The organism is Mesorhizobium sp. KACC 23794, from assembly GCF_052180275.1.
Classification (GTDB): domain Bacteria; phylum Pseudomonadota; class Alphaproteobacteria; order Rhizobiales; family Rhizobiaceae; genus Kumtagia.
In genome coordinates this window covers 227,062-280,387 of the sequence record NZ_CP197465.1, presented here as the reverse complement: position 1 = coordinate 280,387, position 53,326 = coordinate 227,062, and the positions used below count along the sequence as shown (strand labels likewise).

57 protein-coding genes, 4 pseudogenes and 1 other annotated feature (2 of these 62 running past the window's edge) are annotated in these 53,326 nt (G+C 61.9%); of the genes and pseudogenes, 27 read left to right on the top strand and 34 right to left on the bottom strand.

The window, feature by feature from the left end; genetic code table 11:
• On the bottom strand, nt 1-335 hold the 5' portion of the coding sequence (locus tag ACSBOB_RS01430) for a hypothetical protein (protein ID WP_442580690.1). Its footprint begins 265 nt before the window's first position; the window shows 335 of its 600 coding nt (coding positions 1-335); it begins with the start codon at nt 333-335; its stop codon lies beyond the left edge, outside the window.
• A gap of 116 nt (nt 336-451) precedes the next feature.
• Here ACSBOB_RS01430 and ACSBOB_RS01425 point away from each other — a divergent pair, with 116 nt between their 5' ends.
• Both ACSBOB_RS01425 and ACSBOB_RS01420 read left to right on the top strand, forming a co-directional pair.
• Entirely contained in the window at nt 452-721 is a 270-nt protein-coding gene (locus ACSBOB_RS01425) for a hypothetical protein (protein ID WP_442580689.1), read from the top strand.
• Nucleotides 722-734: 13 nt separating this feature from the next.
• On the top strand, nt 735-1,055 hold the full coding sequence (locus tag ACSBOB_RS01420) for a hypothetical protein (RefSeq protein WP_442580688.1): 321 nt from the start codon (nt 735-737) through the stop codon (nt 1,053-1,055).
• Here the strand turns inward: ACSBOB_RS01420 and ACSBOB_RS01415 are convergent.
• From ACSBOB_RS01415 to ACSBOB_RS01400, 4 genes are all read right to left on the bottom strand, one after another.
• Complete coding sequence (locus tag ACSBOB_RS01415) at nt 1,052-1,291, bottom strand: hypothetical protein (RefSeq protein ID WP_442580687.1); 240 nt, start codon at nt 1,289-1,291, stop codon at nt 1,052-1,054. The genes ACSBOB_RS01420 and ACSBOB_RS01415 overlap by 4 nt on opposite strands.
• A gap of 625 nt (nt 1,292-1,916) precedes the next feature.
• The gene (locus ACSBOB_RS01410; protein ID WP_442580686.1) at nt 1,917-2,129 is read right to left on the bottom strand and encodes a hypothetical protein; all 213 of its coding nucleotides are present in this window, start codon (nt 2,127-2,129) and stop codon (nt 1,917-1,919) included.
• Between the two features lie 378 nt (nt 2,130-2,507).
• Entirely contained in the window at nt 2,508-2,747 is a 240-nt protein-coding gene (locus tag ACSBOB_RS01405; protein ID WP_442580685.1) for a hypothetical protein, read from the bottom strand.
• Entirely contained in the window at nt 2,747-2,932 is a 186-nt protein-coding gene (locus ACSBOB_RS01400) for a hypothetical protein (RefSeq protein WP_442580684.1), read from the bottom strand. The genes ACSBOB_RS01405 and ACSBOB_RS01400 overlap by 1 nt, the downstream gene beginning before the upstream one ends.
• Nucleotides 2,933-3,291: 359 nt before the next feature.
• On the opposite strand from ACSBOB_RS01400, the gene ACSBOB_RS01395 reads away from it, so the two are divergent.
• Both ACSBOB_RS01395 and ACSBOB_RS01390 read left to right on the top strand, forming a co-directional pair.
• Nucleotides 3,292-3,513, top strand: coding sequence for a hypothetical protein (locus tag ACSBOB_RS01395; protein WP_442580683.1), 222 nt, complete (start codon nt 3,292-3,294; stop codon nt 3,511-3,513).
• Between the two features lie 1,471 nt (nt 3,514-4,984).
• On the top strand, nt 4,985-5,287 hold the full coding sequence (locus tag ACSBOB_RS01390; RefSeq protein ID WP_442580682.1) for a DUF982 domain-containing protein: 303 nt from the start codon (nt 4,985-4,987) through the stop codon (nt 5,285-5,287).
• Nucleotides 5,288-5,887: 600 nt separating this feature from the next.
• Here the strand turns inward: ACSBOB_RS01390 and ACSBOB_RS01385 are convergent.
• Entirely contained in the window at nt 5,888-6,748 is an 861-nt protein-coding gene (locus ACSBOB_RS01385) for a LysR family transcriptional regulator (RefSeq protein WP_442580681.1), read from the bottom strand.
• A gap of 181 nt (nt 6,749-6,929) precedes the next feature.
• On the opposite strand from ACSBOB_RS01385, the gene ACSBOB_RS01380 reads away from it, so the two are divergent.
• From ACSBOB_RS01380 to ACSBOB_RS01360, 5 genes are all read left to right on the top strand, one after another.
• Nucleotides 6,930-7,640: an alpha/beta fold hydrolase gene (locus ACSBOB_RS01380; RefSeq protein ID WP_442580680.1), complete on the top strand. Its 711-nt coding sequence runs from the start codon at nt 6,930-6,932 to the stop codon at nt 7,638-7,640.
• A gap of 153 nt (nt 7,641-7,793) precedes the next feature.
• Entirely contained in the window at nt 7,794-8,084 is a 291-nt protein-coding gene (locus tag ACSBOB_RS01375) for an EthD family reductase (protein WP_442580679.1), read from the top strand.
• Between the two features lie 134 nt (nt 8,085-8,218).
• A complete protein-coding gene (locus ACSBOB_RS01370) occupies nt 8,219-9,043 on the top strand; it encodes an oxidoreductase (RefSeq protein ID WP_442580678.1) in 825 nt (274 codons plus the stop codon).
• A 51-nt stretch (nt 9,044-9,094) separates the two neighbouring features.
• Nucleotides 9,095-9,943 carry an alpha/beta fold hydrolase gene (locus ACSBOB_RS01365; RefSeq protein WP_442580677.1) on the top strand — a complete coding sequence of 283 codons (849 nt, stop codon included), beginning with the start codon at nt 9,095-9,097 and terminating at the stop codon, nt 9,941-9,943.
• Nucleotides 9,944-10,003: 60 nt separating this feature from the next.
• Nucleotides 10,004-10,534 (top strand): VOC family protein, encoded by a 531-nt coding sequence (locus ACSBOB_RS01360; RefSeq protein WP_442580676.1) that lies wholly within the window; start codon nt 10,004-10,006, stop codon nt 10,532-10,534.
• Nucleotides 10,535-10,720: 186 nt separating this feature from the next.
• Here the strand turns inward: ACSBOB_RS01360 and ACSBOB_RS01355 are convergent, their stop codons facing one another.
• Nucleotides 10,721-12,019, bottom strand: a complete 1,299-nt coding sequence (locus ACSBOB_RS01355) for a calcium-binding protein (RefSeq protein WP_442580675.1) — start codon at nt 12,017-12,019, stop codon at nt 10,721-10,723.
• 304 nt (nt 12,020-12,323) lie between these two features.
• Between ACSBOB_RS01355 and ACSBOB_RS01350 the strand changes: the two genes are divergently transcribed.
• From ACSBOB_RS01350 to ACSBOB_RS01340, 3 genes are all read left to right on the top strand, one after another.
• Entirely contained in the window at nt 12,324-13,394 is a 1,071-nt protein-coding gene (locus tag ACSBOB_RS01350) for a hypothetical protein (RefSeq protein WP_442580674.1), read from the top strand.
• 373 nt (nt 13,395-13,767) lie between these two features.
• Nucleotides 13,768-14,064 carry a hypothetical protein gene (locus tag ACSBOB_RS01345; RefSeq protein WP_442580673.1) on the top strand — a complete coding sequence of 99 codons (297 nt, stop codon included), beginning with the start codon at nt 13,768-13,770 and terminating at the stop codon, nt 14,062-14,064.
• 9 nt (nt 14,065-14,073) lie between these two features.
• Complete coding sequence (locus tag ACSBOB_RS01340) at nt 14,074-15,330, top strand: hypothetical protein (RefSeq protein WP_442580672.1); 1,257 nt, start codon at nt 14,074-14,076, stop codon at nt 15,328-15,330.
• A 99-nt stretch (nt 15,331-15,429) separates the two neighbouring features.
• On the opposite strand, the pseudogene ACSBOB_RS01335 reads toward ACSBOB_RS01340, so the two are convergent.
• The 3 genes and pseudogenes from ACSBOB_RS01335 to ACSBOB_RS01325 form a co-directional block, all read right to left on the bottom strand.
• Nucleotides 15,430-15,669, bottom strand: a pseudogene (locus tag ACSBOB_RS01335) (magnesium chelatase domain-containing protein); the annotation flags it as partial.
• A gap of 134 nt (nt 15,670-15,803) precedes the next feature.
• Nucleotides 15,804-16,745, bottom strand: a complete 942-nt coding sequence (gene gshB, locus ACSBOB_RS01330) for a glutathione synthase (protein ID WP_442580671.1) — start codon at nt 16,743-16,745, stop codon at nt 15,804-15,806.
• A 165-nt stretch (nt 16,746-16,910) separates the two neighbouring features.
• On the bottom strand, nt 16,911-18,167 hold the full coding sequence (locus ACSBOB_RS01325) for an SGNH/GDSL hydrolase family protein (protein WP_442580670.1): 1,257 nt from the start codon (nt 18,165-18,167) through the stop codon (nt 16,911-16,913).
• Nucleotides 18,168-18,453: 286 nt separating this feature from the next.
• Between ACSBOB_RS01325 and ACSBOB_RS01320 the strand changes: the two genes are divergently transcribed.
• The 9 genes from ACSBOB_RS01320 (at nt 18,454) to ACSBOB_RS01280 (ending at nt 27,786) form a co-directional block, all read left to right on the top strand.
• The gene (locus ACSBOB_RS01320) at nt 18,454-19,707 is read left to right on the top strand and encodes a glycosyltransferase family 2 protein (protein WP_442580669.1); all 1,254 of its coding nucleotides are present in this window, start codon (nt 18,454-18,456) and stop codon (nt 19,705-19,707) included.
• The gene (locus tag ACSBOB_RS01315; RefSeq protein ID WP_442580668.1) at nt 19,707-20,111 is read left to right on the top strand and encodes a GtrA family protein; all 405 of its coding nucleotides are present in this window, start codon (nt 19,707-19,709) and stop codon (nt 20,109-20,111) included. Before ACSBOB_RS01320 ends, ACSBOB_RS01315 begins: the two co-directional genes overlap by 1 nt.
• A 91-nt stretch (nt 20,112-20,202) precedes the next feature.
• Nucleotides 20,203-22,008, top strand: coding sequence for a GtrA family protein (locus tag ACSBOB_RS01310; RefSeq protein WP_442580667.1), 1,806 nt, complete (start codon nt 20,203-20,205; stop codon nt 22,006-22,008).
• Nucleotides 22,009-22,128: 120 nt separating this feature from the next.
• Entirely contained in the window at nt 22,129-23,478 is a 1,350-nt protein-coding gene (locus ACSBOB_RS01305; protein ID WP_442580666.1) for a putative bifunctional diguanylate cyclase/phosphodiesterase, read from the top strand.
• A gap of 133 nt (nt 23,479-23,611) precedes the next feature.
• Entirely contained in the window at nt 23,612-24,379 is a 768-nt protein-coding gene (locus ACSBOB_RS01300) for an SDR family NAD(P)-dependent oxidoreductase (RefSeq protein WP_442580665.1), read from the top strand.
• Nucleotides 24,376-25,323, top strand: a complete 948-nt coding sequence (locus tag ACSBOB_RS01295) for a 2-dehydro-3-deoxygalactonokinase (protein ID WP_442580664.1) — start codon at nt 24,376-24,378, stop codon at nt 25,321-25,323. Before ACSBOB_RS01300 ends, ACSBOB_RS01295 begins: the two co-directional genes overlap by 4 nt.
• Nucleotides 25,320-25,952 carry a 2-dehydro-3-deoxy-6-phosphogalactonate aldolase gene (locus ACSBOB_RS01290; protein ID WP_442580663.1) on the top strand — a complete coding sequence of 211 codons (633 nt, stop codon included), beginning with the start codon at nt 25,320-25,322 and terminating at the stop codon, nt 25,950-25,952. The genes ACSBOB_RS01295 and ACSBOB_RS01290 overlap by 4 nt, the downstream gene beginning before the upstream one ends.
• Before the next feature lie 64 nt (nt 25,953-26,016).
• A complete protein-coding gene (locus ACSBOB_RS01285; protein ID WP_442580662.1) occupies nt 26,017-26,712 on the top strand; it encodes an MBL fold metallo-hydrolase in 696 nt (231 codons plus the stop codon).
• Nucleotides 26,713-26,724: 12 nt separating this feature from the next.
• Nucleotides 26,725-27,786, top strand: coding sequence for a D-alanine:D-lactate ligase-like protein (locus ACSBOB_RS01280; protein ID WP_442580661.1), 1,062 nt, complete (start codon nt 26,725-26,727; stop codon nt 27,784-27,786).
• Nucleotides 27,787-27,831: 45 nt separating this feature from the next.
• Here the strand turns inward: ACSBOB_RS01280 and ACSBOB_RS01275 are convergent, their stop codons facing one another.
• From ACSBOB_RS01275 to ACSBOB_RS01245, 7 genes are all read right to left on the bottom strand, one after another.
• The gene (locus ACSBOB_RS01275) at nt 27,832-28,284 is read right to left on the bottom strand and encodes a DoxX family protein (protein WP_442580660.1); all 453 of its coding nucleotides are present in this window, start codon (nt 28,282-28,284) and stop codon (nt 27,832-27,834) included.
• 100 nt (nt 28,285-28,384) lie between these two features.
• On the bottom strand, nt 28,385-28,975 hold the full coding sequence (locus ACSBOB_RS01270) for a hypothetical protein (protein ID WP_442580659.1): 591 nt from the start codon (nt 28,973-28,975) through the stop codon (nt 28,385-28,387).
• Between the two features lie 58 nt (nt 28,976-29,033).
• Nucleotides 29,034-30,032 (bottom strand): Ldh family oxidoreductase, encoded by a 999-nt coding sequence (locus ACSBOB_RS01265; protein ID WP_442580658.1) that lies wholly within the window; start codon nt 30,030-30,032, stop codon nt 29,034-29,036.
• Entirely contained in the window at nt 30,029-30,838 is an 810-nt protein-coding gene (locus tag ACSBOB_RS01260) for an ABC transporter permease (RefSeq protein ID WP_442580657.1), read from the bottom strand. The genes ACSBOB_RS01265 and ACSBOB_RS01260 overlap by 4 nt, the downstream gene beginning before the upstream one ends.
• A gap of 2 nt (nt 30,839-30,840) precedes the next feature.
• Nucleotides 30,841-31,569: an ABC transporter permease gene (locus tag ACSBOB_RS01255; protein ID WP_442580656.1), complete on the bottom strand. Its 729-nt coding sequence runs from the start codon at nt 31,567-31,569 to the stop codon at nt 30,841-30,843.
• Between the two features lie 110 nt (nt 31,570-31,679).
• Entirely contained in the window at nt 31,680-32,471 is a 792-nt protein-coding gene (locus ACSBOB_RS01250) for a transporter substrate-binding domain-containing protein (RefSeq protein ID WP_442580655.1), read from the bottom strand.
• Nucleotides 32,472-32,517: 46 nt separating this feature from the next.
• Nucleotides 32,518-33,324: an ABC transporter ATP-binding protein gene (locus ACSBOB_RS01245; protein WP_442580654.1), complete on the bottom strand. Its 807-nt coding sequence runs from the start codon at nt 33,322-33,324 to the stop codon at nt 32,518-32,520.
• A gap of 593 nt (nt 33,325-33,917) precedes the next feature.
• Between ACSBOB_RS01245 and ACSBOB_RS01240 the strand changes: the two are divergent.
• Nucleotides 33,918-34,613: pseudogene (locus tag ACSBOB_RS01240) on the top strand (IS6 family transposase).
• Nucleotides 34,614-34,693: 80 nt separating this feature from the next.
• On the opposite strand, the gene ACSBOB_RS01235 reads toward ACSBOB_RS01240, so the two are convergent.
• The 3 genes from ACSBOB_RS01235 to ACSBOB_RS01225 all read right to left on the bottom strand — a co-directional run bounded on the left by ACSBOB_RS01235 (nt 34,694) and on the right by ACSBOB_RS01225 (nt 37,612).
• The gene (locus ACSBOB_RS01235) at nt 34,694-35,578 is read right to left on the bottom strand and encodes a PDR/VanB family oxidoreductase (protein WP_442580653.1); all 885 of its coding nucleotides are present in this window, start codon (nt 35,576-35,578) and stop codon (nt 34,694-34,696) included.
• A gap of 83 nt (nt 35,579-35,661) precedes the next feature.
• Entirely contained in the window at nt 35,662-36,417 is a 756-nt protein-coding gene (locus ACSBOB_RS01230; protein ID WP_442580652.1) for an SDR family NAD(P)-dependent oxidoreductase, read from the bottom strand.
• Between the two features lie 82 nt (nt 36,418-36,499).
• The gene (locus ACSBOB_RS01225) at nt 36,500-37,612 is read right to left on the bottom strand and encodes an amidase (RefSeq protein ID WP_442580651.1); all 1,113 of its coding nucleotides are present in this window, start codon (nt 37,610-37,612) and stop codon (nt 36,500-36,502) included.
• Nucleotides 37,613-37,882: 270 nt separating this feature from the next.
• On the opposite strand from ACSBOB_RS01225, the gene ACSBOB_RS01220 reads away from it, so the two are divergent.
• Nucleotides 37,883-38,356, top strand: a complete 474-nt coding sequence (locus ACSBOB_RS01220; protein ID WP_442580650.1) for a MarR family winged helix-turn-helix transcriptional regulator — start codon at nt 37,883-37,885, stop codon at nt 38,354-38,356.
• Between the two features lie 35 nt (nt 38,357-38,391).
• Here the strand turns inward: ACSBOB_RS01220 and ACSBOB_RS01215 are convergent, their stop codons facing one another.
• From ACSBOB_RS01215 to ACSBOB_RS01200, 4 genes are all read right to left on the bottom strand, one after another.
• The gene (locus ACSBOB_RS01215; RefSeq protein ID WP_442580649.1) at nt 38,392-39,309 is read right to left on the bottom strand and encodes a flavin reductase; all 918 of its coding nucleotides are present in this window, start codon (nt 39,307-39,309) and stop codon (nt 38,392-38,394) included.
• A gap of 70 nt (nt 39,310-39,379) precedes the next feature.
• Nucleotides 39,380-39,811, bottom strand: a complete 432-nt coding sequence (locus ACSBOB_RS01210; protein ID WP_442580648.1) for a DUF4440 domain-containing protein — start codon at nt 39,809-39,811, stop codon at nt 39,380-39,382.
• A gap of 25 nt (nt 39,812-39,836) precedes the next feature.
• Entirely contained in the window at nt 39,837-40,397 is a 561-nt protein-coding gene (locus ACSBOB_RS01205; RefSeq protein WP_442580647.1) for a nuclear transport factor 2 family protein, read from the bottom strand.
• Nucleotides 40,398-40,458: 61 nt separating this feature from the next.
• Entirely contained in the window at nt 40,459-41,169 is a 711-nt protein-coding gene (locus ACSBOB_RS01200; protein WP_442580646.1) for a hypothetical protein, read from the bottom strand.
• 150 nt (nt 41,170-41,319) lie between these two features.
• On the opposite strand from ACSBOB_RS01200, the gene istA reads away from it, so the two are divergent.
• The 3 genes and pseudogenes from istA to ACSBOB_RS01185 form a co-directional block, all read left to right on the top strand.
• On the top strand, nt 41,320-42,849 hold the full coding sequence (gene istA / locus ACSBOB_RS01195) for an IS21 family transposase (RefSeq protein ID WP_442583696.1): 1,530 nt from the start codon (nt 41,320-41,322) through the stop codon (nt 42,847-42,849).
• A complete protein-coding gene (gene istB, locus ACSBOB_RS01190) occupies nt 42,839-43,651 on the top strand; it encodes an IS21-like element helper ATPase IstB (RefSeq protein ID WP_442577702.1) in 813 nt (270 codons plus the stop codon). Before istA ends, istB begins: the two co-directional genes overlap by 11 nt.
• A 547-nt stretch (nt 43,652-44,198) precedes the next feature.
• Nucleotides 44,199-45,441, top strand: a pseudogene (locus tag ACSBOB_RS01185) (IS3 family transposase); the annotation flags it as partial.
• Nucleotides 44,483-44,599, top strand: a sequence feature (AL1L pseudoknot). (Overlaps the previous pseudogene by 117 nt.)
• Before the next feature lie 52 nt (nt 45,442-45,493).
• Here ACSBOB_RS01185 and ACSBOB_RS01180 read toward each other — a convergent pair.
• Nucleotides 45,494-45,676 (bottom strand): annotated as a pseudogene (locus ACSBOB_RS01180) (DDE-type integrase/transposase/recombinase); the annotation flags it as partial.
• 68 nt (nt 45,677-45,744) lie between these two features.
• Here ACSBOB_RS01180 and ACSBOB_RS01175 point away from each other — a divergent pair.
• A complete protein-coding gene (locus ACSBOB_RS01175; RefSeq protein ID WP_442580645.1) occupies nt 45,745-46,440 on the top strand; it encodes an IS6 family transposase in 696 nt (231 codons plus the stop codon).
• A 325-nt stretch (nt 46,441-46,765) separates the two neighbouring features.
• On the opposite strand, the gene ACSBOB_RS01170 is transcribed toward ACSBOB_RS01175, so the two are convergent.
• The 9 genes from ACSBOB_RS01170 to ACSBOB_RS01130 form a co-directional block, all read right to left on the bottom strand.
• Nucleotides 46,766-47,344 (bottom strand): transglutaminase-like cysteine peptidase, encoded by a 579-nt coding sequence (locus ACSBOB_RS01170; RefSeq protein WP_442580644.1) that lies wholly within the window; start codon nt 47,342-47,344, stop codon nt 46,766-46,768.
• 247 nt (nt 47,345-47,591) lie between these two features.
• The gene (locus tag ACSBOB_RS01165; protein WP_442580643.1) at nt 47,592-48,869 is read right to left on the bottom strand and encodes a polyhydroxyalkanoate depolymerase; all 1,278 of its coding nucleotides are present in this window, start codon (nt 48,867-48,869) and stop codon (nt 47,592-47,594) included.
• Nucleotides 48,870-49,027: 158 nt separating this feature from the next.
• Nucleotides 49,028-49,315, bottom strand: coding sequence for a DUF1330 domain-containing protein (locus tag ACSBOB_RS01160; protein ID WP_442580642.1), 288 nt, complete (start codon nt 49,313-49,315; stop codon nt 49,028-49,030).
• A 47-nt stretch (nt 49,316-49,362) separates the two neighbouring features.
• The gene (gene pyrF / locus ACSBOB_RS01155) at nt 49,363-50,076 is read right to left on the bottom strand and encodes an orotidine-5'-phosphate decarboxylase (RefSeq protein WP_442580641.1); all 714 of its coding nucleotides are present in this window, start codon (nt 50,074-50,076) and stop codon (nt 49,363-49,365) included.
• 85 nt (nt 50,077-50,161) lie between these two features.
• Nucleotides 50,162-50,494, bottom strand: a complete 333-nt coding sequence (locus ACSBOB_RS01150) for a hypothetical protein (RefSeq protein WP_442580640.1) — start codon at nt 50,492-50,494, stop codon at nt 50,162-50,164.
• A gap of 55 nt (nt 50,495-50,549) precedes the next feature.
• Nucleotides 50,550-51,140 (bottom strand): NADPH-dependent FMN reductase, encoded by a 591-nt coding sequence (locus ACSBOB_RS01145; RefSeq protein ID WP_442580639.1) that lies wholly within the window; start codon nt 51,138-51,140, stop codon nt 50,550-50,552.
• Nucleotides 51,141-51,168: 28 nt separating this feature from the next.
• A complete protein-coding gene (pmtA, locus tag ACSBOB_RS01140) occupies nt 51,169-51,777 on the bottom strand; it encodes a phospholipid N-methyltransferase PmtA (protein WP_442580638.1) in 609 nt (202 codons plus the stop codon).
• A 102-nt stretch (nt 51,778-51,879) separates the two neighbouring features.
• Nucleotides 51,880-53,013, bottom strand: coding sequence for a molecular chaperone DnaJ (dnaJ, locus tag ACSBOB_RS01135; protein WP_442580637.1), 1,134 nt, complete (start codon nt 53,011-53,013; stop codon nt 51,880-51,882).
• A 3-nt stretch (nt 53,014-53,016) separates the two neighbouring features.
• On the bottom strand, nt 53,017-53,326 hold the 3' portion of the coding sequence (locus ACSBOB_RS01130) for a hypothetical protein (protein WP_442580636.1). Its footprint extends 167 nt past the window's final position; the window shows 310 of its 477 coding nt (coding positions 168-477); its start codon lies beyond the right edge, outside the window; it ends in the stop codon at nt 53,017-53,019.

Here is a 53,326-nt window from a genome sequence, read left to right as displayed (position 1 = left end):
TCGGCAAGTTGCGCCTCCGGATCGTGCAAGATTTCGAGATTGGCCGTCTGCGGCTTGCAATCCGCGTCCCATCCCGCACACGCCGCTTCCAGCGCCGCGAGATCGGCGTTTTCCCAGGCAGTGGCGGCACTTAGTTGCTCATCGGTGATGTCGGTGCTGTTCAAGCCTCCAGTATCCCAGGCTTCGCGGCGTATCCGGCCATCTGCTGCCATGTGAGGATCTACGCCTGCATCCTTGAACACCCTCATGGCCGCCGAAATGCCGCGCTGTAGCTCCGCCGCCGTGGCGCGCGGGATCGATATCTTGATGGGGACAAAGGGAATTTCGTGTCGCATGGCCGGCAGTCCGTCGAACTGGCCGCCAGTGAACGAAATAAGAACAAAAGAGTCAAGGACGGATTGACTCGCACAGGAATGGGTTCCTATCGTAGGGGCGCTTTCAGGAGACCGTCATGCCCAGCCGTCGGCGCAAAGCCCATTTCGACCACCCATCGCTGGAGCGGGTTGGCGCCATCGAACGGGCCGCCGAAGGTCTCCAGGCTGCATCGCGTGTGGCGCTGAATGACCTTGTACCGTTCAATGAGCCATACAGCGCGTTGATAAAGATGGGCGCTGAAATCAGGATTGCCCTCAACGTGATCAACGGACGCGCGCCCGACCACGACACCTCGACGGTGACACCTGGCTTCATGGGTAACGCTCGGAAGGGGGAGGATAACTGACGGCCGTGATGTCATGCCGGAGCCTTACCACTATAAGCGCAAGGGATCGTACAAGCTGTCCGATGCTGACCGGAACGGCTACCTTGTCCATGTCCGGTGCGAGTTCTGCAAGCTGTCGCGCTACTACACGCCGGACGATCTGCGGAAGATTTTCAGCGACATCGAGGTCGACGATGTCATCTATCAAATGGTCTGCGAGCGCGGTGGCCGCGACCACCATCTAAAACTCACGAGCGAGTCGCTTTCAGCGGAGAAGCGCCAAGGGCTGACAATCCGCCGGCTCGACAAAATCGTCTATGATCGCCGGGTGATCTGGCGGGATGAGCGCGGCTAGTCACTGACGATCTCGATCTCATCAAGGATACTGAGGCCCTCCCGGCACGGTCCAACCGGTTCCCTGTTCATGCCGGCGAGCATGTGGTGGAAGGAGATCGCCACGGCCAGTTGCTCGGCAAGGCGTGCGGCGCGTTCCCTATTTTTGATGAAGGCCGTAGCTTCCTTGGCCAGCCGGTTCTGCGTGGTGGCGTCGATCGGCCCGCCGACAAGCAACATTGCCCGCGTCTGTCTCATCACCTTCTGGAGGTCGCTCGACTGGACCATGCTGGATTGTGGCGGGAAGTGGCTTCTTCGACAAGGCTGACTTTTGTCAATACTACACATGCAATGTACGAGAACGTTGGGCTCCGCCCTGGCCCTGACTTGCCTAATCGGGAATGGGAGAGCGCGGGGCCTTGGGCGGGGAGCGTTGTTGGCCTTCACCGAGGTTGGTTCGAGATCAACGGTCCGAAGGACGCGGCTAAGTTATGATTGCCGACTTGGGAATTAGGCGGCGGCGCGAGGGGGTCATCACCACCCTTGCATCGTTTGAAGGCAGTGCGTGCTGGCCGGCAATAAACTCTCGCGGACACAACCTTGCGACCGTCCGTCACTGTATCAGCAAAGGGCTGGTGACCCAGCGGTCACCCACCGGGACGCGCGTGTTCGACCTGACTCCGCGTGGTTGGGCACTCGCAAACATCTTGAAGGAGGCCGACCAATTGGCCGAAATCCATCCACAATGGTCATTTGACGACGGGCATGAGCATCCGCCTTGTCATAAGCCGCCGCTTCAACGAGAAGCGCCAGGCGCAGGCCCCGAGGCCGAACCTATAGGAGAAGGCGAAAGGTAGTTGATGTCAGATACGACACAGGGCGCCTAGCTTGCCTCCCTCAGCCGCTCCTCAAGAAACTCGAGCCCTTCGGACAGTGACGCTGCCTTGATGATGCCCTGCTGAAAGAGGTGGAAGACCCGGATGGCGATTCTCTCGCGCTCGTCGGCATTTGTTACATTGAATTTGGCGCAGTAGTCGTCGACCGCCTTGGTCAACGTCGCGAGTTGCGTAGAGTTTGCTATCCCGTAACTTGACATGCTTCCCTCCGTTAGGGCGAAAGCATGATAGCCTCTTTCAAGCGCCCGAGTGCCTTGCTGGAACGGACGATGGGTCAATCTACCTCTATGTCGGCGCATTCGCTATGCACTAAGACGTGGTTACCGATTTGTCATGAAATGGGTGGCTAGCGGGGCCTGATTTGAAGGATACGAGCCTCGCGAATGAGTGATGACCAATCCGTGCCCAGCAGGGCAACAAGCTCGGTCGCCTGAGCTTCAGTGATGCCAGTCTGTTTTGTGAGCCGCGCGACCAAAGCGCGCTCTTCTGCCCGCTTCTGGTCGCTTTTGTCGCCTGACATTTCTGTATTCCCTGGTAGCGCCACTGCAGCTACGTGCGTTTGCGTGGATATGCGCCCGTTAAACGATGCCGCGGGGGATTAGAGGCGCTTCCGACAGGGCGTCTTCACTTTGAGTGACAACGTGGGTGGAGTTCCAATATTTCAGACGCATCAAAGTCTCCACGTCATTCAGTGTGTCCTTATAGCTGCCAAGGACAAACAGAAGGTCGGACTTTGGGTTGATTTTGCACACGGCCTCATAGATTTCGTGTGCAAGGCTCTTCTTAATGTCGTCTCCGGCTTGATTAAGGTTTTCCATCAGTGCTGCTTCTTTCCAGCGCTTTTCCCGTCTGAACTTTTCGAGCGTTCTTCAAATCGTTCCGCGCCCTTCTTCAGGGGGTGGCCCATGTCGGCCTCGGTTTCCCGCTCATTCTTTGCTGCTGCCTTCTCTAAGCCCCTTGCAGCTTCTTTGCCTTTGGCTGTTGGCGCATTGCGGATGCTCATCGAAACCTCCCGTTGGCGGCAACATGCCGCATGCGTTGAACGTTGAGGTGGTGAAGACGTTCCGGCGTGAGAGGATTCGTACCTTCCTCCCCTCCCATGATAGCGAGTCCCCCCGTATGGCGCAGTCCCGCTACAGATTGAACCGTCGTGCAGCGCCCTTTTGTGCCGCTCGACAGAGCTACATGTCGACAAGTCCCTCCTTTTGTTGGCACATCTTATGCGATGTATGCGGCTGCCAGGTTTGACTAGGCTCTGATGTACCAAATCGGGAATGATGGCTCGCCGGGCTTTGGGAGGTGTAAGTTATGGCCTTGGCCAAGGGCAGTTCGGGAAGTGCGGCCAAAGGGAGGCGCTACGTTATGATCAGTGATCTGGAAAAGAAACGCCGCCGTGAAGCGGTCATCGACACTCTCGCATCGCTTGCAGGCAGCGCGCAGTGGCTGGCCGTGGGCTCTCGCGGACACAACCTCTCGACCGTCCTTCACTGCATCGCCGAGGGGCTGGTGTCGCAGCGGTCGCCAACGGCGGCACGGGTGTTCGACCTTACCCAGTCCGGATGGGCGCTCGCCAAGCGCCTATAGGTTGGGACCGCTCGAATTAGTGGAAACCGATAGTCGATAGAGCTAAAGTTGCACGACGAGAGCATTCGCCGCTCTAAATAGCAAAGTGAACGCGGCGGCGAAGATTAACGCATCACTGTGTTGTGATTGCGTGGACATTGTATAGCTTGTGGAAAATTAAAATCATCAGATCCCGTCGCAGACCTGACACAATTGACAAATGTATTTGGGCGGACCTTACGGCGGGGAAGCGCTGAATCCAAGACCCCAGATTTGGGGCTTCGGGCAACAAAAGGTTTGCCGCCGACGCGAGAATAAACTCAGCGTCGGCGGCATTTTATCAATTGGCCATCACAGACTTGTGTGTTCATTCCGGCGGAGCGGACGGGGAGGAACAACCGGGCCGTTCCGGGCCGCTGGCTCAGTGCCCACCCCTACTGCCCCCTGGGCCAGCGGTCTCCAGGACTGAATACGACGAATTTTCCGCTTTGGATCTTGCGAAACAGGGATCGTCGTCAGCTTTCCGCAGCCTTACGCCCGCGCCGCCGTCATTCTCCGGAATAAACTCAACACCGGCACCGTCTCGCGCCGCGACAACATCGTCTATTACTCCGAGGCGAGATAAGAGCGGGTGATTAGCCTTACGCCCGGCGTCTGGCCGCCAAAATCTCATCTGTGCCGGTGATCTTCGTACGTCCTGCGATCGCTGTTGAGATCACCGATGGTGGATCGCTCGCTGGAAAGCTGTCCTCAAGCCCCTCCTGCAATTGCTCCTCCAGTGTCGCGGGGAGTTCGGACCGCCCTTGAGTGCGTCGGCTGGACATGTCCTCGCGGTCCCAGATAGGCCTTGGAAGAAGTAGACGAACCCCCGGCCTATCGAGCCAACCATTTTCTTGTGCGACGCGGTATGCCGCAATCCCAACTAAACCCAACACCAGCGCTCTCAACATCTGCTCTCTCCATCTGCGCTGAAGAAATCCACAGGTGATCGGTCGGTTCCCCGCCTGGGGCGAGATGTGAGGCCGTTAGGCTGATCTGGCGGGAGGGAGATAGGCCGAATGGATTCCGCTATGTCGATATGCAGGGCGGCCGATCTCACCAAGCCTGGCTGGCTCCGTGGAAGGCCAGCGCTCCAGCGGCGATGGAAAGCAGGATGGCGCCGACGAGCACGGCGACCAGGAGCGGTGCGTCCTCCATGGATTTCCTCTACGTCAGAATTCATCGCCCCGCGGCCCCTCTGCAGGATGCCGTCCTGCCGGCAAAGCGCCTGTTTTTGGAAAGCCGTTGCTTTTAGCCGGTACCCTTGGTGCGGCATAATCTGCGATGCGTTCCCAAGACGTGACCACCTCGCCGGCGGGAGGCATTACCCGACCTTCCTGCCGGCGTTTTTCACGTCGGTGTGATTCCAAGGAACCTTGGGGCAAAGTCGGAGTTTTTGTCGATCTTTACCGGGGGTGTTGCTCACCTCCCACCCATCCAAGGCGAGGATACAATGCACAACACGCTGCTGTTCGCACCTGTCGCGATCTCCACTGCACCGGGTGAAAAGATGGAGATATCGTCACTCTCCGAGATAAGGGATTTTCTAGACGGATGGGCGCCGTCGCGGCGCCGGTTGTCTTATGGCGCCGCAGCCAAGGCATGCGAGGCGGCGCGATCGGGGCAGTGCTCACCCAAGGCAGCCCGCGAAGCATTCGTCGCTTTCGCCCAAGGGGCTGGCATCCTGTGGAAGGGTGAAACTCAGTGGATGTCCGTGAAGCCGGTCGCCCATGGCTACGGGGGTTTCGCGGTGTAGGTTAGGTAGAGCGAAGCGATTGCCGTCAACGAAGACGGAGCCCCTGCAGAGTACAAACACCATTGGAAATCTCATACCCTTCTCGGTAAATTTGAGACGCTTTCTCGCCTGCGAGACGCGGGAGGCGACGCTGATGCTCGCCCGTTCCTTCGATCGGCAAAGCGAAGAGGTGAAGGAATTGCAGGGCGAAATCAGGCGGCACAGCGAGGCCCTGGCGCGTCGCTGATCATCTTCCCGACGCCAATATTGTCGTCCCGCTGGCTCAGGCAGGCGGGGCTTTTTGTTGGGCGCCACGCACGGATGATGCACGCTGCATCGAACGACCGTTTCCGACCCCATTGCCGCCGCGCGGGATGCTTCCACAACCGACTAAAGCCTGCCGTTCGTCCAGTTCCGATTGGCGGCAGAGTTGGGAAGCTGACCGACTGGTTCTTCGGCCATGAACGTCCGAACGGACATTGCGGCGCGCTAACTAAGGATGAGCGAGCCTGGGGCTGAAGGAGCAGGGCTTACACTGGCAGGTGATCGATGAGCTTTGCCGCGAGGTGGCCTGACTTCGCAATCGCTGTCATGCGCCAACCGCCGGTCCGGGGCCGCACATCATGCGGTCGCGTTCACGAGATGGTCCGATACCGTCGAGATGAACGCGCGAAGACGCTGGAGACGCCGTAGGTCCCGGTGATATCCCATCCAGATGTCTCGCGCCGGCGGCGGCGTCGGCAGTTCCAGTCTGCGGATACCCGGGATCTGATTGCCGACTATGCGGGGCAGGACGGCGATCCCGACCCCTTGTCTGCACATGCGCCCCTGGACGTTGCGGTTGTTCGATCGCAGGACCGGTCTCGCATTGGGGAAACTCTCGATGAGCCAGGCGATATCGGGGAACTGCCCGGTCGACGTATCGTGGGTAATCAACCGGAAACCGGTCCCGTCGCCATATTTGGGATCAGGCGACTCCTCGGCGATGTAGACGCCGTATTCAAGCCTGAAGAGCCGCCGCTGAACGACATCGGCAGTGTTGAACGGAACGATACGGAAAGCGACGTCGGCCTCCCGCTGGGCGAGGTTGAACAAGCGCGTGCCGGTCAGGATCTCGGCGTCGACATTGGGGTAGGCTTTCGAGAAATCCGCTAGGATGGGAGGCAGGACATAGGCCCCGAACCAGTCCGCGGATGAAATGCGCAGACTGCCTTTGAGATTCTTCTCCTGCCCCGCAAGCCGGCGCTCCATGGCTAGCGCGCCCTCTTCCATCTGCTCCGCCAGCGCGATGATCCCGTGGCCCTCTTCGGTCAGGACAAGACCGTCCACGGTCCGCTGGAAGAGCGTGTGACCGATAGCCTGCTCAAGTGAGCGAAGGCGCCTGCCGACGGTCGGATGGCTTGTCTGAAGAGAACGCGCGGCGCCGCCGAGCGTGCCGGATCGCGCAACAGCAAGAAAGATTCTGACGTCACTCCATTCCATCGCGACTACCCACACAAAACTGAACGCCGAGAATACATTTATGTCAGTTAAAGAACAAATCTAAGCACCTAGATTCCTGCCATCGGTCCATCGGACCGTCTCTCGTGTATCACCTCATATCATTCGGAAGGATCGGCAAATGTCTCTCAAGTCTCTCTATCTCGGTGCTGCGGCTCTTGCAGTGGTGTTCGGCGCGCCCTCCGCTTTCGCGCAGCCGGCCCAAAATGTGATTTTGGTCCATGGCGCGTTGGTCGATGGCAGCGGCTGGAGGGGCGTTTATGAGCGCCTGGTTGCCAAGGGCTTGAAAGTCACGGTCGTTCAGGAACCGAACACTTCGCTGGCGGATGACGTTCAGGCGGTTCACCGCGCTATCGAGCAGCAAAATGGGCCGGTCGTCCTTGTCGGCCACAGCTATGGTGGTCAGATCATCACCGAAGCCGGCGTAGACCCGAAGGTTTCGGCACTTGTCTATGTCGCGGCCATCGTCCCGGATGTTGGCGAGGGCGTAGGCGATGTGTTTGAGAAGTGGCCGAGTCCGACCGCGGACGCGTTCAAGCCGACTTCTGACGGCTTCCTGCTGTTCGATCCCGCGAAGTTCCGGGCCGGCTTCGCCGCTGACCTGTCCAAGGCCGAGACGGATTTCATGACTGACTCGCAGGTGCCGGTTTCGGCGAAGATCCTCGGAACCAAGACGCAGCACGCGGCCTGGAAGACCAAGCCGAGCTACGGCATCGTGGCCGGGCTGGACATGGCTGTCGGCGCCGAGGCGGAGCGGTCTATGTACAAGCGGGCAAGTGCGAAGGTCACCGAGGTGCCCGGTGCCAGCCATGCGGTTTATATCTCGCATCCGCGCGAAATCGCCGATGTCATCGCCGAAGCGGCGAGCAAATGAAGCCGATGCCCCGATGTTCAGGCTCAGGGCTGCGGAAGGTTTCGTGACCCATGCGCCGAAGCCACCCCTGTGGCTTCGGCATCGCGACCGGCCAACTCGTCGGCGCGGGTCTCGGTCTGACAATCGCAAATGAGGACTTCGATGATGATTACGATGCTGGTGACCTATGCAGGCGATGCGCAAACGCCGTTCGACCGCGATTATTGGATCAACGTGCACTTCCCGCTCGTGCGGGAAAGCTGGGGACCTTACGGGCTGGTCAGTGCCGGCGGGTTCTTTCCGCAAGGTGATGGCGCCGGGCTAACCGCGGTTGGCGTCGTCAACTTCCGCGACGAAGCCGCCATGGAAGCGGCGCTCAATTCGCCGGAGACCGCCCATGTCATGGCGGATATCGACATCGTCACCGCCCTCAAACCGCAGCGCAGCATCGTGGAGCCGCTCTGAGCGGCGCATCGATGCCTGTCGACTGCGCAGGCCGCCGATCTCTCTCGGTCTGCGCCCTGCCATTGAAGTTGAAAGCCATGAGTTCGCGGCGGCGACACCGTGGTGTCGTTTGAAAACAACTTGGAGAAGAAGTCATGAAAACCTGGCTCATCACAGGCTGCTCGAGCGGCTTTGGCCAGCGGCTCGCGCTCGCTGCGGCACAGCGCGGCGATCGGATCATCGCGACGGCCCGCAATGTCAAGACGATCGAGGACATGGCCGAGCCTTTCGGTGACCGGATGATGACCTTGCCACTGGACGTGACCGATGCGGCGGCTGCCAAGGCAGCGGTCGCAAAGGCGGTCGAGACCTTTGGCGGGTTTGACGTGCTCGTGAACAATGCCGGCTACGCATTGTTCGGCGCGATCGAGGAAGGCGCGCCCGAGGAGTATCGGCCGATGTTCGAGGTGAACGTCTTCGGCCTGATCGAAACCACCAGAGCCGCCCTGCCCGTCCTGCGACGTTCGGGGGGAACGATCGTCAACATGTCGTCCGGCGCGGGCATCGAGGGCCGCGGCGGCGGCGGCTATTACCACGCCGCCAAATTTGCCGTGGAAGGGATTTCCGAAGCGCTCGCCGGCGAGCTGGAGCCTTTGGGCATTCGCGTGCTGATCGTCGAGCCTGGTCCGTTTCGCACCGATTTCCTTGGCCGTTCGATCATAATGGCGGCCAACGAGATGCCGGAATATGCCGCGAGCTCGCGCAAGCACTATCGCGACACCAACGACGGCAATCAGGCGGGCGATCCCGACAAGGCGATCGCTGTGATCCTGAAGGCCGTCGACGCCGATGACGCCCCCCTTCACCTGCCGCTCGGCCCGGCCGCGCATGCGATCGCCGAGCGAAAGCTGGCTGCCTTCCGCAGCGATATCGACGCGTGGCACGACATTACGATCGCCACTGATTTCGACCAGCCCTGAGCGCTGGCCAAGAGCCCTGTTTGAACGTCAACGTCTGACTGGAAAGCAATCATGATCGCAGCTTTGAAGGGGTTTACCCAGCAACTGGTGCCGGTGAATGGCATCAGGATCAACGCCGTCACGGGAGGCTCGGGCTCGCCGATCCTTCTGCTGCATGGCTGGCCGGAGACATGGTGGGAATGGCACCATGTGATGCCGCTGCTGGCCGAGCATTTCGGCGTGGTGGCCATCGATCTGCGCGGCGCGGGCTTTTCCGACTGCCCGCAGGGCGGCTATGACAAGGCGACGATGGCGCGCGACGCGCATGAAGTCATGGTTGCGCTTGGGCATGAACGCTACGCGGTGTGCGGCCATGACATCGGCGGAATGGTCGCCCTGCCGCAGGCCGCCCTCCATCGGGAAGCCGTGACCCACCTGGCCGTCCTCGACGTTCCGCTTCCCGGCTGGACCGGATGGGAGGCGACGACCGCAAGGCTCTGGCACTTCGGCTTCCATGTGAACCGGGATCTGCCCGAACGCCTGATCCATGGCCGTGAATATGACTATATCTCGACCTTTATGGCTGAGCGGTTCTACGATCACAGCACCTTCAATCCGGCGGACATCGAGATCTACGCGAAAGCGATGGCTCTTCCTGGCCGCACGCGCGGCGGCATGGAATGGTATCGAACCCTCGACGCCGACCATGCGGCCGCGCTTGAGTACAAGAAGCGACCGCTCGAGATACCGGTGTTAGGTCTCGGCGGGGATCAGCGCTTCGGTGCGCATATGGTTCCGATGCTCAAGGAGTTCGCCAGCAATGTGACGGGCGGCTCGATTGCGCGGTGCAGCCACTATGTCGCGGACGAGCGGCCGACTGAAGTGGCGGCCGCTCTAATCGATTTCCTCAAGGCCAATTGAAACTCAGCGCCCGTGCCGTCGTGGGCCGGGCGGATCGACTAAACAAGAAAGGAAACTGTCATGACCGCACCCGTCATTCGCGGCGTCAATCATATCGGCATCACGGTGCCTGACATAGAAGCAGCAAAATCGTTCCTGGTGGAGGCTTTCGGCGGCCAGGTGATCTACCAGTCCTTCGGACCGGAGGATCCGCCGCGGCAGGGACCCGAATTCGAGCGGGCCGTCGGCGCTTTCCCCGGAACGGTCGTGCGCGCGCAGGCTATGGTCAAGATCGGAACCGGACCTGATATCGAACTCTTCGAAATGCACGGCCCCGAGCAAGCCCAGCCAATCCGGGCGAGCGACTTTGGCATCACGCACTTCGCTCTCTACACCGACGATATCGACGCATCGGTCGAGCGCTTCGAAAAGGCTGGAGGCACCCCTCTCACCGCGCCGCGCGCTATCCCCTATGCAACCGAGAAAGGTCTTGGAAACAAGGTCTGCTATTGCCGCATGCCGTGGGGCACGACGATGGAGTTCATCACCACGCCGGATCGCATGGCCTACCATGACCAGACGGATCTGCGCAGGTGGCAGGACTACGACTGATAAGGGCGAAAAAAGGGGCCCGCAATCAGTTAAGTCGTGGCGATGCGGACGCTGTCGGAAGGCACGAAACGAACCTTCGCTTCTAGGCTGAACGAGTGTCTGCTTCCGGGTACCGCATGCACACTTGAGCGACGGAGATCCGGCTCGTATTGAGGTGGTCGCTTGTCCCAGCCCGAGACCATCAAATTAAGCAACCGCAAAGTCCGCATTGGTCAAACTGAGGCCGACAGCCAGCTTGGCAAACTGGATCCCGGCCGCGCCGCCCAAACCGTCGGCGTCGTAGAACAGCTTTCCGGTATCGGTTTCGTAGATGATGTGGTCGTTGGCGTCCTGCGCCAGGCCGGTGGTGTTGGCGCGGAAATAGCCCGACGCCAGCGCGCCCGGGTTCAGCGCCTTGAACACCGCATCGGAGAGCAGGAACCGATCGTCGGCAACGTTGAAGTCCGCTATCGTGTCGATGTTCGTCGCACCGAGCTTCGTGTTGAAGACGAAGGTGTCCTTGCCGCCCAGCCCGTACAGCGTGTCATTGCCTTCGCGGCCTTCTAGCCGGTTGTCGCCGGCATTGCCAATCAGAGTCTGCGTGAACTCGTTGCCGGTCAGATTGATGGCGGATGCGCCACCCTGGCTTGTCGTGTTCATGCGCTCGACGGAGGCACCGGCCGCGAGCCTATAGCTTATCGTCGTAGCTACGATATCGCTGCCCTCGCCGCTGCCCTCGACGATCAGGTCGCCGATGTTGTCGACGTAGAATGTATCGTTTCCTGATCCGCCAATCATGCGGTCAGCACCGAGGCCGCCATTGAGGATATCGTTGCCACCCATGCCGTCGATGTAGTCGTTGTCGACGCCGGCGTAGACGGTGTCGTTGCCGCCGAAGCAGCTGATGTGGCCGCTGACACGTCCGTTGGTGCCGTTGTAAACATCGTTGCCGGAGTCGAGGTAGATTTCGCCGACAATCTCTCCTGTGTTGGTGATGAGCGCGGTGGCGCCGCCAAATGTGGCGATGGCGCGAGTCAGTCCGAAGATCATGCCGGTGTTCTCGATGATCAGGGTCTGGGCGCCGGTGCTACGAATGCCTTCCGTGTCGCTCAGGATCGTACCGGAATTGACGAGGCGGCTCGTGCCGATGCTGGCGTTGAGTTCGATGCCCGTCTCCCGGCCGAATACCGCACCATCGTTGCGCACGTTCGAATCGTGCGCATCGATATGAATGCCGTCGACGCGTCCATAAACGTCTCCGCTCTTGCCGATATGGACTGTATGGTTGCCGTCCTGGTTGACGTCGTCTCCGAGCCGTATTCCCGACAGCTCACCTTCTACGAAGCCATAGACCGTTACGACATTGTTAGAGCCCAGACCGATTATCGCGTCTGTGTTGGTGGAAACCTGGCCGCCCTTGGCGGTTATATAAATACCGTCAATTGATCCGCCGAGCTGAAAGACCCCCGGTCCGGATGCGATTTGATTGCGATAGAAGATTGCCATAGCAAACCCCGTTCCTATGCCCTTTGCTCGGAAGGGATAAAGCATCCGTTTTCCTGGGTTGCCAAGTCCTGCCACACGCATATTGTGAATCGCGCAGTCCCAACGTAATTGTCAGTACGCCGGCGGCGTTGCGGCCACACGGCTCGACAAGATCGTCTACGACCGGCGGGTGATTTAGCGGGACGAGCGTGGGTGACCTTCCCTCGCAGTCCGCGGGCTGGCATCGTTGCGGCATCACGTGACGTGTGCCGCTAAGGTGAGCGAGGTTGTGTTGAGAGAGCAAATCTCAGTCCCAAGAGAAGAATTGTACGATCAGGTTTGGACGATGCCCTTAAAGGCCGTCGCCGCACACTACGACAGCGAATACTGGAGGGTGCGAAATGCCTGCAAGCAAAGCAGTATTCCGCTACCGCCGTCCGGATATTGGGCTAAGGCTGAAAGCGGCAAAAAATTGCCGCCAAGGCCTGCCCTGCCCCCCACCGCTCAAACCAGGGTAGCTTTGTACACCGGCCATGCGTCAGCCATGGAAGATGCAGCGAAGCGTCGCCAAACCAAGGTCCAACACAAAGCAAGGCTTAACAATCAGCTGCAAAAGGCTGCTGCTCGTGATCACCCCGTGGTGGCTGAAATACGACGCCGACGCGAGCAGGGCTACTCGGTAGCAAATCCGAGACAGCGGGAAATTCATATGGCGCCGCTAAGCGAAGCGGGAAAGCGCTCGTTCCAGTTAATGAACATGATTGCCACAGCGCTCTCCTTGGAAAGGGTTAAATTGGAGGCTACTGGTATCGGGTTCATCGGGGTGAACACAGCGGGCTGGCAGGTGCAGGTAAGAGCAAGAGAGAAGCTCAGGCAGATTCGCACGAAGATAAAGAAGAGCAGTCCTCCTTCCATTTGGGATCAATTTCGAGGGGATTGGGCGGTCTCATATGAGCCAACCGGTCTAGTTGAATGTGAAGTCGACAGTGCTAGGTGGATCGACAAGCCAGGACGGCCGGTTGAGCAAATGGTCCCTGACATCGTCGCCGAAATTTTTTGTCGCATTGGAGATCTCAGTCGGCAGGAAGCCAAACGACAACAGTCCGCAGCTCTCCGCGATCTGGCCATGCGTGAGAAGGAGAGGGCTACCGAAGCCTCGCATCGTGAGCGCGAGACCTGGAACAATCTTGTCGAACTTGCGACGGCCTTCGAAACGGCTGGGAAGGTGAGGGCATTCCTGAGATATCTTGAAACGTTGCCGTTTGAAGCATCCGACCTTGATGGGGCGAGCAAGGCGCAATGGATTGCACGGCTGAGTGACCTACTGGAAAAAAATGACCCAGCCACGCTTGAGCCCTCTGAAATCGCAGAACGATTTGATCGCGGGATGTCGTAGTCGAGCGGCGAGGTCATGCCCTGCCTCGGTGCGATGACGGCTATCTTGAAAGCCAGCTCGTCGGCGTACTCATCGGGCTCCATGGGCCGCGCGAGGAAGCCGCTCTTCGTTGATGATTGGGTGCGTCACACCCTCGGTGGAACGACTGCTAGGCCGCGTTCAGGCGCCTATCTATGGATTTTTCTAATGCGAGCTTCTCCACGCCAGCCAATTGCATTGCGCGAGGAGCTCGTTTATTGGGCTCGCTCTGCCTTGCTCACATTTGCGAAGGCTTGACCATGTTGTTAAAAGTCATACATGGACGGGAAAAGCAGAAGATTCTTCTTGACTCGCGTGCTACCGTAAAACGAATCAGAGAGACAGGAGGGTGCAGATGGAAATCGTTCTTTATGCTGCCGGCACTGTAGCCGCCGCTGTTTCCCTGTTCGTCTCAGCGACCCTGTTTCGTGCCGGTTTTACCCACCTCGTAACGAGGGCAGACGTCCAACGCGATGCCGAGGCACATTCGCCTGCATCACCGGGACGAGTCATCAAGGGCGAAGTGGACACATATAAACAAAATGAGAAGCGCGATGCTTCCGTCGCGGCCGGGATGGCCCGTGACCGCTCCACAAATCGATTTGTGCTGCAGGGTAGAGTCTCCGACGAGGTCCTAGAAACGCTCGTTTAAGCCCCGGCCGTGGCACAATTTTTCGGTTGGGTGCCAAACGTCGCCGGCAAGCTTTCATTCACTCTGAGCGGCACCTCCGCATACCCACGACAGTTTTACCAGTCGGCGAATATCTCGTCGGGTGGACGGTATTTTGTGGGCTACCAATTCCGTAACCTGTCGGACACAACATTCCCGTTCTTTTCCGAGTGGCCCCTAATCCGCAGCCTGCTCGACAATTTCGTTTTCAACAAGGACGGGAACTTTGTTTTCTTGTGCCTCCTCAAGGTTGCCACTGACCGAGAATCGGCGCGCGGTCGCATTTACGCTTTCGACAGCGATGGATGGAAGGTGGCGTATCCCAAACTATCGGAGCCGTTGAACCAAATTCCCGAGATGTGGGAGGAGGATACGGTTCTTCATGAAGCGTTGCCTGGCCCCGAGCTGGCGCGGTCAAGCTATAGTGCTCGGTTCGAAATTCGCCGCGACGGGCTTGTAAGCCTTCAGACGCTCTCGACTCCGTTGCAGAGCGCGCTTAACGCCAATGTAGAGCGGCTAGAGCATGCATTTGCCGCTCAAACGTACTTCTGCTTGCGAGATTTGCTACATACACACCGATTCCATTCGCCGTCATCTGACACAATCATTGACGTATATCCCGATCTCGACACGCTAAAGCGGCAAGTAAACTACGGGCTAATGAGGCGCGCGATCGCCATGAGACGTGTTCAGACCGCAGAGGCGCAACAAAGATCACTGGGGATCATTTCCTATCTCCGCGCCTTCAGAGAGAACATGATGACCGAGGAGGAGCGCAAGTCTCTCTATTTTTCGATTGACGCAACCGTCGCATCAATTCAAGCGGGTCTACCTCTAATCGTCGCAGGGGAAGGGCGATCGCTCAAAAATCGACTGGATGGCTTTCGTACTAAGATCATAACGTTCGTATCGTTGATATTTGGGTATGCTGCACTCATCGAAGACAGCAAGGTGCTCATTCCCGAGCAGTTCTCTTGGCTGAAATCAGTGTTCGCCTTCATTCAAGAACGGGTCGGAATCGCATTGATTATTGCAATACTATCAATGTGGTTCTTCCAGGTATTGCTTTCCGTGAAATTTGAGAAACGGGACAACGTTGTAAGAACTTCCTCCCGAGTCGCCTTGGCTTTTACGGTTCGCCGCTTCGCAGTGTTCGAAATTTTAGTGGCGGCGCTTTTCTTTTTCATCTCCCTTGTTCTAATGGGGTGGATGATCCATAAAGCCCTTTCTGGACCGAACCCCGCTTAGCCGGCCATCTTTCCTCGAATGAGATGCCGAAAGTGAGTTTGCGGTGAGTGGAAGATTGGTTAGCCGGGCAAGACACTGTAATGGCTGCGTTTTGTCCGCGTAGTGGCTTCCCTCTTTCGGCAGGTCGGCCGGCGCCAGGTTGACAGTCACCTTCTTCGCCGGCATCGACAGGCCGGAGGCATGCAGCGCTGCCTGTACCCGCTCGCGGCTTTCGGCCACCGCCTTGTCGGGCAGGCCGACGATGTGGATGTTCGGTTTTCCCGGCGCGATCATCACCTGCACGTCGACGGGAACCGCCTCGATCCCCTGGAACGCCACCGTTCGTACGCGCGCCACCATGCCGCTTCTCCGGAATGCGCGGAAAACGAGCCCCTGACCCACGCGAAGAGAGTGAAGCACAGTTTTTTTATTTCATCAAGAACATTACAAGAACATTTACGCGGCTGGACAAACACTTCATTTGGCGGGTTCGTTCAAGCCCGTTTCGCCTCCACCGCGTCCCAGAACAGGGCGGCGATATCGGCGCCGCCAAAACGCTTCACTTCGCGCACGCCGGTCGGCGAGGTGACGTTGATCTCGGTCATATAGTCGCCGATGACGTCGATGCCGACGAGGATAAAACCGCGTTCCTTCAGCGAAGGGCCGATGCGGGCGCAGATCTCGCGCTCGCGAGCGGTCAGTTCGGTTTTCTCGGCACGGCCGCCGACATGCATGTTGGAGCGTGAATCATGCTCGGCCGGCACACGATTGATGGCACCCAACGCCTCGCCGTCGATCAGGATGATGCGCTTGTCGCCCTTGCGCACGTCCTTCAGGTAACGCTGCACGATGAAGGGTTCGCGGAACATCTGCGAGAACATTTCGAGCAGCGACGCCAGGTTGCGGTCGGCCTCGTGCAGGTGGAAGATGCCGGCGCCGCCATTGCCGTAGAGCGGTTTTACGATGATGTCGCCGTGCTGGCGGCGGAAGGCCGCCACCTCCTGCGGGTCCTTGGTGATCAGCGTTTCCGGCATCAGGTCCGGGAATTCGGTGACGAAGATCTTTTCCGGGCTGTTGCGCACCCAGGCCGGATCGTTGACCACCAGCGTCTTCGGGTGGATACGTTCGAGGATATGCGTCGTGGTGATGTAATTCATGTCGAAGGGCGGGTCCTGCCTCAGCAGCACGACATCCATCTCCGACAGGTCGGTCCTCACCGGTTCGCCGAGCGAGAAATGGTTGCCCTTCTCGTCGCGCACGGTCATCTCTTCGATGCGTGCAAAAACCTTGCCGCCGGCCAGCGTCAGCCTGTCGGGCGTGTAGTGGTAGAGCGCATGCCCGCGACGCTGCGCCTCCAGCGACAGGGCGAAAGTGGTGTCGCCGGCGATGTTCACCGTCGACACATGATCCATCTGGACTGCGATCTTCAACGGCATGAGGGTCTTCCGTTTTGCGTTGCCTGTGTCGGCACCGCATGTATCGCGTCCGCGCCATCCTGCCAATCGTCCAGCCCTGGCCGGAAGAAGAACAGCTCAAACCCTCGGGCGCCCAGGGGCGACAGGCCGGCGGCGTCTCACCATCGCGAAACGCCGCCGGAAAATCTATTCGGCAGCCAGCAGCTTGAGGTCGATCGAGTTGGCCATGGCGTCATAACCCGCGGCGTTCGGGTGAAGATGATCGCCCTTGTCGAACTCGGCCTTGATGTAGCCGGGCTTTTGCGGGTCGACGACGACCTTGTCGAAATCGATGACGCCATCGAACTCCTTGCTGTTGCGGATGAATTCGTTGACGGCGAGCCGGATTTTTTCTTTCTCGGGCGTATAATAGCCCTCGAACGGCGTTCCGGCGAAGGAGTCGCCGAACGGCGTCAACGTCGCGCCGATGATGCGCATCCCATCCGCGTGCGCGCGCGCGATAAGCTGCCGGTATCCCGCGATGATGTCCTCGGCCGTCGGCTCCGGATCGTGCAGCGCCAGGCCGGAGCCCGGCCAGCCGATGTCGTTTATACCCATCATCAAGACGACGGTGTCGGCGTTCGGCTGGTTGAGCACGTCACGATCGAAGCGCGCCAGGGCGTTGACGCCCATGCGGTCGCTCAGCACCTTGGCTCCCGAAATTCCCTGGTTGAGCACGGCGACCGGCGCGCCGCCCGCCTGCGCCAGCCGCTCGGCCAGCGTGTCCGGCCAGCGGTCGTTGCCGTCGACGGTCGAGCCGTCGCCATCGGTGATGGAATCGCCGAACAGCACGACGGCGCGGGCATCGTCCGGAGCCTCGACCATGATGCCGGTCAGGAAGGCGCGCTGCGTCTGTGTGGAATCGGCCTTCAGGTCTTCGTCGGCGACCTTGTTGCCGGCGGCGATGAAAGCGGTCTGATGTCCGTCCCAATGCATGGTTGTCGTCGGCGCGCTTTCAGGAAAAAACAGGCTGACCGAGAGTTCGGAAAGCGGCTCGACCTTCAGGTCGACCGGATCGCTGATCACCGGAGCGCCGGGCGGGATGGTGATCGACGGGCTGCCGCTGAAGGTCACGGCCTTGCCTGTCCCGGGTTGGATCGCTGCACCGTCCTTGGTGACACCGATCTGAGCTGCACCGATCTTGAGCGGCAGCTTGCCGTATTCGTTCGACACGATGATGCGGACCTTGTCGCCGCCGATGCTGACGCGCGCAACCTGCCTGATCGTGTGGTTCCAGAGATTGGCCTGCATGCCGAGCGGCACTGCGAAATCTGCCTCCCAGGCAGGTTGCGCGCTGGCAGTCCAGGTGCCGATCCAGTCGTTGTCTTCCTGTGCAGCGGCCAGACCGACAAGCGATACCGTGAACGCGGCGCCCGCCAGGGCGGCCGTCATCATCTTTCTCATTGGTTTCCTCCGGGCGCAAAGCCGCGCCGATGCTTGGGTTAAGTCTTTGGTTGTTGCCCCCGAGACGATGATGTCAGTCGGTGAAATCCTGTCAATTCGACTTCGGCAGCACAAAACCACGATGCACCCTGCGGAAGGCCTGGCATGGTCCGTTGGCCGAAACGAAATGCGAAGTTAAGGCAAAGAATTAACAGGACGCCAATCACTCTGTGCTTAGGTCCGGTCAACGGCGGACGCGGCAGTGCTTGCGCAGGCCGAATGTCGAACGGATGGAGTGGAACCAGCCATGAATGCAGTCGCGGCAAGGCACTATCAGGATCACGCCCCGGTCGAGGACCATGCCGAGCTGGAACTGACGATCCTGATGCCTTGCCTCAACGAGGCCGAGACGCTCGCCACCTGCATCGGCAAGGCGCGGGACTACCTCGCCAGGTCCGGCATATCCGGCGAGGTGCTGATCGCCGACAATGGCAGCACCGATGGATCCCAGGCGATTGCCGCGAGGCACGGAGCGCGCGTCGCGCAGGTTCTGCAAAAGGGGTACGGCGCCGCGTTGCAGGGCGGCATTGCCGCCGCGCGGGGCCGTTTCATCATCATGGGCGACGCCGACGATTCCTATGATTTCAGCGCCCTCGACGCGTTCGTGAAAAAGCTGCGCGGCGGTGCGGACCTGGTCATGGGCAATCGCTTCCAGGGGGGCATCGAGACCGGCGCGATGCCGCCGCTGCACCGCTATCTCGGCAATCCGGTGCTGTCCTTTATCGGCCGGCTGTTCTTCCGCATCAAGACCGGCGATTTTCACTGCGGCCTGCGCGGCTTCAACGCCCAGCGCATCCGCGAACTCAACCTGCGCACGACCGGCATGGAATTCGCCAGCGAGATGGTGGTGCGCAGCGCGCTGGCCGGCCTGCGCATCGAGGAAGTGCCGACCACGCTGAAGCCGGACGGCCGCAGCCGTCCTCCCCATCTGCGTACCTGGCGCGATGGCTGGCGGCACCTGAAATTCCTGCTGATGTACAATCCGCGCTGGCTGTTCGTCATCCCCGGCCTCAGCCTGTGCGGCCTCGGCGTGCTGCTGGCGGCGGTTCTGTTCTTCGGGCCGTTGCAGCTCAACACCACGATGGAGCTTGATCTCAACACGTTCCTGGCGGCGTGTTTCATGATCGTCACCGGCACCCAGCTCGTCAGTTTCGGGGTGCTGTCGCGCTATTATGCCGACCTCACTGGCATCCTGCCGAGGACGGCGCGGTCGGACTGGCTCATGCGGACGATCAGCACCGACAGGCTGGCGTTGAATGCCGGCATCTGCTTCCTGGCCGGCGCGGGCTTCTTTGCCTACGCGCTGACCTGGTGGGCGAATCTCGATTTCGGGCCGCTCTCGAACTCGGAAATCCCCCGCATCGTCGTGCTCGGGCTGACGTTGATCGTCATCGGGTTGCAGGGCTTTTTCTCGGCCTTCCTCCTCGGGGTGTTGGAAATCCCGGTGGTGCGCGACAAGCTTGCGCCGGCGCTGAAGCATCAGGCAAAACAGGGCGCTTGATGGAACGGCTGCGCTCCGCGCTCCGCTTCAGGGCTGTGCGCTTCGTAACTGTTGGGATCGGCGCGGCGGTGCTGCTTTTCGCGCTGTCCTATCTATTCGTCAGCTTCGGCATGTCGCCGTTTCTCGGCAGCATCGCTGCCTACGCGGTGGCGTTCGCCGTCGCCTATACCGCCCAGCACGGCTGGACGTTCGGCGGCGTCCACGCCCACGCACACGCGCTACCGCGCTATCTCGCCGTTCAGCTTGGCTGCGCCTTGATCTCGGGCCTTGTCGCGCATGTCTCGGTGGAGAGTTTCGGCGGAACGCCGTTCGCGATGTCGGCCGCCGTCACGGTCGCCGCCAGCGCCGCAAGTTATATCTTGTCTTCCCTTTGGGTCTTTCCCCGGCAGACGGACCGAGGCTGAGGTGCGAGTGTCGCAAGCACGGTCGCTTTACGAAATATTGAAGCAGGTCGGTTAACGTCCAGCCTGCTTACTCCACCAGGAAGCCACCGGGATGTCCAGTACAACAACGCTCGCCGCGACCCGGCCGTCGCGTCTGGAGGGCTGGAAGGCCGACCTGGCAGCGAGCGCTTTGGCCGCTCTGGCGATGCTTGTGATCCAGGCCGTGAGCGGCTTCCCGACGCTGCTGGATTCCGGCGGAGACAACGACAGCGTGATGCGGCTGGCGCAGATCCGCGACTGGCTGGGCGGGCAGTCGTGGTTCGACCTTCATCAGTACCGGATGGGGCCGGAGGGCGGCTTTGTCATGCACTGGTCGCGCATCGTCGACGCTCCGGTCGCCGCGATCATGCTGACCGTATCGGGGCTTACGGGCAGCATGGCTGCCGGCGAGGTGACGGCGGAGATCGTCTGGCCGGCCCTGCTCAGCGTCGCGGCGCTGTTCTTGCTCGTGCGGGCGGCGCGGCTGCTTGCCGGCCCCGACAGCCTTATCCCGGCGCTGGTGATCGGCGCCATTACGCTCAACGCCATGGGCCTCTTCACCGCGCGGGCGCTGGACCATCACAATTTGCAACTCGTGTTCGCACTGGCGATGATCGTGCTGCTGCTTGCGCCGGGATGGCGCCGGGCAGCCGGCGCCGGCGTCTGTGCCGCCGTGATGCTCGCGATCGGCATGGAGACCGCGCCATACGTGGCTGTGGCCGGTGCCTGCGCGGCGGCGACACTGCTGTTCCCCGGCAGGGACGGCGTCGGTACCGCAACGGGTTTCGGCCTCGGTTTTGCCGGGGCGGCGGCTCTTACGCTTGTCGCCACCGTACCGCCGGCCTCGTGGTGGGATGCGCAATGCGACGCCTATTCGGCCCGACTGGGTGTGGTTGCCGTTCTGGGCGGGCTGGGGCTGGCCGCGACTGCGGCTGCTACCGTTTCGAGAGGTATGTCGGCGAGGTCTGCCGGCCTCCTTCTCCTGGGACTTGCCGTCGGCGTCACGGCTATCCTGCTTGCTCCGCAATGCTTCGCCGATCCTTATGCCGCGGTCGACCCGAGGATGCGCGCCTTCTGGCTGGACTCGGTGATGGAAGCGCAGCCCTTGTGGCGGACCTTCGAGCTGAGGCCGGAGAATCTCGCTCAGAACTATGTGACGCCATTCATCGCGATGGCACTGCTGATCATAGCCATGCGGCGGCACGGCCCGCAGCGCGCCGAAATGATGCTGATGGCTTTTCTGGTTGCGGCGACCGCCGTCAGCATCTGGCAGATCCGCGGCACGAATTTCTCACTGCCTTTCGCGATCGTCCCGCTGGCGGCCATGGTAGCGGCCGCGCGGAGTCAGGTCGGCGAGCGCACGGTTAAGGCGACGCTCCGGATGGTCTTCGCCTGGCTGATTTCGCTGACACTGGTATGGAGCACAGGGTCGCATGCGATCGCGAATGCAATGATGGCGACACATGATGTGGCCGTAGAAGGGTCCGACGGCGGCAAATCGAAATGCACGGCCGATGCGACCTATGCCAGGCTGGCGCAGGAGCAGCCCACCACTGTTCTGGTGATCTCGAACCTTGGCGCGCCGATGATCGCGACGACGCCTCACCGGGTTCTCGCAGGACCCTATCATCGCAACAACGCCGGCAATGTCGCCGTGCTCGACGCTTTCATGGGAACGCCTGACGAAGCGCATGCAATCATGCGGCGCGAGAAGGTTGGCCTGCTGGCCTTTTGCCCAGGAGACGACGAAACCGCATCGTTCGCGGGTTCGGCGCCGAACGGCTTCATGGCAGATCTCGTGAAAAGCTCTGTTCCGTCCTGGCTGGAGCCGATCGCAGAGACCTTGGACCAGCCGCTCGTTCTCTATCGCGTTCGTTGACCCGGAGGTCGTCGCCGCCCGGATGGGCATCGGCCGGCGCCAGCGGTCACCCCCGATACGTTTCATCAATGTTTTGCTGACACGATCCTCCCGCATGTTGCGCATGGCACAGGAATTTTGATGCAGCCGTCCTTCGCCCGCGGCCCGGACCGTAGCGAAAGCGCCGATCTTGCTTTCACCGATCCGTTGACCGGGCTGGGCAACCATCGGCGCTTTTTCGACAAGATCGACAGACTGATCAGCGATCGTTCGGATGACCCGGCGCCCTTCGCGGTCGGTATCCTCGATCTCGACGGATTCAAGCCGATCAACGATCTGTTCGGCCGCAAGGCGGGCGACGATATCCTCGTCCAGGTGGCGATGCGGCTGCGCGCGGCCATGGATGCCGGGTCGACCGTGGCGCGCGTCGGTTCGGATGAATTTGCCTTCCTCTATCCGATGGTCTTCTCCGAGGAAGCCGCCGCCGATCGCGCGCGGATGCTGATCGAGATCCTTTCCGCTCCCTACGATGTGGGAGATCGAACGGCGCGGCTTTCCGCTTCGGTCGGTTGCTCGCTGTTCTATTCCGGTGACGAGACCACCGAGATCCTCGTCGACAAGGCCGAGACGGCGCTCTACCACGCCAAGCGTTCGGGCCGCGGCAAGGTAGTCGTCTACACCCGCGAGATGGAGGCCGCCGCCCGGCGGGTCACTCATATCGAGCAGGCCTTGCGCCGGGCCGTGTCGGCCGGCGAGGTGGAGCCGCACTTCCAGCCCATCATCGATCTTGAGACCCGGCACATCCGCGGTTTCGAGACGTTGGCGCGCTGGACCGATCGCGATCTTGGCGTCGTTTCGCCCAGCGTCTTCATCCCGATCGCCGAGGAGCGCGGCATCATCGGTCCGCTTTCGCAGCTTGTCCTGCGCAAGGCCACGGAAGCCGCCCGCAACTGGCCATCCAACCTGTTTCTGTCCTTCAATCTTTCGCCGTCGCAACTGGTTGACCAGAATACGGGGCTGCATATCCTCGCCATCCTCGACCGCACCGGCTTCGATCCGCGACGGCTGGAGATCGAGATCACAGAAACCGGGCTGATGAACGACCCGGTGTCGGCCGGCAAGATCGTCGAGGATCTGCGGCGCTGCGGGATACGGGTGTCGCTGGACGATTTCGGCACCGGCCTTTCGTCGCTCGGCCGGCTGCGCGAGTTCCACTTCGACAAGCTCAAGATCGATCGCAGCTTCGTCGCGTCCATCCTCGAGGACCGGCCTTCGGAACATATCATCCGCGCCATCCTGTCCATGTGCGAAGGGCTCGGCATGGAGGCCGTTGCGGAAGGGATCGAGAAGGAAGAACAAGCGACGCGCCTGACGGAGTTCGGCTGCCAGGGCGGACAGGGTTATCTGTTCGGACGCCCCGCCAATGCCGAGACCACCCTCGGCGTCCTGCGCGATTCCATGCGCCGCGTTCCCGTCGTCCCGGTATTCTGAACCGTTTTCCTGGCCGCATACGACCAGCTCCAGAATGGAAAAACGACAGGGATTCCGGAAGATTTCTATCGCACCGCGGGCCTGCGCGGTCTATTGATTGGCCTGCATTTTTCCAGCCTGAAGAGTTTTCTCCATGTCGCATCCGGCCAGATACGCCGATATCGAGGAAGCGGCCGTGCTGATCACCGGCGGCGGATCCGGCATCGGCGCCGCGCTCACCGAGGGTTTTGTCGCGCAGGGGGCGCGGGTTGCCTTTCTTGACATAGCGGAAGGGCCGAGTGAGGCCTTGCGCGACCGGATCGGCGGTACGTACAGTTCGAAGCCTTTGTTCATTCGCTGCGATCTTCGCGACATCGAGGCGCTGCGTGGCGCGGTGCGCCAGGCCGAAGCGGCGCATGGCGCGGCGACCGTGCTGGTCAACAACGCAGCCTTCGACGACCGGCACGACATCGCCGATGTAACAGTCGACTATTGGGACACCAACCAGGCGATCAACCTTCGTCCGCATTTCTTCACCGCCCAGGCGGTAGCGCCGGGAATGCGGGCGGCGGGGCGCGGTTCGATCATCAACTTCACCTCGACCTCCTTCCTGATCAACCATCCCGACATGCCGTCCTACACGGCGGCCAAGGCCGGAATCATCGGCCTGACCAAGGGTCTCGCCGGCAAGCTCGGTCCATGGAACATTCGCGTCAACGCGGTGGCGCCGGGCTGGGTCATCACCGAGCGGCAGCGCGACCTTTGGGTGACCGAGGAAGCGTTAAATGCGCATGTCGCACGCCAGTGCATCCGCGAGGTGATGAAGCCGGAAGACATGGTCGGTCCTTGCCTGTTCCTTGCCTCGGACACGTCGCGCATGCTGACGGCGCAGACCATGATCGTCGACGGAGGCTTTCTGTGAGCGCTGCTGGCCAGCCGGCGGTCGCTGCCGCCGACTGGGGCACGACGCGCCTGCGGGTCTGGCTCCTCGACGATGCCGGCAATGTCGTCGCCGAGCGGCGCAGCGACGAGGGCCTGTTCTCGGCCCAGCCGGATCGCTTCGCGGAGATCCTCGAAAGGCAGCTGACCGAGATGGGCGCATCGGCGGCCTTGCCGGTCATCATCTGCGGCATGGCCGGTTCGCGGCAGGGCTGGGTCGAGGCGCCCTACGCCACTGTGCCGGTTTCGCTCGCCGAGATATTCGGTGCGGCTGTCAGCGTGCCATGGACGAAGCGCGACATCCGCATCGTGCCGGGTCTGGCGCAACGCGACCCAGCCTCGCCGGACGTCATGCGCGGCGAGGAAACGCAGCTTGCCGGTGCGGCAACCCGCCTCGGTCCCGGCCGCCACCTCGTCTGCATGCCCGGAACCCACTCCAAATGGGTCGGACTGGTCGATGGAACGGTGACCGCTTTCCAGACCTTCATGACCGGCGAACTGTTTTCCGTTTTGTCGGCTCGATCGATCCTCAGCCACTCGATCGGTTCGGAGACCAAGGTATCTGCCGACAGCCCGGCTTTCCTCGATTGGTGCGGCAATGCGCTTGCCGATCCGGTTGCAGTCGAGACATCACTCTTCCGCATCCGCGCTGCGACGCTTCTGCACGGTCTCCAGCCTGCCGACGCGGCGGCGGCCTTGTCCGGCCTGCTGATCGGTTCAGAGATAGCGGCGGCGAAGAACCGTTTTGCGCAGGAGGGCGGCGCAGTCGTCCTCATCGCGTCGGGTGGCATGCAGGAACTCTACCAGACAGCACTCCGCCTTGCCGGCTTCACTGTTGCCACGGTCGACGCCGACGAGGCGGTGCGCGCCGGCCTTGCCGACACCGCCCGGTATTTCGGAATGATGAACATCGAGAACGCCGGATGAGTCAGACGTTTCCAGCCTTGCGGCGCAACCTGGTCGCGATTCTGCGCGGACTGCGCGCCGACGAAGCCGCCGAGGTCGGAGCCGCCGTGTACGAAGCGGGGATCGAGGCGATCGAGGTCCCGCTCAATTCGCCGGATCCGTTCCGATCGATCGAGACGCTGGTCCGCGATCTTCCCGCCACCGCACTGATCGGCGCAGGCACCGTGCTGACGGTCAAGGATGTCGACAGCTTGCATGGCGTCGGTGGACGCCTGCTTGTCAGTCCCAACATCGATACCGACGTCATGCGCCAGGCCGGCAGGCATGGGCTGGTGACGATGCCCGGCGTCTTCACGCCGACCGAAGCGTTTCTGGCGCTCAAGCTTGGTGCTTCCGCCCTCAAATTCTTCCCGGCCGGCGTGCTCGGGCCGGGCGGCATCGCCGCCATCAAGGCCGTTCTGCCTGCTGATGCGACGGTTGGCGTGGTCGGCGGCGTGTCGGACGCGGATTTCGCCGCTTATGCCAAGGTCGGTGTGCGTACCTTCGGCCTCGGCTCCAGCCTCTACAAGCCCGGCATGAGCGCGGCCGAAGTCGGCGAACGCGCAGCAAAGGCGGTGAAGGCCTGGGACGCGGTTTTTGGCAGCTATTAGCTCGTCACCGTATGGCGCCCGATCGTGTCGCCGCTGGGAAGACCTCGTCGGCACGGGCGATCTCTTGGCCATCGAAATCGAGCCGGGCGTTCTGCGGTTGACGGAAGACATCGTTTCGGAGACGGAGCGATCTTTCTTCTACCTGCTACAAGGAAGCGACGCCGACTGCCTGATCGATGGCGGGTGGGGATTTTGCACCGATCTCGGCGCCATCCGGCGCGATGCGGAAAAGCCGCTTGTCGCCATCGCAACGCACAGCCACTTCGACCATATCGGCTTGCTGCATCTTGCGAAGCGGTGTTACGCTCATCATGCCGAAGCCGCGATTTTTGCCGATCCCGACCCGGTCTCGACCCAGGCTCTGCCTTATCTCGCCGATCGTCCGGTTCTGGCCGGCAACGGTATCATCGAGCCGATTTCGATCCGCCAGCAGCCCTGTCCGGTCGACATCTTCCTCGATGACGGAGACATCGTCGATCTTGGCGGCCGGCGGCTGGTAGCCATTCACACGCCCGGACATTCTCCCGGTTCGCTATCGCTGCTCGACTCGGATTCCGGCCTGCTGTTCTGCGCCGACACGGTTCATGACGGCCATATCTGGGACGACATTCCCGGCGCCGACGGGCAGGCACTGCTGATGTCGCATGAACGGTTGGCGGAGGTCGATTTCGCGCGAGCCTGTCCCGGCCATGGTGCCATCCTGCCGCGCGCCGCCTTTCTTGATCGGATTGAGCGATATCGCCGGCGGGTCGGCGCCTAAGGGACTTTGTCGATGCCGCAGCCGCAGCTCGTGCTTGTCTACGAACCGGAGGATGCCTGCCGCAACCGGCTGGCCGCGCAAGGTTTTTCGGAACGTCACGCGCTGGAGATTTCGTCCTATCTCGCGCAGAGCACCGATCTGGCGCTCGAATTCGAGGCGATCACGGAGGCCTGTGGCCGACGCAGCATACGCTTCGTTCCAACAGCCCTCGACGAGGCCGGCCCGGTGCTTGCCAGTGCCGATCCGGGGGCGACGCTGGTCTGGACGCTAACGGACGGCATCGCCTATTTCCGCGGCGGCGCGGCGCCAGCCTTGGCGCGGCTTGGCGGGCTGCGGACGATCGGCGCCGAAGATTCGCTGTTTGCACTCTGCCAGGACAAATTCCGCTCAGGCGCCGTACTTTCGGCGCTCGGGTTGCCCGTACCGCCGGCGGGGCTTGCGCGCGATGGCGAATGGCTGGTCGCGTCGCCGGAATCGGCAACCGGCTATTTCGCAAAACCCAACCGGCTTGGAGCAAAAATCGGCATCTGGCCGGATTCCCGCTGCGAGGATGCGGACGATGCGCTGGTGATCAGCCGCCGCGTCTTCGCGGCCTATCGCGACGACATCGTCGTTCAGCCCTATGTGGCCGGGCGCAACGTCCGCGCAAGTTTTCTCGCCGTCGATCCGAATGCGGGGACCGAGGCGCTCGGCGTATTCTTCGTCGATTCCGGCGGCGATTTCCAGACCATGGCTGATTCCATGGCGCTCTATGGCGACACGGGATTGGCCGCCAAGGCGGAGGGCGGCTACGCGGAGCCGGAACTCGTCCCCGTCGCGGCAAGCCAGCCCGAGTCCGACCGTCGCATCCGCGAGATCGCCGACGCCCTCATGCCGGGGCTTGGCCTCAAGGACGTCTTCTCGATGGATTTCCGCGTAGAGCAGGACGACACGGTGCATCTGATCGAGTTCGAGGTTTGCCCCGGCCTTCCCTGCTTCGACTTCCGTGCCTATTGCGCGGCGCAATGGGATCTGTCCTTGCCGGATGCGATTGCGGAAACGGCGGCAAGGCGGCTTGCGGTGGCCCCGACCTGAACGGTCACGCCCGCTCAGGCAGGGCGCGGCCGGGCGGCTGGACCGTCAGAACTCGCGGCCAAGCCTGGCGTCGACCGAATGACGTTTCGCTCCCCGCACCGCGAAAAAGATAAAGATTGCCGCCCACAGGATCGACTTTTCCGCACCTGAATAGCCCTGACCCAGTGTGATCCAGTGGAACCAGACCGTGACGAGCAGCACGATGGCCGCGGCAAGAGCAGCGGGCCGCGTCAAAAACCCGAGCGCGATAAAAATGCCGCCGAAGAACTCGGTGGCCGAAAGGAGGGGCGACCAGAAGACGCCGGGATAGAAACCCAGTTTCTCGACCATTTCCGCCGCGCCGAACGGATTCATGATCTTCGGCGCGCCATGCGTCACCAATGCCAGCCCGGCGACGACACGCAGCAGCGTTTCGACCCTCTCATGCAGGGTCGCATAAATCCAGCCGAGCGGCGGGACCAGCAGGCTGCGAGTGGGCGAATGGGTGGCGTCCGACATCGAGGAATCGTCTCCGGTTGCTTTGCCGCAAAAGACGAGTGCCGACACCGTTCGTCAATTCACACCATTTGACAATAAGTTGATAACAGCGGTGGGGTTATCATTCCCACCATGGCAGCTTGTCGGCCAGTTCCGCGCATGAGCCGGTATCGGTTCGATTGACCCGGAACGCATTGTCGTCCTTGCCGAAATCGATCCAGTCCGCCGGCCCGGAACGGGCGATCGAACGCCAAGCCGCGAGGCTCTCTGGCATATAGACCGTCATCGCAGCGCCGTCGCGAAGGTCGACGGGGAAGTCGCCGCCCTCTTCGGCGGAATTGCCGTCGGCGCTTGTCATGGCGTGACAGTCGAGGCCGCTCGGCCCCTTGAATGCATCGATCAGTTTCCGGCCCTCGATGTCGAGGTTGGCCTTGGCCGTCCATTCGCAGCCGCCGACGATGTACAGCACGCCGTCGCGGCGTTGGAAACGGATACGGACGACCGCGCCATCACTCTCCGGAAACGCCTTCAGCGACAGAAGCGCGGAGCGTGTCAGCTGCCTGGGATTCTTCGCGAGATGCGCCTCGTCGTAGACCCGCTCGAAACAGGCCGAACCGTTGCCCTTGGCGAGCAGGTCGGAAAGTGGATCGGCGAGCCCCTGCGAGACATCCGCCAGAAGAAGCGGAAGAAGCAGGACGAACTTCGTGATCATGGACGCTCCATCAGGTACCGGAACGACGATACCATGCCGATGCCGCATGGGGACACGCCTAGCTGGCAATCCGATCGTAGATCGCCTTCGATACCGTGACGCCGTTGGCTTCGGCGGCGTCGCGCGCCCTGGCCTTTGCGGGACCCGGTATGTGCACCCCGTAGTTATCCGAGAGCCGGGCAAGCTGCGCGCTCATGCGAGCGCCGAATTCGGGATCGAGCAGGGCAGGTGCAAGAGCCAGCACGAACAGGCCGCTGCCGGGATTTTCGCTGCCTTCCGAAATGGAGGCCGCATCGAGCGACCAGTTCGCTCCCGACACGCCGGCAGCCAGCACTTCCACCATCAGCGCGATGTTGGCGCCACGCGCGCCGCCGAAGGCGAGCAACGCCCCGGCCATCGCCTTCTCCGGATCGGTGGTCGGCAGGCCGTCGGCATCCAGCGCCCAGCCGGCCGGAATGGGACGGCCGTTGCGCGCCGCCTGGCGGACATTGACGAAAGCCGTGGCGCTGGAGGACTGGTCGATGAGCAGTGGCGGCCCACCCGCGATAGGCGCGGCAAAGGCCAGCGGATTGGTGCAATAGACGGGCCTTGTCGATCCCGAGCCGGCAAGCAGCGCCGGACCGTTTGTGGCTGCCAGACCGATCAGGCCGGCCTCCGCCAGCCGCACCGCGAAGTGGCCGAGCGTGCCGCAGGTATAGGCATTGCGCTGTACGAACAGCGCCAGCCCGAAACTTTTCGCCGTGGCGACAAGATCGTCGAAGGCGCTGTCGAAGCCCGGATGCGCCGCGCCCTTACGGGCATCGGACAGGATGATCGCCGGCGCCGGGCGCGTGATGACCGGCACCGCCGATCCGTCGATGCGCCCGGCCCGCAGCGAGCCGAGATAGTCGATGAAATGCGTCAGGCCCAATGCGGCCTGGCCCTCCGCCTCGGCGCGCACTGCCGCTTGCGCGATCGAGCGTGCCAGATCGAGGTTGGCGCCGGCCCGCACCGCCGCCGCCTCGCACAATGCCAGCGCTTCCTCCAACCGCAGGGTAATCATTTCTTCCGAACTCATCCGAGCCGCACCGGGATACGTGCCTCCAGTTTCCGAAGGATGAAGATGAGGATGCCGGTGATCGTGATATAGACCAACGACAGCAGCAGCAGCGGCTCGTAGATGATGTAAGTCTCCTGCCGGACGCGCGAGGCGACGCCATAGATGTCCATCATGGTGATGGTCGCCACCAGCGGCGTCGCCTTGAGCTGCAGGACGGTTTCGCCGGTCAGCGTCGGTAGCGCACGGAACAAGCCCTGAGGCAGCCAGACGCGCCGGAAGATCGTGAATCGCGACATGCCGAAAGCCCGGCCGGCCTCAAGCTGGCCACGCGGCACGCCGGCAAAGGCGCCGCGCATCACCTCGCCCTCATAGGCGGCGAAGGAGAGCGTGAGCGCGAGCAGGCCGTATGGCCATGCCTGCCGCAGGATCGGCCACAGGAACGAGTCCCGTATCCACGGAAATTGCGGGAATAGCGATCCCAATCCAAAATACAAAAGCCAGAGCTGCAGCAGCAGCGGCGTGCCGCGGATGATGGTGCAGAACACCAGCGCCGGCACGCTCAGAATTTTCGGGCCGGTAACCTGGACCAAGCCCAGCGGTATGGCGAGTGCGAGGCCGAACGTGCATGAAAGCACGAGCAGCCATATCGTGCGCCAGATACCCTGGACCGCAAGACCAAGATAATTCGGCAGCCAGTCCCAGCGCAGCGCAAAGATACAGTAGATCACGATCGCCAGTGCGATCAGGATGAGGACGATGCGATGCGGCTGAAGCCAGCCGAGTGCGCGCTGAAGTCTCGTCCTGTTGATGTCCAGCACCTCCATCGTCAATGCGCCCCTGCCATGGAGGGCATGCCGCGTCTTACGCGGCGCTCGATGCGGGCGATGATCACATTGGAGACCAGCGTCAGCGCGAGATAGAGCGCGCCGGCCGCCGTGAAGAAGGTGAGATAGGCCTTTGTGTTACCACCGGCATTACGAGCCATCTGGGTCAACTCGTTTACGCCGATCAGCGCCAGCAGTGCCGTATCCTTGGTGGCGATCAGCCAGAGATTTGCAAGCCCCGGAATGGCGAAGGGCAGCATGGCGGGGATGGTGATGCGGCGGAGCAGCAGGGCGGGCGGCATGCCATAGGCGCGCGCCGCCTCGATCTGGCCCTGCGGAATGCCAAGGATGGCGCCGCGAAGCACCTCGGTCGAATAGGCGCCCTGCACCACGCCCAGAACGCCGATGCCGGCGGGAATGCCGCCAATGTCGATTGGCCCCCAGCCGACAACGGCGAGCGCCTGATTGATCAGGTCGGTGCCGGCGTAGAAGATCACCAACACGAGCACCAGATCCGGGAGCGCGCGGACCAGTGTTGTATAAATCGCGAGCAGGTCCCGCGTGATCGGCCCGCCATAGAGCTTTCCATAAGCGCCACATATGCCGATCAGCAGGCCGAGCCCGAAGGCGCCGAAGGCGACGATGACGGAATTCATGAAACCATGGAGGAGGCTGGCGCCCCGACCGGGCGGCTCCAGCGCCAGCAGTTCCAGCGAACTGGCGCCAAACATGGTGACAAGAACGTCGTGCAGCTTGCTCTCCCGCTCTCGGGTCCAAACCTGTCAGCGACCAGACGGCCACCACGCCGACTTTTGGGCGCGGTGGCCGATCGAAACGAAGATCAGTTCGCCTGGCCGGCGGCGCCGTAGACGTCGAAGTCGAAGTACTTCTTGGTGATCTCGGCATATTTGCCGTTGTCGCGGATCGCCTTGATGCCGGCGTTGATCTTGCCCTTGAGTTCGGCGTCGTCCTTGCGCAGGCCGGCGCCGACGCCGGGGCCGAGCACCTCGTCGTCGGGCGCGACATAACCTTTCAGATCGCAGCAGGCCTTGCCGGTGTCCGTCTTCAGGAAGGCGTCAAGCGCGATGGAGTCCGCCTGGGTGGCGTCGATGCGGCCGGCCACGAGGTCCTGGTTGGCTTCGTCCTGGGTCTGGTATTCCTTGATCTCGGCAGCCTCGGTGAAGTGCTTCTTGGCGTAGGCCGCGTGGGTCGTGGAAACCTGGACGCCGACGATCTTGCCCTTCAGGCCTTCCGGCGTGGCGTCGAACTTGGCGTCCTTGGCGCCGATCACGGCGGTCGGCGTGTTGTAGTATTTGTCCGAGAAGTCGATCGTCTTCTTGCGTTCGTCGGTGATCGACATGGAGTTCATGATCGCATCGATCTTCTTGCCGGTCAGCGCCGGGATCAGGCCGTCCCACGGGATCGGCGTCAGCACGCAGTCCAGCTTTTCCTCGGCGCAGATGGCGTTGATGATCTCGACTTCCCAGCCGCCCCAGTTGCCGGAGGCGTCCTGCGAATAGAAGGGCGGATAGGCCTCCGGCGAGAAGCCCACCTTGACCTGTTGCGCCTGCGCCATTCCGGCGCCGGCGGCCAGCCCGACCGCGGCGGCGAGTATAACCAGCATTTTCTTCATCTCAGACACGCTCCCATTTTGTTGTTTGCTGTTCCCTCTCCGCCGATCAATGGATGTTGCGGAGAAACTGTTTGAGGCGCTCCGATTTCGGTGCGCCGAAGAGCTGTTCGGGAGGGCCTTCCTCCTCGACCAGGCCGTTGTAGAGATAGACGACGTGGCTCGCGACCTGGCGTGCGAACTTCATCTCGTGGGTGACCAGCACCATGGTGCGGCCCTCCTTCGCCAGGTCGGCGATGACCTTCAGCACCTCGCCGACCAGTTCCGGGTCAAGCGCCGAGGTCGGCTCGTCGAACAGCATGACGCGCGGCTGGATGGCGAGCGCTCGGGCGATGGCCCCGCGCTGCTGCTGGCCGCCGGACATGAAGGCCGGATAGACGTCGCGTTTGTCCGCCAGCCCGACGCGCTCCAGCAGCTTCTCGGCCGTGGCGATCGCTTCGTCGTGCTTGACGCCCAGAACGTGGATGGGCACCTCGATGACGTTCTCGATGAGCGTCATGTGGCTCCACAGGTTGAAGCTCTGGAAAACCATGCCGAGTTTCGAGCGGATGCGCTCGATCTGCCGCCGGTCGGCCGGAACCGAGCCGCCATGCCCGTCCGGCTTCAGCTTGATCTCCTCGCCATTGACGCGGATAATGCCGCTGGTCGGGTTTTCCAGGCAGTTGATGCAGCGCAGCAGCGTCGATTTTCCGGAGCCGCTGCCGCCGATGATGGCCACCACCTCGCCGTCGCGGGCCGACACCGACACGCCTTTCAGCACATGCAAAGGGCCGAACTTCTTGTGCAGGTTTTCGATATGGATGGCTTCGGCTGCGCCGTTGCCCCCTGTCGACATATCGATCTTTATCGCGGTCATGAGCGACCGCTCCCATCCACAACCATGAAACGCCGGTGCACTATTTACGCAACCTTGGCTTTGTTCCCCGACCGCAGAATGGACTTTCCGCATCGCGTCCGTCAACCCGGCTTGGGCGATGCCGGATGTACCCGGGGGACGGTTTACCTTTGTCGCCTCCCACGAACGTCCATTCGTCGAATCTTTCTCTGAATGAAAGGAAACCATCCCATGCATTCCAGCCCACTTGCCCTCCGCTGCCGCTCCCTGCCCTTCGGGTGAATTGGCATTTCACCATCTATCGTTGGAAACGCGTTAGCGGGCTCACCGCCTGGCTTTTCCAGATCTTTGGCCAACACTCCTCACTGCCACGCTGCGGAAAACCGCCCTGGCCATTGTCGGGAGAATGCCCTCATTGGCGAGGGGCAGTTTGGGAAGCGGGGCGCGAGGCCGTGCCTCCTAAGTAAGTAATACGTGGCGCGACGTCCGCGCCCCGCCGGCGACTTTGGGCTCCGCCCCGTCCTGCTTCGCGACAGCTCCGGCTTCGGTTTTGTCGCAAACTCTTCTGTAATGACGGCGAGGGCATGAAGGCTCTTTGTTTTCGGGAGTTCGTCATGTTCAAGGGCCGTCATTTCGACCAGTCGGTGATCCTGCTTTGCGTACGCTGGTACCTTGCCTGCAATCTGAGCCTGCGCGATCTGGAAGAAATGATGGCTGAACGTGGCCTGAGCCTCGATCACTCCACCGTGCATCGCTGGGTCGTGCGCTTCGCGCCGCAACTGCTGGAGCGCTTCAACCGGCGCAAGCGGACCGTCACCGGCAAGTGACACCTGGACGAGACCTATATCAAGGTCCGCGGTCAATGGATGTATCTCTACCGTGCTATCGACAGCGTCGGCGACACGGTCGAGTTTTTCTTCAGTGAACACCGTGACCTGGTGGCTGCCAGACGCTTCCTGCGCAAAGCGTTTCAGCGTCATGGCCGCCCCGAGCGCACCGTCATAGACGGCAGCCAGACCAATCGCGAGGCAATCATTGCCTGCGACGGTGAAAGCCGGCTACGGGACCGCTCGCGGCGGCTCAAGCCGATCCGCATCCGCCGGAGCCGATACCTCAACAACCGGCTCGAGCAGGATCACCGGCGCATCAAGCGCCGCATCCGATCCATGCTCGGCTTCAAGTCGCAGACGAGCGCCGCCATGATTTTATCCGGCATCGAGATGATCCACATGATGCGCAAACGACAGGCGAGGTATGCCTACAATCCCAGGCCGTCGATCGCCGAACAGTTCGAAATCCTCGCCGCCTGAACGGCCCAAGTCTGCGCCGAGCGCATCTCTCGCGTGGGTTTGCGACAGAACCGATCGGCCACCTCTCGTGACCGCTGGTATCAGATGTCCAGAACCAGCTTTCCGCGGGCGCGGGAACAGCAGAGCGCCAGCAGCGAATTGCTCTCCTTTTCCTCGTCGGTCAGGAAATGGTCGCGATGATCGAGGACCCCCTCGATCACATCTGTGATGCAGGTTCCGCAGACGCCTTCCTCGCACTTGACCTCGACTTTGACACCAACGCGGGCTAGTGCTCGGGTGATGGGCTCGTCCTCGGCCACGTGGACGGCGACACCGGAGGCGCGCGCTTCGACCTCGAAGCCTTCGCCGTCGCGCCGGACCTCCGCGTTGAAGAATTCGCGATGGATGTTCTCCGAGGCGTGGCCGCGCGCGCGACTGGCCGTCCCAAGCGATTCGATGAAGCGCTCAGGGCCGCACAGATAGATGTGGACCGACGGGTCCGGCGGCGGCAAGTCCTCCACCCGGAGACGCGTGCCGGCGTCGCTGTGATGGAGCGTGAGATTGGGCGCGAACTCCTCCACGACGTCTAGGAAGGGCGTCGCTTCTCCGCTCCGGGTGCAGTAGTGGAGATCGAAAGCGCGGCCCGCGCTTTTCAGGGCATGTGCCATGGCCAGCAGCGGCGTGATGCCGATCCCGCCGCCGAGCAGGACCGACCGCTGGGAATCGGCGACGAGCGGAAAATGATTGCGCGGTGCGCCAACCCGCAGAATGGTGCCCTCGCGGACATGCTCGCATATGGCGCGCGATCCGCCCCTGCCGGCTGGCTCATTGAGAATCCCCAGTTCGAAGGCGTCCGAACGGGAAGGATCGCCGCACAACGAATATTGCCGCCACGGCGGAATACCGTCGACGCCCCCGCCAGGCACCTCAAGATCGACATGCGCCCCGGCCTCGTAGGCAGGGAGCGCCCGACCGTCGGCGCGCACCAGTTTCAGTCGGATCACGCCGCCCCGGTCGATCCGCCGTTCAGCAACGGTGAGGCGGAGATCATCTTCCTGAACCATGAATATCACCGCATGAAGAGGCCGCCGTTGACATCCCAGCAGGCGCCGCAGACGAAGGCCGCGTCGGGAGATGCCAGGAGCACAACCATCCTGGAAACGAACCGTGGGTCGCCGAGCTCTCCGACGGGAATGTTGGCGAGCAGGCCCTCCATGCGGCTTTCAGGCACCAGCTGGTGGACCAGCGGGGTGTCCATCGGGCCGGGCGCAATGGCATTGACGGTGACGCCGAAGGGTGCGAGATCGCGCGCGAAGACTTTCGTCAGCGTCAGAATGGCCCCCTTGGACGCTGCATAATGCGCGCCGGTCGACGTGCCCCCGTTCTGGCCGGCAAGCGAACTGAGGTTGATGATGCGGCCATAGCCGCGCCCCTTGAAATAGCGCCCGAAAACCTGGCTGCCCGTGAACACACCGCCTGCGTTGACAGCCATGACGGCATTGAACTCGGCGGTTTCGATATCCAGGACGGGGCGCGCCTGCGTTATAGCGGCATTGTTGACCAGCACTTCGACCGAGCCGAAGCGCGCCACGGCCAGATTCCGGACGGTCTCGAAATCTTCAGGACGGCGCACGTCGAGGGTCGCGCCGAGGACGGCCTGCCCGCTGCCGTCAAGTTCGCGTGCGAAGCGGTCGGCAGCGTCACCGTCTATGTCGGCGATCACGAGCCGATAGCCCGCTCCGTGCAGAGCCCGCGCCACTGTCGCGCCAAAGCCGGCTGCGCCGCCGGTCACAACAGCCGTATGCGTGGGCGCGCGATCGCTCATTCGGCAATCTTCCTTCGTGATGATGTGCCGGAACGCGCCCGTGAACGGGAAATCCCGCCGGTTCGCGAAAGCCTGAAGCGGGTCATGGACGACCGGCCAGCCACGAGGCGATCGCGCAGAGCAGCCCGTCAGCGCCCTTGCGGCCGACCAGTTGCAGCCCCGCGGGCAGGCCGGCCGCCGTCCGGATCGGGATCGATATGGCCGGATGGCCTGAAAGATTGAAGGGCCGGACGAAAGCCGTCAGCCGCAGCAGCGCGCTGCTGTCATGCACTAATGCCGGAGGAACGGATGGCAGCGTTGGAAGGCACAGGGCGTCGGCATCGTCCAATGCCGCATCAACCTGCGCCGTGAAGCGCGAACGTGTCCGCTCCGCCGCTGCGATCTCATCGTCGCTGACAGCTTCCGCGGCGCGCAAACGCGCCGCAACGTCGGCTCCGATCTTGCCCGTCGCCAGAAGCGCCCCATTGGCGCGCCACGCCTCCCTGTTGATGATGGCGAGCCCCGCCGTGAAGGCGGCGCCGAGATCGTCGAGAACCGCCTCGGAGGAAACCATGTCTGCCAGGAAGGCGTCCACGGCGCCGAGCACATCGGCGTCGGCATCGACCTTCACACGCTTCAATCGAGGTGAAGAAGATATCCCGGGCGCCGCAAAGCCCGGGACCAGCGCGGACATGCCTCGAGCGATCATATCGGGATCGCGGGCAAAGACGCCGACGCAGTCCAGCGACGTTTGAGCGGGAAGGACACCCTCGCGGCTGACTAGGCCGAAGGTGGGCTTGAACCCATAGACGCCGCAGCAGCATGCAGGCATGCGCACCGAGCCGCCCGTGTCCGTGCCTACCGAGAAATCGCATTCCCCTGCCGCGGCCAGCACGGCGGAACCGGAGGAGGAGCCGCCCGGGATAAGGCCCGGCCAAGTCGGGTTCACCGGCGTTCCCAATGCGTTGGCACCGCTCACGCCAAAGGCGAGTTCGTGCATGTTGGCGGTGCCGATGATGCGGCATCCCGCGTCGAGAAGGTTTTGAACGACAGCGGCGTGCCTGACCGCGGGGACTGCGTCTGCAAGGGCGGCGGAACCACAGCGGGTCGGGACGCCGGCCACGTCGATGCATTCCTTGATGCCGACGCGCAGCCCTGACGGATCGCCAAGAGCCAACGGCCGGGCAAGGGCGTTGTGGGCGTCATGTTCAATCATGGGAACTCTTCATTACCCCTGTCGAAACGGTAACCGCTGGCGCATGCGGCGGCAAGCATTTATTCTACTATTATAGCGAAAATTATTGTAAGAGGTTGCTGGACGAGCCTTCGCAATGGGGTACAGGATGATCCCTGACCACGCGCGACGGTCCGGTGGGCTTTGAGCCGTCGAGCGTGTATTAGAAGTAACCGCACGATGTCGCGGATCGGTCTTTTTTCGGTTGTGCCTCGGTCCCTGCACGCGCGGCATGTCAAGAACGGATAGAACATGGACGGAACGACAGGATATCGGAACAAGATCGACCCATCGCAGGAAGAGTATGACCTTGACGAGTGGCCGTTCTACCATCTGGTCAAGCTCACCGCCGCCTACCATCAGAAGATGGACGCGGCGCTGAAATCCATGGAGCTGGATGTCCCGCGCTGGCGGGTCCTGAACATCCTGGCCCGCCGCCCCCATGCGACGGTTACAGAGATATCGGTCGAGGCGGTTGCCAAGATGTCGACCGTCGCCAAGATAATCCAGCGGATGACTATGCAGGGTCTGGTGGAGACGCGCGCATCGACTGAGGACGCCCGCGCAACCGAAGTCCTGCTTACCGATCTTGGCCGGGAAAAGCTCCACACGGCGCTCAACCGGGCAGGTGCGGTCGCTCGCCAGGCCTTCTACGGGGTTGAAGACACCGAAATTCAAACGGTCAACCAGATCTGCCGAAAGATATACGGCAACCTCCTGCCCTGAGAGGCCGCGTCCCGCATCGAACGGGGGGAGCCTCATCATCGTCTTGAAACCATGGCGATGACCATGTCGCCAAAGGTGCGGCCCACGGGCGCGCCATCGTCATGCGAGGCAAGGTCCGGCCAGCGATGCAGCGAATTCAGCATCCCGATGATCGCATCTGTTGTGATCGTCGGGTCCACGACGTCGAACTCCCCGGCTTCGGCCCCACGAACAAGCACGGCACGGATTTTGGCCTCGACCTCGCGCTTGCGCGCGTTTATCGCCTCCAGCGGCTTCGCCGGGATGAAGATTTCCTGCATGTAGAACTGGCGCAGGATATCGGCGGATTCGACGCTGAGTTCAGCAAAGCCTTTGCTGAAAGCGCAGAGCTGTTCGCGCGGGCTCTCGCTTGTGGTGATGGCGATGTCCAGTGCATCCGCGACCGTGCCGACCAGCCGGGCATAGGCGTGGAATTCGGCATCCGTGGTGCGCACGATGTTCGCCCAGGTGCCATCGATATAGAGCAAAGGGTTGCTGCCCGGCGAGGTCCGCGTCGCCAGCACTTCGCCCACGACAAGCTCGTGCGAGGAAAACTCGACCGTGTGGACGATCTTGCAGTCGAAACTTGCGACACTGCCGATCAGGATAGGCGCGCCGGTGACGAGCGTCTCCCAGGAACCGAAGGCGAAGCGCTCCTCGCCAGCGACACCCTTTGCGCCCGCAAAGACCGATGCCAGGTCCGCCTCCCCGTGCGGCACGACGTTGACCGCGAAGATGCCGCTCGCCGTCATCGCTGCGAAGGACGCGTTGGAGCGGTTGACCGCCACGGCGATCTGCGGCGGCTCGGCGGTAAGCGACATCACGGCAGTCGCCGTCATTCCGGCACGTCTGTCGTCGTTGATCGTCGTGATGATGTTCACGGCAGCGGCCAGCTGGCGCATGCCGGACCGGAAATCGCTTGCGGAAACGGTCATGAATTTCGCCTTTCGACGAGTCTTTTCACCTGACTTGAACGTCGTTCCAATGCGCGACCGGCGTCATGGCCTACGCGGCCGGTGATGGCGCGCACCAGGTCTCCTGAAGATGAAGCCAGACCGGGGTCGGGCCAGCCGGACGATCGAGAAGGACAGCAGAGGCCCAACGCTGATTGGCGCCGTCATCCTGTGTCTGGGTTTCACGATAGACCACGATGGCAGCGCGGCCTTCGACGTGCCGGACGGCCAGATCGGTGATCTCCATCACCAGCGAGGGCCGGCTGCCCCACATCTTCGGGAGCGCGCCCGCGAAATCTGCAAGGCCCAGGGCCGAGCCCGCGGCGCCGACCATGCGAAACCCCTCGTCGAAACGTGACAGGACCAACTCCGGGTCATTGTCGCCTTCCCCGCGAAACCACGCCTGCAAGACGCGGTGAAGATCGTGCACCTCGGCGGTCGCGGCGTCGGCAATGCGATTCGGATCGGACTTTTCCGGCGTCATTGGAATTCCCATGGTTGATGTTGCTTCATGACATGAGCACGGATGTCGCCGGAACCTGCTCGGCCCAGCCGGTGGCGAGTTGCCCGACGAAGACGTTCTCGGTGCGCGTGCGCGCGATCTTCCAGGTTCCGTCTATGCACCGGAACAGGTTGTTGAGACGGCTGGAACGGAGAAGCGACCGGCCGTCGGCGAACAGCCAGGGCTGGCAATGCACCCACTGCCCGCTCGCCAGATCGCCTTCTACATGAATCTGTTCAGACGTCAGATAATGCACGTTGAGGATCAGGCCAGAGTCCTTCTTACTCCAGAACTCGGCGAACATGGCCCGGATGGCCGCCTTCCCCACATGACGGCCAGATTGGTTGCGGTAGTACTCGCCCACGCCTTCCCAGATCGCATCCTCCGCATAGAGGTCCATGATCCGAGAAATGCGCTCTTCGTCGGTTGTTACGCCAGCCTCCGGGCAGGGCGTGTCACAAAGGAACATGTAGCGGGCCTGAAGACGACGGATATCGGCTTCGGCCCTAAGCTGCGCGACTTCGGCGCTCAGCCTTGCGATCGTCTCTTCAAGCTCGCCGCCGATCATCGTTCAGCTTTCGGTTGTCGGTCAAGGGCACCCGGAATCGCACCGAATCCAGGCATCCGGCTCAAGGGAATCCGGGGGCCGATGGCTGGCCGAGGAAAACCTGCCCCGCGCTTTGCAACGTGCCCTCGCCCAGAAAGGCGTGCTGCGCCACCACGAGACTGTCGCTGAGGGCGCGGGCCAGAACATTATCCCGGTAGATCGAGGCAGTTCCGGCGAGACCGAAAGCCGAACGAGATACATCGGCGCTGACGCGGGCGGCATTGGTGGCCGCCAGCCGAAGCAGCGCGGCGTCCTCGACTGACACGGCGTCGCCCGCCAGGGCCGTCTCCCAGACAGCTTCCGTCTGCTCGTAGAAAAAGCTGCGGGCCGACCGCAGGCGAGCCTCGGACTTCGCGATCTCGAGTTGCACATGCGCGCGCTGGCTCATACCGGGGGCCCCGGTGATGGATGCCAGTGCGCCCGACATCTCGGTCACAGAGCGCAGCGCGTCGCGCGCCACGCCGAGACCGACGACCGCCAGAACCTGCGCGGCCAGAGCCAGGGAGGGATAGCGCCCGATGGGCGAGGCAAAGGTCGCCTTGCTGCCTCGCACGAACGTCCATCGCTCGGACACGAAGGCGTTTTCGATCACGACGTCGTGGCTGCCGGTCCCCTCGAGACCGATCACGTCCCAATTCTCCTCGATCCGCGCCTTTTCGGCGGGCAGGACGGCGACGCGCGGAAGCCCACTGGTCTGGTCGCCCTCCACCGATATGCCGGCGCTCACCATCATCGCGCCTGTGCAGCCGCTGGCGAACTTCCACCGTCCGTTGACTGTTGATTGCCTTTGAGAACTGACCCGGCAGCGCAGGATATTTCCATCGAGAATTGACCCATGTTTGAACCACCCCTGCATGACAGTGGGGGCATTGGAGTGATCGACATGGCGTTATTGAGCGTAATCCGACGCTGGCATTTTCGAGAGAATCTATCGATCCGTGAGATTGGCCGTAGGACTGGCCTGTCGCGGAACACCATCCGCAAATATCTACGCTCTGATGGCGTGGAGCCTCAGTTCAAGGTTCCGGAGCGGCCGAGCAAGCTTGACCCGTTTGCCGACCGTTTGTCGGCCTGGCTGAGGGCGGAAGCAAAGAAGAACCGCAAACAGAAGCGGACCGTCAAGCAGTTCCATTCCGATCTGGTGAGCCTTGGCTATGAGGGGTCTTACGGTCGTGTTGCTGCTTTCGCCCGGGAGTGGAAGGCAAATCTTCAGAGGGAATTGCAGACGACAGGACGAGGGACATTCGTGCCGCTGGCGTTCGAGCCTGGAGAGGCGTTCCAGTTCGATTGGTCCGAGGATTGGGCCATCATCGGCAACGAGCGCACCAAGCTGCAGGTGGCGCATACGAAGCTCAGCTACTCCAGGGCCTTCATCGTTCGAGCCTATCTGCTGCAGACGCACGAGATGCTGTTCGACGCCCACAATCATGCCTTCCGTGTCTTTGGCGGCGTTCCCCGGCGCGGCATCTACGACAACATGCGCACGGCGATCGACAAGGTCGGGCGCGGCAAGGAGCGCGACGTCAACGTCCGCTTCATGGCGATGGCCAGCCACTACCTGTTCGAACCCGAGTTCTGCAATCCAGCGTCAGGCTGGGAGAAGGGGCAGGTCGAGAAGAACGTCCAGGATGCGCGTCATCGCCTGTGGCAACCCATTCCGCGCTTTGCCTCGCTCGAAGCCCTGAACGACTGGCTGGAGCTTCGATGCAAGGAGTTTTGGCAGAAGACCCCGCATGGAAAGATGCGCGGCACCATTGCCGATATCTGGGCAGAGGAATCCCAGGCCCTCATGCCGACATCACGTCTCTTCGACGGGTTTGTCGAATACACCAAACGGGTCTCCCCGACCTGTCTCGTGCATTTAGAGCGCAACCGCTACAGCGTTCCGGCATCCTTTGCCAATCGGCCTGTCAGCGTTCGGATCTATCCGGATCGCATCGTTGTTGCCGCGGAGGGTTTGATCCTCTGTGAGCATCGCCGCATCATCGATCGCTCGCATGATCGGCCGGGTCAGACGATCTATGACTGGCGCCACTATCTGGCTGTTGTTCAGCGCAAACCAGGCGCGCTGCGCAACGGAGCACCGTTTGCTGAACTCCCCGATGCGTTCAGGAATTTGCAACAACACTTGCTCAAGAAGCCAGGCGGCGATCGCGAGATGGTCGACATCCTGGCGCTCGTCTTGCAACACGACGAGCAGGCCGTGCTATGTGCCGTGGAGATGGCGTTGGAAGCCGGCGTTCCAACCAAAACCCATGTGCTGAATCTGCTCCATCGTCTGATCGACGGCAAATCGCTCACACCCCCGACCATCAGTGCTCCTCAGGCCCTAACGCTCACCAATGAGCCGAAGGCAAACGTCGAGCGCTACGATGCCTTGAGGAAGGCCGCAGAGGTGCGCCATGCGTCATAACCCTGCCAGCGGCGCAATAGTCATCATGCTTCGAAGCCTGAAGATGCACGGCATGGCGCAAGCTGTCGGCGAACTCACCGAACAGGGGGCGCCCGCATTTGAAGCCGCCATTCCGATCCTGTCGCAACTGCTGAAGGCCGAAACGGCGGAACGGGAGGTCAGGTCCACAGCCTATCAGCTCAAGACGGCGCGCTTTCCAGCCTATCGCGATCTCAATGGCTTTGACTTCGCCAGCAGTGAGATAAACGAGGCCCTGGTGCGTCAGCTTCATCGTGGCGAGTTCATCGATGACGCCAACAATGTTGTCCTCGTCGGCGGCCCAGGCACAGGCAAAACCCATATTGCGACCGCGCTTGGCGTGCAGGCCATCGAGCATCATCACAAACGGGTTCGCTTCTTCTCGACTGTCGAGTTGGTCAATGCGCTCGAACAGGAAAAGGCACAGGGACGATCAGGCCAGATCGCCAATCGCCTCGTGCATTCCGATCTCGTTATCCTGGATGAGCTCGGCTATCTGCCGTTCAGCGCATCAGGTGGCGCATTGCTCTTCCATCTGCTGAGCAAGCTCTACGAACGCACCAGCGTGATCATCACCACAAACCTCAGCTTCAGCGAGTGGGCGACCGTTTTTGGCGATGCCAAGATGACAACCGCGCTTCTCGACCGGCTGACCCATCACTGCCACATCCTGGAGACCGGGAACGACAGCTTCCGGTTCAAGAACAGCTCTGCCCAAGAGCCGAAAAGAGCAAAGGAGAAAGCTAGAACCTTGACCGTCCCCGCAGAACCAAAACATACATGAAGGGCGGGTCACTTCTCGGTGAAAATGCCGGGTCAGTTCTCAGTGAAAATCAACATGCTGTGGCCCGCGAGGTCGCCGCGCGCATATTCCACACAGGGCACAACCTGGAGAAATCTTTCTGCCGGGAGCTTCCGGGTGAGAGATCCTTCAACTCCTTTGCAGACACTTGGCAGCGCGGGGCGAAGTCGTCACCGCGCGCTCGACAACGTTCACCAGCTGGCCGGCCGACGACCTGACGGGCGTGATACAGTCTGGGACGGACATACGCTTCGTGCTATTTGGACCGCATATTGGGAGCGTACCGTGATCAGACAGTCGGCCAGCTTCCACTGCCAGAGTTGCGGCAGGATGATGGTCGTCCTCGCGTATTGCGAAAGATATTCCGAAGCTCAACCGGAATGGCCCGGCTTGAGGCCTATAAAGCCGGCCTTTCTCCGCTGGTGCAGAAGGAACTCAAGGACCAGCGCGTTCTGATAGCAAACCTTCGGAAGTTTTGAACCGCTCCGGGTTTGCCGGAGGCTCCTCCTCTTGAGAGAATGGAGCCATTATGACGAAACGGAACGGCAACACCTATTCACCTGAAGTCCGGGAGCGAGCGGTCCGGATGGTTGTAGAACACCGAGGCGAGTACGCCTCGGAATGGGAGGCAATCAACTCGATCGCCGCGAAGATGGGCTGCACGGGCGAGACGCTTCGCGGCTGGGTTCGACGCACCGAGCGCGATGCAGGACTTCGCCCTGGTCCGACAAGCGCGGAACTGTCGCGGATCAAGGAACTGGAGCGCGAGGTTCGCGAACTGCGGCAGGCCAACGAGATCCTGCGCAAAGCATCAGCCTATTTTGCGATGGCGGAGTTCGACCGCCCGTTGAAGCGATGATTGCCTTCGTGGACGATCACCGTGGTGCGTACGGGGTCGAGCCGATCTGCAAGGTGCTGCCGATCGCCCCGTCGACCTATCACGAACATGCCTCCCGACGGGTCGATCCTTCCCGGTTGCCGGCTCGGGCAAGACGGGATGAGGCTCTGAAGGTGGAGGTGCGTCGCGTGTTCGATGAGAATTTCGGCGTCTATGGCGCGCGCAAGGTGTGGCGGCAGATGAAGCGTGAGGGCTTCGACGTCGCCCGCTGCACGGTGGAGCGGCTGATGCGTGAACTCGGCCTCGAAGGGGCGATCCGCGGGAAGCGGCTGCGCACGACAATCAGCGACAAGAAAGCGCCTTGCCCGCTGGATCACGTCAACCGCCCGTTTCATGCTTCGGCGCCGAACAGGCTCTGGGTCTCGGACTTCACCTATGTCGCGGCCTGGTCGGGCTTCGTCTCGTTCGGGCCGGCCCTCAAACCGGTGGCGGGCTGCGGCCCTCACCTTTCGTCATCGACGCTTTCGCCCGCCGCATCGTCGGGGGGCAGGTGAGCAGAACGGCACATGCGAGCTTCGTTCTCGATGCTCTGGAACAGGCGCTGCACGACCGGTGTCCCGTTAACGGCCTCATTCATCACAGCGACAGGGGTAGCCAGTACGTGTCCATCACATACACCGAGCGACTGACCGAGGCCGGCATCGAACCGTCCGTCGGCAGTGTCGGCGACAGCTACGACAATGCCTTGGCCGAGACGATCAATGGTCTCTACAAGGCTGAGCTCATCCATCGGCGCGGACCGTGGCGGTCCTTCGAAGCTGTCGAATTCGCCACGCTCGAATGGGTCGACTGGTTCAACAATCGCCGACTGCTGGAACCCATCGGAAACATTCCTCCGGCCGAAGCCCAGGAACAATACTACGCCATGCTGAACGGTTCTGTCGCAAACCCACGCGAGAGATGCGCTCGGCGCAGACTTGGGCCGTTCAGGCGGCGAGGATTTCGAACTGTTCGGCGATCGACGGCCTGGGATTGTAGGCATACCTCGCCTGTCTTTTGCGCATCATGTGGATCATCTCGATGCCGGATAAAATCATGGCGGCGCTCGTCTGCGACTTGAAGCCGAGCATGGATCGGATGCGGCGCTTGATGCGCCGGTGATCCTGCTTGGGTTCTGTCGCAAACTCTTCTGTAATGACGGCGAGGGCATGAAGGCTCTTTGTTTTCGGGAGTTGTCATGTTCAAGGGCCGTCATTTCGACCAGTCGGTGATCCTGCTTTGCGTACGCTGGTACCTTGCCTACAATCTGAGCCTGCGCGATCTGGAAGAAATGATGGCTGAACGTGGCCTGAGCCTCGATCACTCCACCGTGCATCGCTGGGTCGTGCGCTTCGCGCCGCAACTGCTGGAGCGCTTCAACCGGCGCAAGCAGACCGTCACCGGCAAGTGGCACCTGGACGAGACCTATATCAAGGTCCGCGGTCAATGGATGTATCTCTACCGTGCTATCGACAGCGTCGGCGACACGGTCGAGTTTTTCTTCAGTGAACACCGTGACCTGGTGGCTGCCAGACGCTTCCTGCGCAAAGCGTTTCAGCGTCATGGCCGCCCCGAGCACACCGTCATAGACGGCAGCCAGACCAATCGCGAGGCAATCATTGCCTGCGACGGTGAAAGCCGGCTACGGGACCGCTCGCAGCGGCTCAAGCCGCTTCGCATCCGCCGGAGCCGATACCTCGACAACCGGCTCGAGCAGGATCACCGGCGCATCAAGCGCCGCATCCGATCCATGCTCGGCTTCAAGTCGCAGACGAGCGCCGCCATGATTTTATCCGGCATCGAGATGATCCACATGATGCGCAAAAGACAGGCGAGGTATGCCTACAATCCCAGGCCGTCGATCGCCGAACAGTTCGAAATCCTCGCCGCCTGAACGGCCCAAGTCTGCGCCGAGCGCATCTCTCGCGTGGGTTTGCGACAGAACCAGGCGGCCGCTAGAACGATGCGCGCCCGCTCCGCCAATGCCTGCGGTGCACCATGCTTGCGCGTCAGCGCCGTCAACTCGCCTCTTTCCCTCTCATTGACTACGATCGCTACGGCTCGACCTTGCGCCATTCTCATGTCCTCCTAACGGCCAAGAGAATGTATTTGATTTGTCGATCACCACACTAGTCCGGCTTGCTTCCACGCCCCGGCAAACCGGCGCGGATGTGAGCTGGAACGAGCACGGCGTCCCGATCCTCGCACCCGCCGATCGATTACTGCACGGCGCCGACCAGCGGAGCGGAACCCTCGCGGATGGTCACCCAGCGGCCGGTGTGGTTGGACGCCTGGCGCTTGAGGAAGCGATAGCCGGTCTGGCTCCAGTCGCGGACCGAATTGGTGAGGTTGTCGAGGATGAAGTCGCCCTTGTCGGTGCGCACGGTGAGCACCGCATGGCCTTCGCCATCGGGCTTGCGCACGACGGTTACCAGCAGGTTGGACAAGGAGAAGCCACGCTGCTGCAACTCGCGGCGCTTTTCCAGCACATAATCCTCGCAGTCGCCCACGCCGGCGTCGGGATAGGCCCAGACCTCGTCCTTGCCATAGATCTCAAGGTCGTTCATCGGCTTGACCGTCGCGTTGACGGCTGTATTGACGCTGACCAGCTGGCTCCACAAGGCGCCGGACATCCGCTCCGGTCCCCTGTCCCGGGGACGGATCGAACATTCCGCGGGATTTGTCTTGCAGAATTCGTAGTGGCCGATCGGCTGCGACGTCAGGCCTCCGGTGATCATCGGACCGGACGCAAACGCCTGGCCGGCTGCCAGCGTGCCGATCGCCGAAGCCACCAGCATGCCGATGCGCCTCGCGGTGCGCCGCGTTCGCGGAGAGGATTGCATAGCCCACTCGCCCTTTGTCCTTAACAAAACGTTAAGGTCGATTTGCCGGGCAAGTCAATTCATTCGAGAGAACAGTTTCGTGTGATGGTTACCGCCGGGGCATGGCCGCGACGAATCTGCAACAGACGACCAGTCGACTCGCCCATTGAGCAAGCACGAGCCGCCGTTCGGAGCTGTCAATCGGCCGGGAGGCAGGCGAGGGTCAGGCTTTCGCGGTGCGGACGATCCGCGGCCGCAGCGGCGCGCGGTTCTCCTTGCCGTAGCTCGATATGAAGTCGACGATGCGCGGCAGGATCTCGGCGCGGAAGCGCGAGCCGTTGAAGACGCCGTAATGGCCGACGGCGGGCTGCATGTAGTGAGCCCGCATGTCGTCGGGAATGTTGATGCAAAGGTCGTGCGCGGCCTGCGTCTGCCCGATGCCGGAAATGTCGTCGTTCTCGCCCTCGATGGTGAGCAGGGCAACGTTTCGGATCGCCGCCGGGTCGACGGGCGTGCCGCGATGCGTCATCTCGCCTTTCGGCAGCGCATGCCGGACGAAGACGGTGTCAACGGTCTGCAAGTAGAATTCGGCCGTCAGATCCATCACCGCCAGATATTCGTCGTAGAAGTCGCGATGCTTCTCGGCGCTGTCGCCGTCGTTCTTGACCAGATGCATGAAGAACTGCTTGTGCGCGGTTATGTGGCGGTCGAGGTTCATGCTCATGAAGCCCGAAAGCTGCAGGAAGCCCGGATAGACCTCGCGCATGACGCCCGTCGCCGGCCACGGCACCGGCATGATCACATTCTCGCGGAACCAGTCGATGCCCTTCTCCTGGGCAAGCAGGTTGACGGCGGTCGGATTGCGGCGCGTGTCGATCGGGCCGCCCATCAGCGTCATGGTCGAAGGCGCGAAGCGGTCGCCGCGCGCTTCCATCAGAGCCGCCGCGGCGAGCACCGGAACCGAGGGCTGGCACACCGCCATCACATGCGTGTTCGGCCCGAGCATGTGCAGCATGTCGACAATGTAGTCGATATAGTCGTCCAGGTCGAAACGGCCCGCCGTTGCCGGCACCATGCGGGCGTCGACCCAGTCGGTGATGTAGACGTCGGCATGCGGCAGCATGGCGTCCACCGTGCCGCGCAGCAGGGTGGCGTAGTGGCCCGACATCGGCGCCACGATCAGCAGCTTGGGGTCGTTCTTGCGGCGTGCCGGCAGGTCGCGCACGAAATGGATCAGGTTGCAGAAGGGACGCGACCAAGCGATGCTCTCCGTGACCGCGACCTGCTTCCAGTCGACGACGGTCTTTTCGATGTTGAAGGCGGGCTTGCCGTAGCGGCGGGTGGTGCGCTCGAAAAGCTCGGCCATTCCCGCCACCGATCGGCCCAAAGCCGTGTGCGACAACGGGTTGACGGGGTTGGAGTAGAACAGCCGGACCGCGTCCGCGTAGGCCCGATAGGGCTGCATCGCGGCGTGGCTCATCTCATACATCTGGTAGAACATGTGCAAATCCCAGTGCCGCAGGTGCTTTGCGGCAATCGCCCATCGTTAGGCAACGAAGTTAACGATCTATTGCTGCGGCGCAATAGAGGCCGATAGGGGAAGTGGCCTCATCCTTTGGTCCAACATTTTCCGCTAATTTGGCTGCCGTTACGTCAGGCTCAGGCGCCCTCGACCAATACCACCTCGCCCTCGGCGTATTTCTGCCGGATCGCCTTGGCCGCCTGGTATTCCGGCGAGTGGTAGCAGTCGTGCGCCGTCTGGAGCGACGCGAACTCGATCACCACGTTGCGCGCCCGACCTGAACCCTCCGGCAGTTCATAGGCACCGCCGCGCGCCAGGATTCTTGCGCCATATTTGTCGAAGGCGAGTTTCGACGCGGCGACATAGTCCTTGTATCCTTCGGCGTCGCGTACATCGACGCGGGCGATCCAGTATCCCTTGGGCATTTTTACTCCATTGGCTTTTCAGGTGGCGCTTGCAGTTGGGCCGCCGCTCAAGCGCGCCACCCACCAGCCTCCGCCATTTCGGCGATGATCTCCTGCGCGGCGGCGCGGCGGTCCGGCGCGGCGACGATCGGGCGGGCGACGACAAGGTGGCTGGCGCCGGCGCGGATCGCGTCGGCGGGGCTGACCACGCGTTTCTGGTCGCCATGGTCGGCGCCCTTCGGCCGTATGCCCGGCGTCACCACCGCCATGTCCGGCCCGACGATCTTGCGCACGGCGGCGGCTTCGCCGGCCGAGCATACGATGCCGCCCATGCCGGCGATCTTCGCCTGCTCGGCGCGGCGCAGCACCAGCGTATGCGGATCGTATTCGTAGCCGGCGTCGATCAGATCCTGCTCGTCCATCGAGGTCAGCACCGTGACGGCAAGCAGGCAGAGCGGCGTGCCGCGCGCCGCCTCGACGGCCGCCCGCATCGCTTTGGGATAGGCGTGCAGCGTCAGCATCGTCATGCCCATCCTGGCGATGTTCTCGACGCCCTTCGCCACCGTGTTGTCGATATCGAGCAACTTCATGTCGAGGAAGACGCTCTTGCCGCCCTCGACCAGTTCGCGGGCAAAGGACAGGCCGCCGGCGAAGGCCAGCTGGTAGCCGATCTTGTAGAAGGAGACGAGGCCGTCGAGATCGCGCACGACCGCTTGCGCGGTCCTCAGGTCCGGCACGTCGAGCCCGACGATCAGGCGATTGGCGATATCGTCATGCGGCATCGAAAACTCCGTCGAAGGTCTCCATCGGCGTCCAGTCGCAGAGAAGGGAGCGGTCGGCAAGACGCTTTTCCAAGCTTCGCGACGATCAGTGTGGATCGCTGGACGGAAGGTTCAGATGCTGCTCGACGCGGCGCACGCGGGCTTCGAGTTCGCTGATCAGTACGCCGTGGCCGATGACCGAAGAATGATACTCGATCACCGCGCGCCGGAGACCGACAATCTGCTCGCTTGTCTCCTTGCGTGCGACAAGCAGATCGGATGCGACGTCGGCGCGAAGCGAGTGCATCTCCGACCGCACCTCGGCAAATTCGTCCTTCATTTCGGCACGGATCGTTTCAACTTCAGCACGCACGGTTCCGAGTTCGGCGCGCATCTGGCGGAGAAGCTGAAGGATGAGGCTGTCGGGTTCGGTGCTCATGACGACATCTATACAACACCGATTGCCGACACGACCAGCCGCGCGTTACGGTTCATCAAGGCTCGTGGCGCGCCGACAGCATCGCGGCACGTTCGATCAGGGCGCGGCAAAGCCGCTGCATGCCGTTGCGCAGCCGTTCTTCCCGGAAATCGCCATTGTCGTCGAAGGCTTCGCCCGCATTCGGCACCGAAACCTGCTGCGGGATCACCTCCATCTGGATATGCGACAGCACGGCGCGCAAATGGTTGGCGCTGCGGATGCCGGCGAAATGGCCGTCCGACGACGAGCACAGCGCCACCACCTTGCCGGGCAGAGGCCGCAACGCGACGCCGCGGTCCTTGCGCACCCGGCTGATCCAGTCGATCGTGTTCTTCACGAGAGGCGGCATCGAGCCGTTGTATTCCGGCGTGGCGATGAGAATACCGTCATGGTCGACGAACATCCGGGCAAGCTTCACCGCATTGTCCGGAACGCCTTTTTCGGCCTCCAGATCCTGGTCCATGATCGGCAGCGGATAATCGGCGAGCGAGATGCGGGTGACTTCGGCGCCTTGCAGGGCCAGTTCCTTCATCGCCGCGTCGGCTGTCCTGCCGCTATAGGCGCCAGAGCGGATCGAACCGGCGAAGATGAGGATTTTGGGGTTCACCGGCTTGCGCTCACCAAAGGAGAAGTCGTCAGTTGTTGTGGCCGCGCCGATAGACCCATAGCTGGGTCGGCGGGATGTTGCGGATGACGAAGTCGAAATGTTTGACGCTGTAACTGCCAAGACCGGGCGGCACCGGCGATTTCGGACCGTATGTCAGCTGGATGATCGGCCTGCCTTCGGGAATGCGATCAAGCAGGCCTTCGATATAGGCGACGCGCTGCTGGACCGGGAAATTGAGCAGCGGCACGCCAGAAATCACGCTGTCGAAACACTTCGGCGCATCCTCGCCCAGCGTGGTATCGAGATCGAAGGCATCGCCTTCGATGACATTGACGCCCGGAAAGTTGCGCCTGAGATGGCGGACGAAGTCAGCGGAATATTCCACGGCATAGAGGTTCTTCGGCGTCACGCCGCGGGCCAAAATGGCGCGGGTGATAACGCCCGTGCCGGGGCCGACTTCCAGTACCGGCAGGCCGGAGGAAATATCGATGACCGACGCCATGCGTTTTGCGGTGATCGAACTGGTGGGAATGATCGACCCGACGGCCTTCGGCTTGTCGATCCAGCCCTTGAAGAAGCGAAGCTCGTCATCGAATTTCTCGACCAGCGCCTTGCGCAACTCCGATCCGCGTCGCATAGGCCAAACTCCTTGTCGCTTTCGGGCGATCAATAACAGCCTGACCCCCCATTGCAAGGCTTACGCAGCGTTTTGAAGGGCTTGTCCCCCGTTGCCGGCAAATCAATTGTCGCCGAACGATTCGAAGAAGTCCTTCATGCGGGCGAAGAAGCCGCTCGATTGCGGCGAGTTCTCCTTCGAGGAGAGTTTTTCGAATTCCTCCAGCAGTTCGCGCTGGCGCTTCGTCAGGTTCTGCGGCGTCTCGACCGCCGTCTGGATGTAAAGGTCGCCGATGGTGGGCTGGCGCAGCACCGGCATGCCCTTGCCCTTCATGCGGAACTGCCGCCCGTTCTGCGTGCCCTCGGGCACCTTCACGCGCGTCTGCGACCCGTCGAGAGTGGTCACCTCGAAAGAGCCGCCGAGGGCGGCAGTCGTCATCGAGATCGGCACCTTGCAATAGAGATCCGCGCCGTCGCGCTGGAAGAATTCGTGCGGCTTCACCGACAGGAAGATGTAGAGGTCGCCCTGCGGCCCGCCGCGCAGCCCGGCCTCGCCTTCATTGGCAAGGCGGATGCGCGTGCCGTCCTCGATACCGGCCGGGATGTTGACCGACAGCGACCGCTCCTCGGTGACGCGGCCCTGGCCGGCGCATTTCGGGCAGGGATCCTTGATGGTTTGGCCGCGGCCATGACACTGCGGGCAGGTGCGCTCGATCGAGAAGAAGCCTTGCGCGGCGCGCACGCGGCCCGAACCGGAGCACAGCGAGCAGGTTACCGGCTGCGTGCCTGGTTTCGCGCCGGAGCCCGAGCATTCCGTGCAGGAGATGGATGTCGGCACACGGACCTGCGCGGTCTTGCCGGCATAGGCCTCCTCCAGCAGGATTTCCATGTTGAAGCGCAAATCGGCGCCGCGCTCGCGCCCGCCGGATGAACGGCGGCGTCCGCCGCCCATCATCTCGCCAAAGATGTCTTCGAAGATGTCGGAGAAGCCACCGCCGCCAGCAAAGCCAGCACCGCCGTTCATGCCGCCATTCTCGAAGGCGGCGTGGCCGAAACGGTCATAGGCCGCGCGCTTCTGCGGGTCCTTCAGCGTCTCGTAGGCCTCGTTGATCTCCTTGAACTTGTGCTCGCAAGCGGCATCACCGGGATTGCGATCGGGATGGAACTGCATGGCGAGTTTTCGGAACGCGCCCTTCAGTTCCTTGTCGTCCGCGCCCTTCTGAACACCGAGGGTCTCGTAGAAATCGGCTTTGGCCATGACTCAGATTTTTCCCAGCAGCTTTTTGAGCGGCTCCCGCCTCGTAGATGGCAACCCGAGATGCTTCTCGCAACCACGCATGTCTGCCGCGAATTGCGAAACTTCAGTCTTTGCGGATTCCTGGAATGCGGATTTCAGGTCGCTTCTTGTTTCGAGAGATTTCTCTGCAAGCAAAGAGAGGTTTGCAAGCGCCATGGCGGCAAGATCACAATCCGACGCTTTTATGCCGCGTTTCTTTCGCGCGGAAGCCTCATCGACAATGCGACCAAGTCTGTTGGCCACACCTGCAAGCCCTGCTTTGCGGTGATTTCGC

What these genes read in the sequence shown, in the direction of transcription:
- ACSBOB_RS01270 (WP_442580659.1), bottom strand. Translation starts at nt 28,975, where the DNA reads ATGATCACGAAGTTCGTCCTGCTTCTTCCGCTTCTTCTGGCGGATGTC.
- ACSBOB_RS01360 (WP_442580676.1), top strand. Translation starts at nt 10,004, where the DNA reads ATGACCGCACCCGTCATTCGCGGCGTCAATCATATCGGCATCACGGTG.
- ACSBOB_RS01375 (WP_442580679.1), top strand. Translation starts at nt 7,794, where the DNA reads ATGCTGGTGACCTATGCAGGCGATGCGCAAACGCCGTTCGACCGCGAT.
- ACSBOB_RS01300 (WP_442580665.1), top strand. Translation starts at nt 23,612, where the DNA reads ATGTCGCATCCGGCCAGATACGCCGATATCGAGGAAGCGGCCGTGCTG.
- istB (WP_442577702.1), top strand. Translation starts at nt 42,839, where the DNA reads ATGCGTCATAACCCTGCCAGCGGCGCAATAGTCATCATGCTTCGAAGC.
- ACSBOB_RS01245 (WP_442580654.1), bottom strand. Translation starts at nt 33,324, where the DNA reads ATGACCGCGATAAAGATCGATATGTCGACAGGGGGCAACGGCGCAGCC.
- pmtA (WP_442580638.1), bottom strand. Translation starts at nt 51,777, where the DNA reads ATGCGACGCGGATCGGAGTTGCGCAAGGCGCTGGTCGAGAAATTCGAT.
- ACSBOB_RS01320 (WP_442580669.1), top strand. Translation starts at nt 18,454, where the DNA reads ATGAATGCAGTCGCGGCAAGGCACTATCAGGATCACGCCCCGGTCGAG.
- ACSBOB_RS01275 (WP_442580660.1), bottom strand. Translation starts at nt 28,284, where the DNA reads ATGTCGGACGCCACCCATTCGCCCACTCGCAGCCTGCTGGTCCCGCCG.
- ACSBOB_RS01260 (WP_442580657.1), bottom strand. Translation starts at nt 30,838, where the DNA reads ATGGAGGTGCTGGACATCAACAGGACGAGACTTCAGCGCGCACTCGGC.
- ACSBOB_RS01395 (WP_442580683.1), top strand. Translation starts at nt 3,292, where the DNA reads ATGATCAGTGATCTGGAAAAGAAACGCCGCCGTGAAGCGGTCATCGAC.
- ACSBOB_RS01165 (WP_442580643.1), bottom strand. Translation starts at nt 48,869, where the DNA reads ATGTTCTACCAGATGTATGAGATGAGCCACGCCGCGATGCAGCCCTAT.
- ACSBOB_RS01170 (WP_442580644.1), bottom strand. Translation starts at nt 47,344, where the DNA reads ATGCTGGTGGCTTCGGCGATCGGCACGCTGGCAGCCGGCCAGGCGTTT.
- ACSBOB_RS01345 (WP_442580673.1), top strand. Translation starts at nt 13,768, where the DNA reads ATGGAAATCGTTCTTTATGCTGCCGGCACTGTAGCCGCCGCTGTTTCC.
- ACSBOB_RS01205 (WP_442580647.1), bottom strand. Translation starts at nt 40,397, where the DNA reads ATGATCGGCGGCGAGCTTGAAGAGACGATCGCAAGGCTGAGCGCCGAA.
- ACSBOB_RS01415 (WP_442580687.1), bottom strand. Translation starts at nt 1,291, where the DNA reads ATGAGACAGACGCGGGCAATGTTGCTTGTCGGCGGGCCGATCGACGCC.
- ACSBOB_RS01425 (WP_442580689.1), top strand. Translation starts at nt 452, where the DNA reads ATGCCCAGCCGTCGGCGCAAAGCCCATTTCGACCACCCATCGCTGGAG.
- ACSBOB_RS01290 (WP_442580663.1), top strand. Translation starts at nt 25,320, where the DNA reads ATGAGTCAGACGTTTCCAGCCTTGCGGCGCAACCTGGTCGCGATTCTG.
- dnaJ (WP_442580637.1), bottom strand. Translation starts at nt 53,013, where the DNA reads ATGGCCAAAGCCGATTTCTACGAGACCCTCGGTGTTCAGAAGGGCGCG.
- ACSBOB_RS01315 (WP_442580668.1), top strand. Translation starts at nt 19,707, where the DNA reads ATGGAACGGCTGCGCTCCGCGCTCCGCTTCAGGGCTGTGCGCTTCGTA.
- ACSBOB_RS01405 (WP_442580685.1), bottom strand. Translation starts at nt 2,747, where the DNA reads ATGGAAAACCTTAATCAAGCCGGAGACGACATTAAGAAGAGCCTTGCA.
- ACSBOB_RS01365 (WP_442580677.1), top strand. Translation starts at nt 9,095, where the DNA reads ATGATCGCAGCTTTGAAGGGGTTTACCCAGCAACTGGTGCCGGTGAAT.
- gshB (WP_442580671.1), bottom strand. Translation starts at nt 16,745, where the DNA reads ATGCCGTTGAAGATCGCAGTCCAGATGGATCATGTGTCGACGGTGAAC.
- ACSBOB_RS01230 (WP_442580652.1), bottom strand. Translation starts at nt 36,417, where the DNA reads ATGAGCGATCGCGCGCCCACGCATACGGCTGTTGTGACCGGCGGCGCA.
- ACSBOB_RS01220 (WP_442580650.1), top strand. Translation starts at nt 37,883, where the DNA reads ATGGACGGAACGACAGGATATCGGAACAAGATCGACCCATCGCAGGAA.
- istA (WP_442583696.1), top strand. Translation starts at nt 41,320, where the DNA reads ATGGCGTTATTGAGCGTAATCCGACGCTGGCATTTTCGAGAGAATCTA.
- ACSBOB_RS01280 (WP_442580661.1), top strand. Translation starts at nt 26,725, where the DNA reads ATGCCGCAGCCGCAGCTCGTGCTTGTCTACGAACCGGAGGATGCCTGC.
- ACSBOB_RS01265 (WP_442580658.1), bottom strand. Translation starts at nt 30,032, where the DNA reads ATGAGTTCGGAAGAAATGATTACCCTGCGGTTGGAGGAAGCGCTGGCA.
- ACSBOB_RS01325 (WP_442580670.1), bottom strand. Translation starts at nt 18,167, where the DNA reads ATGAGAAAGATGATGACGGCCGCCCTGGCGGGCGCCGCGTTCACGGTA.
- ACSBOB_RS01390 (WP_442580682.1), top strand. Translation starts at nt 4,985, where the DNA reads ATGCACAACACGCTGCTGTTCGCACCTGTCGCGATCTCCACTGCACCG.
- ACSBOB_RS01215 (WP_442580649.1), bottom strand. Translation starts at nt 39,309, where the DNA reads ATGACCGTTTCCGCAAGCGATTTCCGGTCCGGCATGCGCCAGCTGGCC.
- ACSBOB_RS01255 (WP_442580656.1), bottom strand. Translation starts at nt 31,569, where the DNA reads ATGTTTGGCGCCAGTTCGCTGGAACTGCTGGCGCTGGAGCCGCCCGGT.
- ACSBOB_RS01305 (WP_442580666.1), top strand. Translation starts at nt 22,129, where the DNA reads ATGCAGCCGTCCTTCGCCCGCGGCCCGGACCGTAGCGAAAGCGCCGAT.
- ACSBOB_RS01400 (WP_442580684.1), bottom strand. Translation starts at nt 2,932, where the DNA reads ATGAGCATCCGCAATGCGCCAACAGCCAAAGGCAAAGAAGCTGCAAGG.
- ACSBOB_RS01225 (WP_442580651.1), bottom strand. Translation starts at nt 37,612, where the DNA reads ATGATTGAACATGACGCCCACAACGCCCTTGCCCGGCCGTTGGCTCTT.
- ACSBOB_RS01250 (WP_442580655.1), bottom strand. Translation starts at nt 32,471, where the DNA reads ATGAAGAAAATGCTGGTTATACTCGCCGCCGCGGTCGGGCTGGCCGCC.
- ACSBOB_RS01175 (WP_442580645.1), top strand. Translation starts at nt 45,745, where the DNA reads ATGTTCAAGGGCCGTCATTTCGACCAGTCGGTGATCCTGCTTTGCGTA.
- ACSBOB_RS01355 (WP_442580675.1), bottom strand. Translation starts at nt 12,019, where the DNA reads ATGGCAATCTTCTATCGCAATCAAATCGCATCCGGACCGGGGGTCTTT.
- pyrF (WP_442580641.1), bottom strand. Translation starts at nt 50,076, where the DNA reads ATGCCGCATGACGATATCGCCAATCGCCTGATCGTCGGGCTCGACGTG.
- ACSBOB_RS01160 (WP_442580642.1), bottom strand. Translation starts at nt 49,315, where the DNA reads ATGCCCAAGGGATACTGGATCGCCCGCGTCGATGTACGCGACGCCGAA.
- ACSBOB_RS01150 (WP_442580640.1), bottom strand. Translation starts at nt 50,494, where the DNA reads ATGAGCACCGAACCCGACAGCCTCATCCTTCAGCTTCTCCGCCAGATG.
- ACSBOB_RS01420 (WP_442580688.1), top strand. Translation starts at nt 735, where the DNA reads ATGCCGGAGCCTTACCACTATAAGCGCAAGGGATCGTACAAGCTGTCC.
- ACSBOB_RS01410 (WP_442580686.1), bottom strand. Translation starts at nt 2,129, where the DNA reads ATGTCAAGTTACGGGATAGCAAACTCTACGCAACTCGCGACGTTGACC.
- ACSBOB_RS01385 (WP_442580681.1), bottom strand. Translation starts at nt 6,748, where the DNA reads ATGGAATGGAGTGACGTCAGAATCTTTCTTGCTGTTGCGCGATCCGGC.
- ACSBOB_RS01210 (WP_442580648.1), bottom strand. Translation starts at nt 39,811, where the DNA reads ATGACGCCGGAAAAGTCCGATCCGAATCGCATTGCCGACGCCGCGACC.
- ACSBOB_RS01370 (WP_442580678.1), top strand. Translation starts at nt 8,219, where the DNA reads ATGAAAACCTGGCTCATCACAGGCTGCTCGAGCGGCTTTGGCCAGCGG.
- ACSBOB_RS01200 (WP_442580646.1), bottom strand. Translation starts at nt 41,169, where the DNA reads ATGATGGTGAGCGCCGGCATATCGGTGGAGGGCGACCAGACCAGTGGG.
- ACSBOB_RS01310 (WP_442580667.1), top strand. Translation starts at nt 20,203, where the DNA reads ATGTCCAGTACAACAACGCTCGCCGCGACCCGGCCGTCGCGTCTGGAG.